This is a genomic window from Mycobacterium sp. PSTR-4-N (genome assembly GCF_022348085.1).
In the GTDB taxonomy this organism is placed as follows: domain Bacteria; phylum Actinomycetota; class Actinomycetes; order Mycobacteriales; family Mycobacteriaceae; genus Mycobacterium.
Genome location: NZ_JAKRFN010000021.1, coordinates 57,180 through 112,583, shown reverse-complemented (window position 1 = coordinate 112,583; position 55,404 = coordinate 57,180). Strand labels below are relative to the sequence as shown.

Below are 55,404 nucleotides of genomic sequence, written 5' to 3'. Positions count from 1 at the left end.
TCGTACGCTGAATCTTCACTGGGGCCTCCCACAGTTGTGGCTCTACCGGCCAGGACCCAATTCCTGACGGCAACCCACGTTCACATGTGGTGAGGCCCCAGCCTCCCCATAGCGTCTATTCCGCGGGGGGTGAGCCGATCTCGACGTCGCCGGCCGGGGACACACGCGTGGCGTAGACGGGCAGCCCGACGGTCGGATCGTCGAGGCAGACTCCGTCATCGAGGGCGAATGCCTGCTTCTTGAGCGGGGATTGCACCGCGACGCGCCCGCCCCGATCCCCGACGATGCCCCGCGACATCACCGCCGCACCGGTGAACGGGTCGATGTTGCCGACCGCGTGCAGGCTGCCGTCATCGAGGCGGAAGAGCGCGGCCTGGGCACCGTCGGGCAGCAGGACCCCGACGCCGCGGTTGGGCAGTAGGACGTCGTAGGGGCAGGCCGTCGTCCAGACGCCGACCCTGCCGATGTCACTGAGAACCGTCATCGCTGCACCACCTTCGGCACTCCGAGCGGGGTCGGCACCATGCGCCCCGCGCTCTGTGTGAACGTGACCGTCGGATCCACGACGTCGGGCGCGTTGACGAACGAGACGAAACGCGCCAGCTTGTCGGGGTCGTCGAGCACACCCTTCCATTCGCAGGCATAACCCGCGACGTGCCGATCCATGGCCGCCTCGAACTCCGTTGCCAAACCCAGGGAGTCGTCGCAGACGACCTCGCGGATGTGGTCCAGCCCCTTCTCCTCGACCCACGGCGCGGTGCGCTGCAACCTGTCGGCGGTGCGGATGTAGAACATCAGGAACCGGTCGATGTAGCGCACCAGCGTCTCGTCGTCGAGATCGCTCGCCAACAGTTCGGCGTGCCGCGGCGTCATTCCGCCGTTGCCGCCGACGTAGAGGTTCCACCCGGTTTCGGTGGCGATGACGCCGACGTCTTTGCCGCGCGCCTCCGCGCACTCGCGGGCGCAGCCCGACACCCCCATCTTGATCTTGTGGGGAGCGCGCAAGCCGCGGTAGCGCAGTTCCAGATTGATGGCCATCTGCACCGAATCCTGTTGCCCGTAACGGCACCAGTCACTACCGACGCAGCTCTTGACCGTGCGCAGCGACTTGCCGTAGGCGTGCCCGGATTCCATACCGCCGTCGACCAACCGTCGCCAAATCTCGGGGAGCTGGTCCACGCGCGCACCGAACATGTCGATGCGCTGACCTCCGGTGATCTTGGTGTAGAGCCCGAAATCGCGGGCGATCTCCCCGATCAGGATCAGGTGCTCGGGGGTGATGTCGCCGCCGGGTACGCGCGGCACCACCGAGTAACTGCCGTTGCGCTGGATGTTGGCCAGGAAGTGGTCGTTCGAATCTTGCAGCGACGCCTGCTCCCCGTCGAGGATGTGATCGCTGCTCGTCGACGCGAGGATCGACGCCACGACGGGTTTGCAGATGTCACAACCTCTTCCGCTGCCGAATCTCTCGATCAAGCCGGAGAAGGTGCGGAGCTCGGTGGCACTGATGATCTCGAACAGCTCGGCCCGGGACTGGCTGAAGTGCTCGCAGAGCGCCTTCGACTGTGCGACACCCTGCGCCTCGAGCAGCTGCTTGAGCAGCGGTACGCACGAGCCGCACGAGGTGCCCGCCGCGGTGCACGACTTCAACGCGGGGACGTCACAGCACCCGGCGCCGATCGCTTCGGTGATGTCGCCCTTGGTGACGTTGTTGCAGGAGCAGATCTGCGCTGCCTCGGGCAACGCACCGACACCCAGCGTCGCTGCGCCCGAACCGGTTCCGGCTTTCGCGAGGAACGACATCGGGTCACCCGGCAGCTGCTCGCCGACCATCGGCCGCAGCAACCCGTAGGCGGATGCATCGCCGACCAGGATGCCGCCCAGCAGCGTGCGGGCGTCGTCGGAGAGCACCAGCTTTCCGTAGGTCTGCGCGACCGCGTCGTTGACGACGACCTCGAGGCAACCTGGTGTGGCGCCCATCGCGTCGCCGAAACTCGCCACGTCGACGCCGAGGAGTTTGAGCTTGGTCGACATGTCTGCGGTGCCGAATTCTGCTGCACCACCCAGCAATCGGTCGGCCACGACCTCGGCGCTGGTGTACCCCGGTCCCACCAGGCCGTAGCATCGGCCCTCGATGGCCGCGACCTCGCCGATCGCGAACACACGCGGATCACGCGTCGCGCAGGACGTGTCGGTCAGCACCCCACCCCGCTCGGCGATCGCCAGCCCGGCCTCGCGCGCCAGCTCGTCACGGGGCCGGACACCGGCGGCGAAGACGACCACCCCGGCGTCGACGTCGGTGCCGTCACTGAGCGTGACCCGCGCTCCGGCATCCGATGATTCGATGCGTTCGGTGCCCACCCCGACGTGCACCGCGATGCCCAAGTCGCCGATCATGCGGGCCAGCAGCGCGCCGCCGGCTTCGTCGAGCTGTTGCGCCATCAGCCGCGGCGCCATCTCGACCACATGGGGCGTCATCCCGAAACCGCGCAGTGCATTGGCGGCCTCCAGACCGAGCAACCCGCCTCCGATGACGACACCGGCGGCGCCGTCGGAGGCGGCAGCTGCGCGCACCGCGTCGGCCTTGATCGCGTCGAGGTCGTCGAGGGTGCGGTAGACGTGGCAATTCGGGAGGTCATGGCCGGGTACCGGTGGCACAAAGGCGTACGAGCCGGTGGCCAGCACCACCGCGTCGTAACCGAACCGGTCACCGGCCGCGGTGGTCACCGTCGCCGCCGCCGTGTCGAGCGCCACCACCCGCTGCCCGAGGCGGAGGTCCACCTGATCGTCGCCGGCATAGGTGTTGCCCGCCAACGCAAGTCGCGGACGTTCCCAGTGTTCGGTGTAGCTGGTCAGGCCGACCCGGTCGTAGGCGGCGTCGAGCTCCTCGGCGAGCACGGTGATCTGCCAGCGGTTTTCGGTGTCGCGCGAGCGCAGCGCCTCGACGAACCGGTGGCCGACCATGCCGTGCCCGACGACCACAACCCGTGAAGTTGCCATGCGGCCACGCTAGGAACCGCATATTGCCGCTGTGTTCTGCTGTGTGAAGGCGCCATCACGGTGTGCTCACCGAGCGATGGAACCCGCTGTGAGCGTCAGTCCGCCGGCGCCGCGTCCCCGGCGATGACGTCCTCGACGGTGACGTTGACAGCCTGCCCCGGGAATCGTCTCGCCACCGCCTCGCGGACCGCGGCGGCGGTCTCGCGCACCGGCACCCCTTCCCGCACCGTCACGTGGATGTCGATGTCGGTGTCACCGAGCCGGACGCCGTCCACGCGGCGCCCGGGCAGGTAGGTGCCGACCTCGCCGAACATGCCGGCGTGCAGCCCCGCCACCCCCGGGGTGGCCAACACGACGTCGGCAACCGTGTCGGCGGCGTCGCGGGTGCTCATACGACCCGCAGATCGTCGGAGGTGCGCCCATCATCGGAATCGTCGTCTGCCAAGTACACGTCGTGCACCGTGATGTTCACCTCGACCACCTCCAGGCCCGTCATCCGCTCGAGGGCGGCGATGACGTTACGCCGGATACCGCCCGCGAGATCGTTGATGGACACGCCGTATTCGGCGACGATGTCGACGTCGACCGCGGCCTGTTTCTCGCCGACCTCGACCGACACGCCCTGCGCGTGGTTCACCGAGGCGCCGGGAATGCGGTCGCGCAACGCGCCGACGGCGCGTGTCGCGCTGCCGCCCAGTGCGTGCACCCCGGCGACTTCCCGCGTCGCCAGGCCGGCGATCTTCGCGACGACCGTGTCGGCGATCGTCGTCTTGCCCCGTTCCGTGCTCATCGCTGCCTCCCTTTCTTCGGGCTCCTCGTCATGAGTCGGTCGTGGCTCGGCCGTGAATCCGAATTTCTGACTTCTGTGTCACCGCTCACATTATGATCGCGCGGATGGCTAGGCTCGCGGCGTCACGCAGCTTCGCGTGGTGGATAGTCGAGAGGACCGAGAGCGACGATGCCTGTCGACGACCCCATGGTCGAGGATGACATCGACGACCGGGAACTGGCTGCCGCGGCGGCCGCCGGGGACCGCAGCGCGTTCGAATGCCTGATCCGCCGGCACGGCCCCGCACTGCACCGCTTCGCTCGCCGCATGACGCGCGACGAGGCCGCTGTCCAGGACATCGTCCAGGAGACGTTCGTGGCCGCGTGGCGTCAGATCGACCGCTTCCGCGGCGATTCGAGCCCACGGACGTGGCTGTTCGCGATCTGTTCGCGCAAGGTCGCCGACTCGCACCGGGTGAAGCGCGCCATTCCGCTCGACGACCGCCTCATCGATCCCGTCGACCCGTCTGCTGCCGCTGACCCGTTCGCCACGCTGTCCAACACGGAGTTCCTCGCGGCCCTGGAGGAGGCACTCGCCGAACTGCCGCCGCGTCAACGGGCGGTCTGGATGCTGCGCGAGGTGGAGGAATTGACCTTCCCTCAGATCGGGACGATCCTGAGTCTGAGCCCAGACGGGGCGCGGGGGCATCATCACCGCGCCAAAACCACCCTCCAACAGAGGTTGCAACGATGGCGATAGGCGATTACGACGTGCTGGCCCGGGCGTCCCGGACGCTGCGCGCGGCGCCTGAGCGCGGGTGGCCGGCCGTCGAGCGCCGCGTCATCGAAGCGGTCCGGGCCACGCCCCGCTCCGGCTGGCCGGTCGCGGTCGTCGATCCGCGGCCGGGCCAGGCAGCCGGCCGCATCGAAGTCAGCGATCTCGTGGTGCGGGCCAACCTGGCCCGTGTGCTGCGCACGCTCCCCGAGGTCAAGCTGGTCGACATCACCGTCTCGGTCGAGGACGCGGTGCTGCGGGAGGTACGCATCGAGGTGAGCGGCCGCTACGGCGCCGACCTGGCGGCCGCGGCAGAAGGTGTCCGCAGGCAGGCTGTCGCGGTGATCACCGACGTCATCGGCGACGCCGCCGGCGTCGCGATCGATGTCGCGATCACCGACGTCCACCGCTGAGGTCGGTTCACCTCGGCCCATTCCGGGTAGAGGCTGAGTGAACAGTTGTACGCTCAAGCCACGCCAGGGAAAGGGGCATCGCGTGACCTCGTATCAGACCATCGTCGTCGGAACCGACGGCTCGGACACCTCCCTTCGGGCCGTGGACAAGGCGGCATCGCTGGCGGCGGAGTCCGGTGGCCGCCTGATCATCGCGACGGCGTACTCCTCCACACACCACGACGCCGCCGGCCCGGACCCCGACCAGCCCAAGGGCGAGGACTACCGCACCTCCGGTGATGCTGCCGTCTACGGCCTCCTACGTGATGCCGCTGCCCGCGCCCGCGCGGCAGGGGCACCGACCGTCGAAGAACGCGCGGTGGAGGGTGTGCCTGCCGATGCGCTCATCGACGTGGCCGAGGAGGTGGGCGCCGACCTGCTGGTGGTGGGCAGCGTGGGCATGACGTCGATGGTCGGCCGGCTCGTCGGGTCGGTGCCGCGCATCGTCAAACGCAAGGCCAAGACCGAGGTGCTGGTCGTCGAGACCGACTGACCGGACCGTTCTCAGCGCCAGCGCGCCAGGATCTCCTTCGATCGCTCGGCGAGTGCGGCCTGCCAGAACGGACCGAAGCTGATGCGAGCGACGCCGAGCGGACCGTACGACGCAGGATCGGCCTTGTCCGGAGCGCCTATCGCGTTCACCGGCAGCGGGAGCTCGGAGGTCAACCGCCGCATGACCTCCGGCGCGTGCAGGCCCACCGGATACAGCACGTCGGCCCCGGCATCGGCGGCCAGCCGCAACCGGGCGATCGCGCGGTCGACCCGATCGGCCTCGTCGCCGTCCTGACGCAGGAACAGGTCGGTGCGCGCGTTGACCACCACGTGCACCCCGGCCTCGTCGGCCGCCGAGCGCAGCGCCCCGACCAGCTCCGCGTGCTCTTCGGGGCTGCGCAGCCGACCGCCTTCGCCGTGCACGGTGTCCTCGATGTTCAGGCCCACCGCCCCGACCCCGAGCAGCCCCTCGATGAGCCGTGCCGGTGCTTCCCCGTATCCGGATTCGATGTCGACCGATACCGGCAGCTCGGTCGCCGCGGTGATCTGCGCGACGCGGGTGATCAGATCGTCGAACGTCATTCCCTCGTTGTCCGCCTTACCGACCGAGTCGGCCACCGGGTGGCTGCCGACCGTCAGCGCCTCGAACCCCGCACCGGCGGCCAGCCGCGCCGACCACGCGTCCCACACCGTCGGCAGCACCACCGGATCGCCGGGCCGGTGCAACGCCAGCAACGTCTGGGCGCGCCCTCTGAGAACGTCCTGCGTCATTGTTACCTCCGTGTCATCAAAGTGATTTGTCTCACCCTTTGACTGGGTGATGTGGCTAGCATCGAGTGCGTACTGTGATTCACGACACCCTTCAGCCCAAGGAGGTCACTTGTCCACCACCACCGAGCTCGCCGAACTTCACGATCTGATCGGGAACCTGCGGCGATGCGTGACCACGCTGGCGTCGCGATACGGGGACAGCCCTGCCACCCGTCGCATCGTCAACGACGCCGAGCGCATCCTCAACGATATCGATCGCCTCGATATCGATGCCGAGGAGCTGGAACTCGCGCGCGGGCTGTCCCGGCACCATCACGTCGGCGAGCGCATCGCGATTCCGGACACTCAGTACGACACCGATTTCTGGCGCGGGGTCGACGACGAGGGTCTCGGCGGCACGCGCTGAGCACGGGGCCGGACAGGTCCGGCCCCGCAAACATTCATCGAGAGGGAAACGTGAGTGCACCCACCGCCGACCGCAAGGCGACCGGCGTCTTCTCCCCAGGCCGAGCGCAGATCGCGGCGCGCACCCTGCGCACCGACAACTGGCTCAAGTCACCGATCCTCACGGACCTGGGGTTCGCCGCGTTCATCATCTACGCGACGGTGCGTGCGTTCATGCGCGACCACTTCTTCGTCGAGCAGTATCACTACCTCACGCCCTTCTACTCCCCCTGCCTGAGCAAGGCCTGCGGCGAGGCCAGCGAGTTCTGGCCCCAGATCCTGCCCACGTCGGGGCCGTTGTCGCTGCTGCCGTACGCGCTGCTGTCGCTGCCGTTCCTGCTGCTGTTCCGGATCACCTGCTACTACTACCGGGGCGCCTACTACCGCTCGGTGTGGCAGTCGCCGACCGCCTGCGCCGTGGCCGAACCGCACGCCAAGTACACCGGTGAGACGCGTTTCCCGCTGATCCTGCAGAACCTGCACCGCTACTTCTTCTACATCGCGGCGCTCATCTCGCTCATCAACACCTGGGACGCGATCAAGGCCTTCCACTCCGAGGACGGTCCCGGCGGCTTCGGCTTCGGGCTGGGCAACGTCATCCTGATCGTCAACGTGGTCCTGCTGTGGACCTACACGATCTCGTGCCACTCCTGCCGCCACGTCGCAGGCGGCCGGCTCAAGCACTTCTCCAAACATCCGGTCCGGTACTGGATGTGGACGCAGATCAGCAAGCTCAACACCCGGCACAAGCTGTACGCCTGGATCACGCTGGGCACACTGATGTTCACCGACTTCTACGTCATGCTCATCTCGATGCATCCGACATGGGATCTGCGGTTCGTCGGCTGAGAAGTGCACGCGCACAAGGTTTTTCACTGATCAAGGACGAGTGAGGGTTGATGGCTTCGCACGAAGCAGAAGTAGAGATCGAACGGCACACCTACGACGTCGTCGTCATCGGTGCCGGTGGGGCGGGATTGCGCGCGGTGATCGAGGCCCGGGAGCGGGGCCTGCGCGTCGCAGTGGTGACCAAATCGCTGTTCGGTAAGGCGCACACGGTGATGGCCGAGGGTGGCTGTGCGGCAGCCATGCGCAACGTCAACACCAAGGACTCCTGGCAGGTGCACTTCGGCGACACCATGCGCGGCGGCAAGTTCCTGAACAACTGGCGGATGGCGGAGCTGCACGCCCAGGAAGCCCCCGACCGGGTGTGGGAGCTGGAGACCTACGGCGCGCTGTTCGACCGCACCAAGGACGGGAAGATCAGCCAGCGCAACTTCGGCGGGCACACCTACCCGCGGCTGGCCCACGTCGGCGACCGCACCGGCCTGGAGATCATCCGCACGCTGCAGCAGAAGATCGTCTCCCTGCAGCAGGAGGACAAGCGCGAACTCGGTGACTACGAGGCACGCATCCGGGTCTTCCACGAGGTCGCGATCACCGAACTGATCAAGGACGGCGACAAGATCGCGGGCGCGTTCGGCTACTACCGCGAGACCGGCGACTTCATCCTGTTCGAGGCGCCCGCGGTGGTGCTCGCCACGGGCGGAATCGGCAAGTCCTACAAGGTCTCCTCGAACTCGTGGGAGTACACCGGCGACGGGCACGCACTGGCGCTGCGGGCCGGCTCGTCGCTGATCAACATGGAGTTCATCCAGTTCCATCCGACCGGCATGGTCTGGCCGCTGTCGGTGAAGGGAATCCTGGTCACCGAAGGCGTGCGCGGTGACGGCGGAGTGCTGAAGAACTCCGAGGGCAAGCGGTTCATGTTCAACTACATCCCCGACGTCTTCAAGGGCCAGTACGCCGAATCCGAAGAAGAGGCCGACCAGTGGCTCAAGGACAACGACTCGGCGCGCCGCACCCCTGACCTGCTGCCCCGTGACGAGGTGGCCCGCGCGATCAACACCGAGGTCAAGGAAGGCCGCGGCACCCCGCACGGCGGCGTCTACCTCGACATCGCCTCACGGATGACGCCCGAGGAGATCAAGCGCCGCCTGCCCTCGATGTACCACCAGTTCATCGAGCTGGCCGAGGTCGACATCACCACCGACGAGATGGAGGTCGGACCGACCTGTCATTACGTGATGGGCGGCATCGAGGTCGATCCCGACACCGGTGCGGCCGCCACGCCCGGCTTGTTCGCCGCGGGTGAATGTGCCGGCGGCATGCACGGTTCCAACCGGCTGGGCGGCAACTCGCTGTCCGACCTGCTGGTGTTCGGCCGCCGCGCCGGGCTCGGCGCCTCGGACTACGTGCGCGCGATGTCCGACCGGCCCGCGGTCACGCAGGACGCGGTGGACAACGCCAAGGACATGGCGCTGGCCGTGTTCGACGGTCCGTCCGACGGCTCCCCGGAGAATCCGTACACGCTGCAGCTCGACATGCAGGACACGATGAACAACCTGGTCGGCATCATCCGCAAGGCCGACGAGATGCAGGAAGCCCTGGACAAGCTCCAGGAGCTGCGCGACCGCTACAAGCGGGTCAAGGTCGAGGGCGAGCGCAAGTTCAACCCCGGCTGGCACCTGGCGATGGACCTGCGCAACATGCTGCTGGTCAGCGAGTCCGTGGCCAAGTCGGCGATCACCCGTACCGAGAGCCGCGGCGGGCACACCCGCGACGACTTCCCGACGATGGACGCCAGCTGGCGCAATCACCTGCTGGTGTGCCGGTCCGAGGGCGACGACCCGGTGGTGCCCGACGTCAACGTCTCCAAGGAGCGTCAGCCCACGATGCGGGCCGACCTGCTGGAGACGTTCGAGCTCTCCGAGCTCGAGAAGTACTACACCGACGACGAACTCCTCGAACACCCGCAACGGAAGGGCTGACCCATGGGTGCCTACAACGCCAAGATGCGTGTCTGGCGCGGCGACGCCTCCGGCGGCGAACTGAAGGACTACACCGTCGAGGTCAACGAGGGCGAGGTCGTCCTCGACATCATCCACCGCTTGCAGCAGACCCAGACCGGCGATCTGGCCGTGCGCTGGAACTGCAAGGCCGGCAAGTGCGGATCGTGTTCGGTGGAGATCAACGGCCGTCCGCGCCTGGCGTGCATGACGCGCATGTCGACCTTCGGTGAGGACGAGACCGTCACCGTGACGCCGTTGCGGACGTTTCCGGTGATGCGGGACCTGGTGACCGATGTGTCCTTCAACTACGAGAAGGCCAGGGAGATCCCGTCGTTCACACCGCCGAAGGATCTGCAGCCCGGTGAGTACCGGATGGCGCAAGAGGACGTGAACCGGTCGCAGGAGTTCCGCAAGTGCATCGAGTGCTTCCTGTGCCAGAACGTCTGCCACGTCAACCGTGACCACGAGGAGAACAAGCTGGCGTTCTCCGGTCCGCGGTACCTGATGCGCCAAGCCGAGCTCGACATGCATCCGCTCGACACGCACGGCCACCGCGCCGAGCAGGCCCAGGAGGAGAACGGCCTGGGTTACTGCAACATCACGAAGTGCTGCACCGAGGTGTGCCCCGAGCACATCAAGATCACCGACAACGCGCTGATCCCGATGAAAGAGCGTGCGGCGGACCGCAAGTACGACCCGGTGGTGTGGCTGGGCAACAAGCTGTTCCGGCGGAAGTAACGACGTGACCGACGGCCGGGCTGTCGCCGGGTCGATCTCGACGACGGACAGCGTCGCCGTCGCCGGGTCGATCGGCACCGTCGACAGCGCGGCCGTCGCGGGCTCGATCGGCACTGCCGGCAGCATCGGCGTCGTCGGCTCGGTGGGCACCGCGGGCAGCGTCGCCGTCGCCCGGGCGATCGGGACCGCGGGCAGCGCGGGTGTGGCAGGGTCCATCGCCACAGCGGGCAGCGCAGCCATCGCCGGATGCGTACTGGCTGTGCTCTGCATCGCCTGCCGGGGATGTCTCGCCTGCCTGGCGTGCGTGGATTGCGCACGCTGCCGGGCCTGCGTCGGCTGTGTCAGCTGTGACGACTGCATCGGCTGCGTGGGCTGCGTGAACTGCTCGGGGCTGCGCAACGCCGTCGGACTTCGCGACGTTCACGCCTGACCGACAGCCGGGGGCGCTACGTTGGCACGCATGCCGACAGCGCGCCTGCTCAACCCCCACACTTTCGACTCCGACCGGCTCGACCCCGAGTCCCGCCGCCAACTGCAGGCGCTGATCGACTGGTTCGAGCAGCGCGGCAAGACACGGCTGCTGCGCGACGACCTCGATGCCGCCTGGGTGTCGGACTTCCTGGACTTCGTCAAACGTGAGCGGCTGTTCGCGACGTTCCTGACACCGTCGGAGTTCGCCGGCGGCGACCCCGACAAGCGGTGGGACACCTCCCGCAACGCCGTGCTCAGCGAGATCCTCGGGTTCTACGGGCTGTCCTACTGGTACGCCGAGCAGGTCACGATCCTCGGCCTCGGCCCGATCTGGCAGAGCGACAACGTCAAAGCCAAGGAGAAAGCGGCCGCGCAGCTCGAGGCCGGCGAAGTGATGGCGTTCGCGCTGTCGGAGCGCGAGCACGGCGCCGACATCTACAACACCGACCTGGTACTCACACCGGCCACCACTGACGACGACGAGGGCGTGCTGTTCCGGGCGTCCGGCGAGAAGTACTACATCGGCAACGGGAACGTGGCGGGCATGGTGTCGGTGTTCGGCCGGCGCACCGACGTCGACGGGTCCGACGGCTACGTCTGGTTCGTCGCGGACAGCTCACACGAGAACTACGAGCTGATCGGCAACGTGGTGCACGGCCAGATGTTCGTCAGCACGTTCGCGCTGCACGACTACCCGGTGTACGAGGAGGACATCCTGGTCACCGGACCCGACGCCTTCTCGGCGGCGCTGAACACCGTCAACGTCGGCAAGTTCAACCTGTGCAGCGGCTCGATCGGCATGTGCGAGCACGCGTTCTACGAGGCCATCACGCACGCCAACAACCGCATCCTCTACGGCAATCCGGTCACCGTCTTCCCGCACGTGCGGGCCAGCTTCGTCGACGCCTACGCGCGCCTTTTGGCGATGAAGCTGTTCAGCGACCGCGCCATCGACTACTTCCGCAGCGCGAGCCCCGAGGACCGCCGCTATCTGCTCTTCAACCCGGTGACCAAGTCGAAGGTGACCTCTGAGGGCGAGAAGGTCGTCACGCTGCTGTGGGATGTGTTGGCCGCCAAGGGATTCGAGAAGAACACCTACTTCAGCCAGGTGGTGCGCCTGATCGGCGCGCTGCCCCGGCTGGAGGGCACCGTGCACGTCAACGTCGCACAGATCCTGAAGTTCATGCCGAACTACATGTTCAACCCGGCCACCTATCCCGAGGTCGGCACCCGCGACGACCCGGCCGACGACGTGTTCTTCTGGTCGCAGGGCCCGGCCCGCGGCGCCTCGAAGGTCCAGTTCGCCGACTGGACGCCGGTGTACGAGCGCCACGCGGGCATCGGCAACGTCGGCCGCTTCTACGAGCAGGTCGGCGCGTTCAAGGAGTTCCTGACCACTGCTGCGCCCGATGCGGCCCAGCAGAGCGATCTCGATTTCGTCCTCGTCGTCGGCCACCTTTTCTCGCTGGTGGTCTACGGTCAGCTGATCCTCGAGCAGGCCGAGATCACGAACCTCGACGCCGACCTGACCGATCAGATCTTCGACGTGATGGTCCGCGACTTCTCCGCGTATGCCGTCGCACTGCACGGCAAACCGAGCTCGACCGAGGCGCAGCAGTCCTGGGCACTGTCGGTGATCCGCAAACCCGTCACCGACTCCGCGCGATTCGAGCGGATCTGGAACGAGGTGGTCGCCTATGACGGCGCCTACCAGATGAATCCGTAGATCGACCATGGCCGGCATCACACTCCGGGGGTACGCTCGCAGCCAGCAGCCAGTCAGCGTCGAAAGGCAGCGCCGTGTCCCTACATCAACCGTTGAGTGTCAACGACATTCGAACCGCGATCCGCGAGATCAGCAGCCGCGCCGACCTCGCTCGCCGCGAGGGCAGGGCGGCTGATGCCGCCGAACTCGACCAGCGCGTGCGCCATTATCGCGAGGAACTCAGCGACCGGCCCTGAACCGGCCGTCAGGCACCCAACCGCCGGAACGTGCTGCGGTGGAACACGATGGGCGCCACCTCCGGATGCACCGTGATCCGGCTGACCCGCAGGACCACGATCGTGTGGTCGCCGGCCGGCACCTGCTGCTCGATGGAGCTCTCCAGCCACACGCTGGTGCCCTCGATGAACACCGCACCACGCTCGGTGGACGCGGTCTCGAGGCCGGCGAACCTGTCTCCCGTCTTGGCGGCCAGGGTGCGTGCGGCCTCGTCGTGGGACTCGCCGAGCACGCTGATACCCAGGTAGGGAGCGTCGACGAGCCGCGGCCAGGTGGTCGAGGAGTTCTGCACGCAGAACGACACCAGCGGCGGCGCCAGGGAGACGGGAACGAACGTACTGGCCGCCAGGCCGACCCGCGTGCCGTCGATCTCCGCCGCGATCGCGATGACACCGGTCGGGAAATGGCCGAATGCCTCTCGCAATGTCGACGGACTCAGATCGATCTCCGCGTTGGTTCCGCTCATCGCCTCCATCCTGACACGTGTTCTCGCGGCAACGCCACGATCAGAATCCGGCTGAGCACAACACCGCGGTAAGTTACGCCATCATGTGGATCCCGCTCCTGCTGATGGCCCTCGCGGTCAGCCTGGAGCCGTTCCGGATCGGCATGACGGTCGTGATGGTGAACCGCCCGCGGCCTGCACTGCAGCTGCTCGCGTTCCTGGCGGGTGGATTCCTAATGGGCACCGCGGTGGGCGTGGCGGTGCTGTTCGTCCTGCGGCCCGCGCTGGATTCGGCGCGCTTCACCCTGCCTCTGGTACAGATCGTCGTGGGTGCCGTGGTGCTGGCCAACGCGGCGCTGATCGCGGCCGGCGTGATGGGCCGGATGCCCGCCACGGACGGAGCCGTCATGGCGCGGGTGCGGCGTCTGCTCGGCGGCCGCTCACTGTGGATCGCCGGCGGTGCCGGGCTGGGGATCGCGCTGCCGTCGGTGGACTACCTCGCCGCGCTGGCGTTGATCGTGGCCTCCGGCGCGGAGGCGTCCGTTCAACTCGGCGCGCTGCTCATGTTCAACGTGGTGGCCTTCGCACTGGTCGAGGTGCCGTTGCTGGCATACCTGGTCGCCCCGGACCGCACCCGGGCCGCGCTCACGTCCGTCCACGACCGCATCCGCGCCGGAGGCCGGCGCGCTGTCGCCGCGCTGGTGGCCGCTGTCGGCGGCGTGCTCCTCGTGGTGGGTCTGGCCGGTCTCTAACCCTGGTGGTTCACCACGTACTGCAGTCCGGCGAGCAGTTGGGACACGGGGTCCGAGCCGCCACCGAACGCCGCCTGGGTCGCCGGAGCTGTCACCGCGGCCGGGTCGTACCCGTTCACCGGGTCGACGGTGATCGGCGCGGTCGCCGGATCGTCGTTGCGCGAGTACCCGGCATCGACGTAGGGCTGCAGCACCTTGTCCAGTTCGATCAGCGTCTTCTTGTCCACCCCGAGGTACTTGAACGGCAGTACCAACGGCAGGTGCTCCTCGGGGATCATGAACGTCGTCGTCTTCGCGCCACGAGAGTTCACGGTGGTCCGGATGTTCTGCGGCGGCACGTTGCTCGGCGTGGTGAACGCGACGGCGGTGTGGCCGGTGGCCAGCCCCACGATCGCATTGGCCACCGACATCCAGTTGTCCGGCCGGTCCGGCCAGTCCGCGATGCTGTCGTAGGCCGAGACGAACTGATACGTGTCGTACTGGCTCTCCACCGGCGCCGGGATGCGGTAGTCCAGTGACGGCACCACGCTGCCGACGGGGAAGTTCTGCGTCAGGAAGCTCTCCCCGAACGCGTGCTTGCCCACCGGATCGCCGTACATCGCGAAGCTGAGCTGATCCGGGGGCGGCGCGGCGGGATCGTAGGCGAGTTTGGCCTGGACGTCGTTGAGCACCATCGCGCCCTCCGACAGCCCGATCGCCGTCCCGCGCCCGCCCTGGCGGACCGCGTTGACGACATTGGGCGTGCCGATGTCGACCGACTCCCCGATGCTGGGGCCGTCGAGCCCGAGGCCCGGGACGAAGCGCTCCCCGAACGCGCCGATGCCCGGGAACAAGCGCTCCAGCGTGTGACCTTGCACCTGTCCGGCCGGGTAGTCGACGATCTGGCGGTCCAGACCCGGGAACCAGTCGGCGCCGGTGCGCATGATGTATTCGTCGTACGGGATGCCGAGTACGTGCGCACCACCCAGGGCATACGCCCGCCCCGGGGTCCCCAGCAGCGGCGTGCCGGGCGGGGGTGGTGGCGGCGGCTCGTCGGCGTTCGCGATGCCCGGGCCCAATCCTCCGACCACCCCGACCGTGATCAGTGCCGTGACCGATGCCAGCGCTCTGCGCACCACTGTTCCCGTGTTGTCTCGTTGCGTCACTCAGGCATCCAATCGTTCGAACTGATCGGCCCGGTAGTGCTCGATGCAGGCCGCGCGGCGCACCTTGCCGCTCGTCGTCGTCGGGATCGAACCGGGCGGCACCAGCACCAGATCTTCCACACTCAACCCGTGCACCGTCGAAATTGCTGATGTGACAGTGCTTCTGACCTGGTGCACGTCGGCAGGCTTCTTGAGCTCGATGACGGTGACCAGCTTCTCGGTGCTGTTCACCGGGACCGCGATCGCCGCCACCCGCCCGCGCGTGATCTCCTGGACCGTCGCCTCGATGTCCTCGGGATAGTGGTTGCGGCCGCGGATGATCAGCAGATCCTTGATCCGGCCGACGATGAACAGCGCGCCGTCGTGGACGAACCCGAGATCGCCGGTGCGCAGCCACGGTCCCGCGGGGGTACCGGGTGAGGGCTCGCTGATGGTGGCGCCGAAGCACTGCTGCTCCTCGGCGGTACGGCTCCAGTAGCCGGCGGCGACGTTGTCGCCGCACACCCAGATCTCGCCGACCACATCGGGCGGGCAGTGCTTACCCGTGTCGGTGTCGACGATGCGGACGACGGGCGACGACGGCAGCTCGTAGCGGACCAGCGCGGAGCCGCCGGTCCGGCACCGCTGGACCCGCCCGGCCGAGAGCTCGTCACTGTCGAACCGGTCCACCACCGCGTCGTCGTCCCAGACCCCTGACGCGACGAACACGGTGGCCTCGGCCAGGCCGTAGGAAGGCCGCAGCATGTCGTCACGGAAGTCGAAGTGCGCGAAGCGATCCGAGAAGCGGGCCAGCGTGCCCGGGTCGACGCGCTCGGCCCCGTTGATGATGCCTGCGACCCCGCCGAGATCCAGACCGGCCAGATCGGCATCGGTGGTCTTGCGGGCGGCCAGCTCGAACGCGAAATTGGGTGCCGCGGAGAACGCGTTGTCCGCGGTGGCCAACGCGCGCACCCAGCGGGCCGGCTGTTCCAGGAATGCGACCGGACTCATCAGGTGCGCCGCGAAGCCACCCAGGATCGGCGCGCACACCCCGAGGACCAGGCCCATGTCGTGATAGAACGGCAGCCACGACACGACCGTCAGATCCGGGAGCTGCCGCCCGCCGAGCAGGCTGCGCATCAGCTGATCGAAATTCGACGACAGATTGCGATGCGAGATCATCACGCCGGTCGGTAGCCGCGTCGACCCTGAGCTGTACTGCAGATAGGCGGTGTCGGGTGGTGCGGCCGGCGGGGTGAACGCAGCGCCTTCGGCGTGCGGGTCGATCGCGTCGACGTGCAGGAGCGCGGGAGCGGTGTCCAGCCGGGAGTGCTCGATGTAGTCGACGACGTCGGCGGCGACGGCCGAGGTCGTCAGCACCACCGCAGGGGTGGTGTCGGCGAATACCGCACTCACCCGGTCGTGGCTCGACCCGCGATGCGGCAGCGGCAGCGGTACGGCGATGAGACCGGCCTGCATCGCGCCGAGGAACGCCAGGATGTACTCGAGACCCTGCGGCGCGAGGATCACCGCGCGATCGCCGGTGGCGCCGTGGGCCGCGATGTCGGCGGCCACGCTCATCGTGCGCCGCGACAGCTGAGACCAGGTCAGCGTCTGCGCCCGGCCCGCCGGATCATCGCTGTAGTCGGTGAACGTGAACGCGGTGCCGTCGGGCCGCATCGCGGCGCGGCCGTGCAGCATCGACAGCACGGACGACGAGCCTGTCTGCGTCATGATTCCAACCCCCGGCCGCTGCACAAGCGTCGTCGTAGTGTCACACACCGCGCGCGTCGGCGCGAAAGCTCGAACACGTCAGATCGCCTCCACCTTGTCGTCGGCGGGTGCCGCCTTCTGAACCCGCGAGGGCCACCAGTTCGCCCGTCCGACCAGCGCGGCGATCGCGGGCACGGTGATGGTGCGCACCACGAACGTGTCCAGCAGGATGCCGACGCCGATCACGAAACCGCCCTGCACGACGATGCCGATCGACGAGAACAGCAGCCCGCCCATCGAGGCCGCGAAGATCAGGCCGGCCGCGGTGATCACGCCGCCCGTCGACCCCAATGTCCGGATCACGCCGAAGCGCACGCTGTGCGGCGACTCGTCGCGCAACCTCGACACGAACAGCATGTTGTAGTCGGCACCGACGGCGACCAGCACCACGAACGCCAACGGCGGAACGGTCCAGTGCAGCGGTTGATCGAGCAGGTACTGGAACGTCAGCACCCCGATGCCGATGGCCGCGAAGTACGACAGCACCACCGAGGCAACCAGATACAGCGGCGCGACGAGGGAGCGCAGCAGCACCATCAGGGTCAGCAGCACGATCACCAGCGTCACCGCGATGATGAATCGGATGTCGCGCTGGTAGTAGTCGCGGGTGTCCCGCAGCGCGGCCGGATAACCACCCATCGAGATCGTCGCGTCCGCCAGCGTGGTGTTGGGCTGCGCTCCTCGCGCTACGTCGTTGATCGCGTCGACCTGATCCATCGCTTCGGGGCTGAACGGATTGAGTTTCGTCTGCACGAGATAGCGCGCCGAGTGCCCGTCGGGCGAGACGTACGCCGCCGACGCCTTCTGGAACTCCGGCGCCGCCAGCACCTCGGCCGGGATGTTGAAGCCCGCCATCGACGAGGCCGCGGCGTCTTTGCGCATCGTCAGCAGGAACGTCGATGCCTGGTCGAGGCCTGCGGCCAGAACCTGGATCTGCTCGACCAGCTGATCCACGCCACCGGCGACCTGCCGGCTGCCGTCGGCGAGCCGATTGGCGTTGCGCTGCAACTCGTTCACCCCGGAGCGCGCACCAGCCGGACTGTCCAGCCCGAGATCGGAGATCGTCGTGGTCAGCTTCGTGAACATCGAGTTGAGCTGGTTCACCGTCGAGGAGAGGCTGCCCTTGTCGTCGACGCCCTGCAGCTGACCGGCCAGCTGATTGATCTCGTCGACGCGACCGTCGTCGCGAGCCGCGGCGAGCTTTTGGAACTGTGCGCGGGTGTCGACGCAGGACGGGTTGGCGTCACAGGTCGCGTTGCCCTGCAGCGCGGTCAGCACCGGCCCGATCCACGCGAACATGTCCTTGACCGCACGGAAATTCAGACCCATCGAGAGACCGAGCTTGTTGACGCTGTCGACGAGCTTCGCCGCGGTCGCGACGTCGCGGACCAGCTTGTCGCCGCCGTACTGGACGCGGATCGAGGACATGCTGTCGAGCAGACCCTTGAGGCTGGGGGCGATGTCGTTGACCTGGGCGCTCACGTCGCCGAGGCTGTCGGCGAGCGTGTCCGCCCCGCCCGCGAGCCGGCTGAGGTCACCGCGGCGCTCCCCGATCTGCGCCGCGCCGGTGGCCAGCCGGTCACCGACGATCCCCGCCTGGAATGTCGCGCGGAATTCGGGCGGCACCTCGCCGAGGGGGCGGGTGACGCCGCTGACCAGCCCCACGTCGGGGAGCTGGGCGATGCGCGACGCCATCTGCTCGAGGTCGGCCAGCGCCGCGGGCGAACGCAGGTCGTGCGGCGACTGCACCAGCACGTACTGTGGAATCGACTGGCTGATCGGGAAGTGACGCTCCAGCGCGGCGTAGCCCACCGAGCTCGGCGCCGACGGCGAAACGGCCTTGCGGTCGTCGTAGTTGAACGATCCGAACGCCGCCGCGCCGGCGAGCAGGACCAGCACCAGCACGCTCGCGATCAGGTGCGGCACCGGCCGGCGCACGATGCGGATGCCCGAGCGCCGCCACATCTGTGCGGTCAGTTCCCGGCGTGGCCCGATCCAGCCTCGCGGACCGGCGAGCACCATGATCGCGGGCAGCAGGGTCAGGCCGGCCAGGAACGCGACCGCGACGCCGATCGCCGCGGACACGCCGATCGTCTTGAACACACCCATGGTCGCGAAGCTCATCGCCAGGAACGTGATGCCGACCGTCGTCGCCGAGGCGGTGATGACCTTGCCGATGGAGATCATCGCGCGGGTGACGGCGTCGGTGACGCCGGCGCCATCGCGGATGTAGTCGTGGTACCGGCTTATCAGGAACACCGCGTAGTCGGTGCCGGCACCGGCCAGGATCGCGCTGAGGAACACGATCGACTGGTTGGACACCCCCGCGCCCGTCAGGTGGGAGTAGCCGGCGACCACGCCCTGGGCGATCAGTACCGATGCGCCGATCGTGATGAGCGGCAACAGCATCGTGAGCGGGTTGCGGTACACCACCAGCAGCACGGTCAGCACCAGGACCGCGATCGCGAGCTCGATCGGCAGCCGGTCCTGCTGACCCGCGACCGTCAGGTCGGCGACGGTGGCGGCGGGCCCGGTGACGTGCACGACCAGCGGAGAACCGCGCGGCGGTGCGTGATGGGCGATCAGGTCGGTGACGCGGTTGAACGAGTCGTAGGCGCGCGGGGTGCCCAGCTCGCCGACCAGCGTCACGGGCAGCACCCAGGTGGTCTTGTCGTCACTGGTCAGGAACTTGCGAAGCTGCGGGGTGCTGATGAAATCCTGCACCGACACCACGTCGGTGACGTCGTCGCGCAGCGCGTCGACGACGTTGCGGTAGACGGCTTCGTCGGCGCGGGTGAGCCCTGATTCGTTGATGAACGCGAGGATGAGCAGGTTGTCCGAGCCCGGCTCCTTGAACGCCTCGGCCATCTTGGTCGCGGTGACGCTCGACGGCGCATCCGCGGGAAGGATCTGCAGCGGATGCTTCTGGGCCATCTCGTTCAGCGACGGGAAACTCAGCGGCAGTGCCACGGCCAGCGCCACCCAGACGGCGATCACCACCCAGGGAAAGCGCACCACCAGACCGGCTAGCCGCCCCATGTCGTCCTCACCCCCTCGCCGTACCGCACGCTAGGCGACGCGTCCCCACTGGCCACTGTCGGCGACTCGCGTCGCCACCGATTTCATCGCCCCCATGTAGCGGTCGACCGACTTGGCCGCGATCGCGTTGTCCGGGTGCATGATCGCCATGGCCGTGCCCTCGCCGTAGCGGAAGATGTAGATCGTCAACTGGTACGAGTACCGGCCGTCAGGATAGATCCCGATGTTGTCGGCGAGCCCCATTTCGCCGGCCGCCAGGATCGCGTTCATCGGCGCCGCGCCCCCGTGCAGGAAGTTCGTCACCGGGAAGTTCGCCTGCGGCCACCGCAGCCAGGGCGCCAGCTCCAGCACGCGGTAGTAGGGCACCTTGGCCATGGCGAGCCCGGCGTCGAACGCCGACTGCGCCGACCAGGCGGCATCGGAGAACGAGGCCGCGCCGATCGGCACGACGATCGGGATCAGCCCGGTGAACCAGCCCTGGGTCATGAAATTGTCCGACGCGCTCCGCGAATCGCGGGGGGTCAGCCCGTAGTAGGTGAGCGCCCCCGTCAGCTCGTGCTCGACCTGGGCCAGGCAGGCGAACAGCCCGCCGACGAACCGGGCTCCGGCGCCCGCGCACGCGGCCTCGAAGCGCGCGGTCTGCGCGCTGTCCATCAGCATCAGTGACGTCATGGTGCTGCGCGTCGAGGCCTCCGGATCGCCGAGCGGCAGCGGGAACTCCGGGAAGCCGTCGGCGTTGTTCTCGGCGAAGTCGAGCCACGCCGTGACGCCGGGCGAGTCGGTCGTCAGCGCATCGGTGTATTCGCGTTCGCGCACACAGAAGTCGTCGAAACTGCCGGCGTCGGGCAGCTGGAGCGCCTGCCCGCCCAGGCTCAGTGCCGAGTACATGCCGTTGGCTTCCATCATCGTGGTGCCGATGAGCGTCGCGTCGCCGTGCACGTGATCCATCGCCGCGAAGAAGCTGAAGTGGTCCTCACCCTGGATCACGCCGAACGTGAAGCAGCCCCATTCCAGCGGGCTCGGAATGTCGATGACGTGGGCGTGGATCTGCTCGATCGTCATGTGGCCGCGCTCGACGGGGACGAACTCGATGTCGGCCGGATCGGTCAGGGCGTGCCGGACGAATCGGCCGTCCTCGGTCGGGGCGAACCAGCTGCGGAACGTGTCGTGGCGGCGCAGGTAGTTGTTCACGGCGTGGTCCATCGCCGCGATGTCGCACTGACCGGCGACGTCGCAGCTGGCGATGATCTGGCGGGAGAAGGTGAGCCCGGCTGCGTGCCGCTCGCTGTAGTTCCGCAGGTGCTGGCCCTGCATGTAGCTCACGGGCACCGGACTGACCGGCGCCTGCCGCGCCTTCTCGACGGCGGCCGGCGTCGGATGCCAAGACGTCACCTTGCCTGCGGCGACCGACCATTCATCGAGTGCGCCAACCGTGATCGTGCCGATGCGCACCGCGCCGTCCTCCCCGCTGACCAAGATCGAACAATGACGTTCGGGTGACATTGTGCACGATGCTCGCGCTAATCTGACCGCCGAGTAAGTTCACCGCTGATGAGGGGGGAAAGCGGCATGGTTTCCGCTGCAGATCCGAACGAGCCGGCAGCGCGCTTCGCGGTCATCGGGTACGCAGCCCGACTGCCCGGGGCGCCCGACGCCGACGCGTTCTGGGACCTGCTGAGCCAGGGCCGCGACGCCATCTCCGAGGTGCCGCCGGACCGCTGGAACGCCGAGGCCTTCTACGACGCAGAGCCCGGCAGCCCGGGCAAGGTGGCGACCCGGCGGGCCGGGTTCGTCGACGACGTCATCGGCTTCGACGCACCCTTCTTCGGGATGTCGACTCGCGAGGTGCGGCAGATGGATCCGCAGCACCGCCTGCTCCTGGAGACCTCGTGGCACGCGCTCGAACACGCGGGAATCGCGCCGTCGACGCTGGCGGGCAGCGACACCGGCGTGTTCGTGGGGCTGGCCACCCACGACTACCTGGGCATCATGTCCGACGAACTGGACTATCCCGAGATCGAGGCCTACATGGCCATCGGGACATCCAACGCCGCGGCGGCGGGCCGGATCAGCTACCGGCTCGGCCTGCAGGGGCCCGCGGTGGCCGTCGACACCGCATGCAGTTCCTCGCTGGTGGCGATCCACCAGGCCTGCCAGGCACTGCAGCTCGGCGAGTGCGACCTGGCGCTGGCCGGCGGGGCGAACGTGCTGCTGACGCCGGCCACGATGATCACGTTCTCGAACGCGCACATGCTGGCACCCGACGGCCGCTGCAAGACCTTCGACGCGGCCGCCGACGGTTACGCGCGCGGCGAGGGCTGCGGGATCATCGTGATCAAGCGGCTCGAGGACGCCCTGCGCGACGGTGACCACATCCGCGCGGTGGTTCGCGGCAGCGCGATCAACCAGGACGGTGCGTCGGGCGGTCTGACCGTGCCCAACGGCGTCGCCCAGCAGCGTGTCATCGGTGCCGCGCTACGCCGCGCCGGCATCGACCCGCGCGACGTCGACTACCTCGAAGCCCACGGCACCGGCACCTCGCTCGGCGATCCGATCGAGGCGCAGGCCGCCGGCGCCGCACTCGGTGATGGCCGCGAGGCCGACCGCCCCCTGCTGATCGGTTCGGCGAAGACCAACATCGGGCACCTCGAAGCCGCCGCGGGCATCGCAGGCGTGATCAAGGTGATCCTCGCGCTCGAGCACGAAACCCTGCCCAAGCACCTGAATTTCGAGAACCCGTCGCCGCACATCCCCTGGCACCGGCTGCCCGTCGAGGTGGTCACGGACACCACGCCCTGGCGCCGCGGCGACCGGCCGCGCATCGCCGGGGTCAGCTCGTTCGGCTTCGCCGGCACCAATGCGCATGTGATCCTCGAAGAGGCCCCCCTGCCCGAGACCGGCACCGATCAGGTTGCGCAGGACGGACCGCACCTGCTTCCGCTGTCGGCCCGGACACCGACCGCGCTGCGTGCGCTCGCCGGCGCATACCGCGACTGGTGGGCCGCACATCCCGACGCCACGCTTGCCGACGTGTGCTTCACCGCGGGCGTGGCCCGCGCGCACACCGAGCACCGGGCGGCCCTGGTGGCCGACTCCCGCGAGACCGCACTGGAACTGCTGGGTGCGGTGGCCGACGACCGTCCCGCGCCCGGACTGGTCCGCGGCGAGGCCCACGACGTGCCGAAGACGGCCTGGCTGTTCACCGGCCAGGGCAGCCAGTACCCCGGCATGGCGCGCCAACTGTACGACTCCGAACCGGTGTTCGCCGAGACCGTCGACGCCTGCGCAAACGCCGTCGCCGACCTGCTCGACACACCGCTGCTCGACGTCATGTTCGCCCTCGACGGTTCCGGTTCCGAAGCGGATGCGCAGGAAGCTCTGCGGCAGACGAGCTATGCCCAGCCCGCGCTGTTCGCGGTGGAGATGGGGCTGGCTCGGCTCTGGCAGTCGTGGGGTCTGCAACCCGATGTCGTGCTCGGCCACAGCGTCGGGCAGTACGCCGCGGCCTGCGTGGCCGACGTGCTCGACGTCGCGGCCGGCGCGCGGCTGATCGCGTTGCGCGGCAAGCTCTTCCAAAGCCTGCCCGCCGGCGGCCGGATGGCCGCGATCTTCGCGCCCGCCGACCGGGTCGAGGCCGTGGTCGACGAGATACCGACACTGTCGGTGGCCGCCTACAACGGCGCCAACACCGTGCTGTCCGGCCCGGCGGCCGATCTCGAGAAGGCGGTGGCCACGCTGGCCGCCGACAACATCCGCTGCGATCGGCTCGAAACCAGCCACGCCTTCCACTCCGCGCTGCTCGACCCGATCCTCGACGAATTCGAAGCAGCGGCATCACAATTCACGTTCGGCGCACCCCAGCGGATCCTGATCGACAACCGCACCGGCGCAGCGCTGGGCCGCAGCACCAACCTCGACGGCGCCTACTGGCGCCGGCACGCCCGCCAGCCGGTCCAATTCGCTGCCAGCATAAAAACTCTCGCGGAGATGAACTGCAAGCTGCTGGTCGAGATCGGGCCTCGACCCGTGCTGACCGCGGCCGCGCTGTCCGCCTGGCCCGACCCTGCCACCGCACCGCGGGTGATCGCGTCGCTGCGGCCCGCTGTCGAGGACCGCAGGCAGATCACCGAAGCGCTGGCCGACGCCTACGTGCTGGGCCACCAGCCCGACTTCGGTGCCGTCTCTGCCACGACGGCGCGGCTACTCGACCTGCCGACCTATCCGTTCGAGCATCGGCGGTACTGGTTCCGCGACGAGCAGGAGCGGACCGATGCACCGAAGGAGCGGGGCGCGCGCACCGCCGCCGTCGCGTTGCTCGAGGACGGCCGCATCGACGAACTCGCCACCCTGCTCGGCTCCGACGATCCGCATGTCCGTGACGTCCTGAGCAAGCTTGCTGCCCAACACAATCAGCAGCGCGACGCCCAGTCGATCAGCGATGCCCGCTACCAGATCCGCTGGGATGTCCTCCCGCCCGCACGCCTCGACCCCGCGGACGCACCGTCCTGGCTCATCGTCGGCGACGACACCGACGCCATCCGACCGCTGATCGACCTGCTCGCCGCCCGCGGACATCGCCACCGCGTCGTCGGGCTGCCCGTCTCCGACGCCGAGGAGGCCGCGTTCACCGAGACGGTCCGCGCGGCCGCCGGCGATCCGGCCCTGCGCATCCTGCACGTCGCCGCGCTCGACGCCGCCCTCGCGGATGGACCGCCCTCGATGCGCTCCCTGCTGCGGATGCAGCACAGCGTGCTGCCCGGAACGCGCCGGCTGTTCCGTGCCGCGGCGGCCGCCGATGTCCGCGCACCCGTGTGGATTCTGACCCGCAACGCGCAGCGCGTCACCGACGTCGACGTCGTGGCGCCGGACCAGAGTTGCCTGTGGGGTTTCGGCCGCGCCACCGCGCTCGAGGCGCCGCAGCTGTGGGGCGGTCTCGCCGATCTCGGCGCCGGCACCACCGAGCAATGGTCGGCGCTGATCGGCCAGATCAGCCAGGCTGCCGGCGCAGGCCCCCGCGAGGATCAGCTCGCGCTGCGCGCCGGCGGCGTGCACGTGCCGCGACTCACCCGGCGCACCGGTCAACCGGTCACCGATTCTCTGCCCATCCGTTCCGACGCAACGTATCTCGTCACCGGCGGGCTTGGCTCGATCGGACTGGAGGTCGCCGCCCACCTGGCCGCCCGCGGGGCCGGCCATCTCCTGCTCACCAGCCGGCGCGCACCCAGCGAGGCTGTCAGCGCACGCATCACCGCGCTCGCCGATCAGTACGGGTGCCAGATCGAGGTCGCCAGGGCCGACGTCGCCGACGCCCACGGCGTCGCCAAGCTGCTCGCGCCCAGTGCCGACCGCCCGCCGCTGGCGGGAATCGTGCATGCGGCAGGTGAGATCGGCGCCAGCCCGATGAGCGCCCAGGACGATGCGGAGATCGATCGGGTCTTCGCCGGGAAGGTCTGGGGTGCATGGCATCTCAGCGAGGCCGCGCGCGATCTGCCGCTCGACTTCTTCATCGGCACGTCGTCGATCGCCTCGGTGTGGGGCAGCTTCGGCCAGACGGCCTACGGGGCGGCCAACGCGTTCCTCGACGGGTTGTCCTGGAGCCTGCGCGACCGCGGCGTCGCCGCCACCGCCGTGAACTTCGGGCCGTGGGCGTCAACCGGCTTCGAGGGGATGGCCGATGCCCAGGCCCGGGCCCGGCTCGAGGAACGCGGCGTCGCGACACTGTCACCCGCCGACGCCCTCGCCGGCCTCACTGACGCCGTCGTCGGCGGTGCGGCACAGGCCGTGGTGGCCCGTGTCGAGTGGTCCCGCTTCCTGCCCCTCTACGAGCAGACCGGTCGACGCGGCTTCCTCGCCGAGCTGAATCACGAGGTTCCGCAGCAGGTCTCGACAGTGCATGGCGGTGGACCGACCGATCTGGTGAAACGCCTCACCGACGCCCCGCTGCAGCAGCGCCGCACGCTGCTCATCGGCTACCTGCGCGATGCGGTGGCCGAGGTCACTCGCGTCGACGTCGCCGAGATCCGCGAGGACGCCGGCTTCTTCGACATCGGCATGGACTCGCTGATGGCCGTCGAGCTGCGCCGCCGGATCGAAACCGGGGTGGGCCGGGAGATCCCCGCGACGCTGGCCATGGATCATCCGCGTATCGACGCCGTCGCCGACTACCTGCTCGGCGACGTCCTCGGTCTCACCGACGCGCCGACGGAGCGGCCGGTCACGGTCGCCGCCGCCCGCACCGACGAACCGATCGCGATCGTCGCGGTGTCCTGCCGATTCCCCGGGGCCCCCGATCCGGAGGCGTTCTGGGAGGTGCTCGCCGGCGGAGTCGACGCGATCCGCGAGGTCCCCGAGGACCGCTTCGACATCGACGAGTTCTACGACCCCGATCCCGACGCCGCGGGCAAGATCTACACCCGGTTCGGCGGATTCCTCGACGGTATCGACGGATTCGACCCCGAGTTCTTCGGCATCTCCCCACGTGAGGCCGTGTGGATCGAGCCGCAGCAGCGGCTGATGCTCGAAACCGTCTGGGCGGGCCTGGAACGGGCGGGGTATTCCCCTGCGTCGTTGCGGGGCAGCCGCACCGGGGTGTTCACCGGTGTCGCCGCCAACGAGTACGCGCACCTGCTCTCGGCCGAGTCGATCGACAAGATCCAACCGCACTTCATCACCGGCAACGCGCTGAACGCGATCTCGGGCCGGGTGGCCTTCGCGCTGGGACTCGAAGGCCCCGCCGTCGCCGTCGACACCGCGTGCAGCTCCGCGCTGGTGGCCGTGCACCAGGCCTGCCAGGCCCTGCACTCCGGAGACTGCGACCTGGCCGTCGCCGGTGGCGTCAACGTGCTGTTGAGCCCGGTGACCACGGTGGCAGCATCGCGTGCCCGGATGCTGTCGCCGGCGGGCCGGTGCAAGACGTTCGACGCGTCGGCCGACGGCTACGTGCGCAGCGAGGGCTGCGGTGTGCTGGTGCTCAAGCGGCTGTCCGACGCCCAGCGTGACGGCGATCCGATCGCTGCCGTCATCGCGGGCAGCGGCGTCAACCAGGACGGCGCGTCCAGCGGCCTGACCGTGCCCAACGGCGGCGCCCAGCAACGGTTGATCGGCTCGGTCCTCGCGCGCGCCGGTCTCTCCGGCGGCGACATCGACTACCTCGAGGCCCACGGCACCGGCACCCCGCTGGGCGATCCGATCGAGGTGCAGGCCGCCGCGGCGGCCTACGGGGACTCCCGCACGGAGCCACTGCTGATGGGGTCGGTGAAGACGAACATCGGGCACACCGAATCCGCCTCGGGCGCAGCCGGTCTGATCAAGGTCGTGTTGTCCCTGCAGCACCAGATGCTGCCCAAGAGCCTGCACTTCGACACCCCGTCTCCGCACATCCCGTGGGACACGCTGCCGGTCCGGGTGCTCGGCGATGCGATGCCGTGGCAGACCAACGGTCGGCCGCGCCGCGCCGGGGTCAGTTCGTTCGGCTTCACCGGGACCAACGCCCACGTCCTGGTGGAAGAGGCACCGCCGACGACGGCGTCCGAACCGGCGTCGGGCCCTACCGACACCGTGAGCGTGCTGCCGCTCTCCGCGCGGTCACCCGAGGCGCTGGTGGCGCTGGCGCAGCGGTACGAGGCATGGGTGAGCGCCCATCCCGAGGCCGACATCGCCGACGTGTGTCGCACGGCCGGCACGGGTCGCTCCCACTTCGAGCACCGCGCCGCGCTGGTCGTGGAGTCGATGTCCGACGCGCGCATCGCACTGGGCGATCTGGCGGCGAATCGCCTGCGCCCCGGCGTCGTTCGCGGTGAGCACACGCACCGCCCGACGACGGCCTGGCTGTTCACCGGCCAGGGCAGCCAGTACCCGGGCATGGCTCGCGAGCTGTACCAGACGCAGCCGGTGTTCGCCGCCACCGTCGACGAGTGCGCCGCGGCGATCGAGGATCTGCTGCCGACCCCGCTGCTCGAGGTTCTCTTCGCCACCGACCGGGAGACCGGCGGCCAGGCCGGAAAGCGACTGCGGCACACGTCGTTCGCGCAGCCCGCGCTGTTCGCCATCGAGATGGGGCTGGCCCGGTTGTGGCAGTCGTGGGGCATCGAGCCCGACGTCGTGCTCGGCCACAGCGTCGGCCAATACGCGGCCGCCTGTGTGGCCGGGGTGTTCAGCCTGGCCGACGGCGCCCGGCTGATGGCTCAGCGCGGTCGGCTGTTCGGCGAGCTGCCCGAGGGCGGCCGGATGGTGGCCGTGTTCGCCGACGCAAGCCGGGTCGAACAGGCCGCGGGCGCGCATCCGCGGGTGTCGGTGGCCGCCTACAACGGCCCCAACACCGTGCTGTCCGGACCGGGTGAGGATCTGGAGCAGATCGTCGCGACCTTCAGCGAGGACGGCATCCGGTGCACATGGCTGGAAACCAGCCACGCGTTCCACTCGGAGCTGTTGGACCCGGTCCTCGACGAATTCCAGGCGTACGCGGCGCAACTCGACTTCGCCAGCCCCACCCTGCCGCTGGTGTGCAACCGCACCGGCGCCGTGCTCACCGGACACGCCACGCTCGACGCGGAGTACTGGCGCCGGCACTCCCGCCAGCCGGTGCAGTTCGCCGAGAGCGTGCGCACCGTGGCCGGGTTGGGGTGCTCGGTCCTCATGGAGATCGGCCCGCAGCCGGTGTTGACCGGGGCGGCCGTGCAGGTCTGGCCCGAGCATCTGCCGGCGCCGCGTGCGATCGCCTCACTGCGCAAGGGTGTCGGCGATCAGCGCCAGGTCGCAGACGCGTTGGCCGGCGTGTACATCGCCGGCCACCGACCCGATTTCGCCGCGGTGAGCAGGCGCGAACGACGGGTCCTGGAACTGCCCACCTACCCGTTCCAGCACCGGCGCTTCTGGCCCAAGACGGCCGCGATCGCGGTGGACGGCGGCACCGCCGCGCAGGGTTCGGGCATCCTCGGCGCCGCACGCGAACTGGCCTCCGGTGACACGATCTACACCAGCAGGCTGTCGGTCAAGACGCAGCCGTGGCTGTCCGACCACGTCATCTACGGCACCGTCGTCGTTCCCGGCGCGACCTACGCGGCGATGGCGCTGGCCGCCGTCGGCACCCCGGCCCACGCCACCGATGTCTTCTTCTACGAACCGATCATTCTGCCGGAGAAGGCTTCCCGTGACGTTCAGCTGACCTTGCATCCGGCGGCCGACGCCGGGCAGTGGTCGTTCCAGGTGCACAGCCGCGCCTACGGCGAGCAGGGTGCGGAGTGGTCGCTCAACGCCGAGGGCACCATCGTCGCCGGGCGGGACGAGGCCGCCTCCGAGACAGGACCCGTCGAGGACGCACTCGAGCGGCTCACCCGGATGCGTCCGCAGGAGCTGTTCGAGACGTTCGCCGATCTCGAGTTGGCGTGGGGGCCGAACTGGTCGGGCTCGTTGAAGTCGCTGTGGCTGGGCGAGGGTGAGGCGATCGGTGACATCCTCGTCGGCGAGGAGTTGGCCGAGCACCTCGGCAGCGAGCCGATGCATCCGGTGTTGATGGATCTGTGCACCGGCGTCGCATTCCCCGCCTTCCCGGCGGTGCTGGCCGCCGAGCAGGGCGTCTCAGATCTGTACTTACCGCTGCGATACGGCCAGGTCTCGGTGCAGCAGCCGATGCCGCGGCGGTTCTACTGCCGCGCGACCTGGCATCAGAGTGCACTCGACAGCGAAACCCAGGTGTTCGACCTCGATTTCGTGGACCGTGACGGCCATCGTCTGGGTGGGATCCGCGAGTTCACCGTCAAGCGTGCGCCCCGCGAGGCGCTGCTGCGCGGGCTGGGCGGTGACACCGGCCGGCTGCTCTACACCGTCGGCTGGCACGAGGTGCCCCTCCCGGACACCGAGCCTGAGGCAGAGCCGGTGACCCCCAGCGGCACCTGGTTGATCGCCGACTTCGCCGAGCTCGCGGCCCTGGTCCCCGGCGCCATCGCCGTCGACCGCGCCACCGACACGACACCGCTGGGGCAGGTGCTCGCCGATGCCCAGCAGCGTGGCGTCGGCTTCTCCGGTGTCATCTGGCGTGCCGCCAGGTCGCAGGCGGGGGCGCTCGACGTCCGGCTCGAGCAGGAGATCGCCGAACTTCTGGGCGCGGTGCGCGCCGTGCAGAGCGGTGAGGTGAAGCTGCCCGGCGGATTGTGGATCGTGACCGAGCGGGCCGTCGCCTGCGAGTCGGGGGAACCGGTCGACCCCGTGCAGGCCGCACTGTGGGGCTTCGGCCGCACCGCGATCAACGAGGAACCTGCGCTGCGTGCCCGGTTGGTCGACTGCGACGGTTCGGACGAGGCAGTCCGCTTGCTGGCCGGCCTGGTGTCGGCGCCCGTCGACGAGCCGGAAATGGCTGTGCGGCAAGGCAAACTGCTGGCATCGCGGCTGCTGCCGTGGTCACGCAGCGGACACCTGAGCGTCCCGCGATCGAGTGACTACGTGCTGGCGCCCACCGAACGCGGTGCGATCGACAACCTGCGACTGACCGAGACCGAGGTCGAGCCGCCCGCCGGCGGTTACGTGCAGGTCCGGGTCGAGGCCGCGGGGCTGAACTTCCGCGACGTGCTCAACGTGCTCGGCCTCTATCCCGGCGATCCCGGGCCGATCGGCGGCGATTTCGCCGGCACGGTGACCCAGATCGGCGACGAGGTCACCGGCCTGACCGTGGGCCAGCGGGTCTACGGATCCATGCAGGGCGCATTCGCGAGCCGGTTCAACGTGCCCAGCCAGTTCCTCGCGCCGATACCCGACGGCATCAGCGCGGTGGACGCGGCGACGATCCCCGCCGCCGCGCTCACGGTCCGGCTGTCGTTCGACTGGGCACAGCTCAAGCCGGGCGACAAGGTGCTCATCCACGCCGCGAGCGGCGGCGTGGGGCTGGCCGCAGTCCAGATGGCGCAGCGCTGCGGGGCGGAAGTGTTCGCCACCGCGAGCACATTCAAACGGGACACGCTGCGGCGTCTCGGCGTCAAGTACGTCTACGATTCGCGCACAACAGAATTCGCCGACCAGATCCTGGCCGACACCGGCGGCGCCGGGGTGGACGTGGTGCTCAACAGCCTGACGAGCGAGGGGTTCATCGACGCCACGCTGCGCGCCACGGCTCAGGGCGGCCGCTTCGCCGAGATCGCCAAGCGCGACATCTGGACCACCGACCAGATGGCGGCCGCCCGCCCCGACATCGACTACGAGATCGTCGCACTCGACACGGTCATGTTCACCGAACCGGACCGCATCCGCGACCTGCTCACCGAGGTGTCCGACGGGCTGGCCCAGGGTGAGTGGACGCCGCTGCCCGCCGAGATCTATCCGCTGACCGAGGCGAGGTCGGCATTCCGGCGGATGCAGCAGGCCCGCCACATCGGCAAGATCGTGCTGCAGATGCCGACACCGCTACAACCACAGCCCGACCGGACGTATCTGATCACCGGCGGCCTCGGTGCGATCGGGCTGCACACCGCAGCCCACCTGGCCCAGTTGGGTGCGGGCGACCTGGTGCTCACCAGCCGCCGGGCCCCCTCGGCGCAGGCACAGCAGCTGATCGACGACATCACCGACCGGCACCGCTGCCGCGTGCACGTCGTCACCGCCGACGTGGGGGACTTCGAGGACGTGCGCCGACTGCTGGCGCACATCCGCGCCGAGCTGCCGCCCCTCGGTGGCGTCCTGCACCTGGCCGGCGTGCTCGACGATGCGCTGCTCTCCGGCCTGGATCTCGACCGGTTCCGGACGACGTTGGCGCCGAAGGCGTTCGGCGCCTCGCACCTGGATCGATTGACCCGAGACGACGACCTCGAGTTCTTCATCGTGTCGTCGTCGGTGTCGAGCGTGTTCGGTTCTCCCGGCCAGGCCAACTACGCGACCGCCAATGCGTACCTCGACGGCCTCGTCGCGCACCGCCGCGCTGCCGGCCTTCCGGCCACCGGGGTCAACTTCGGTCCCTGGGGCCGGGGCGGGATGGCGTCGTCGGAGGCGGTGAGCGCGAACATCAGCGCCCAGGGGTTGATCCCGCTGGAGCCGTCGGCGGCGTTGAGCGCGTTGGCGGAGGTGGTGGCCAACGGCACCGGGCAGGCGACGGTGATCAAGGCCAACTGGGCGCGCGCGGCCAAGGTGCTGGGTGCGGCGCGTCCGCCGATCCTGGATCTGGTGCTGCCCCGCGACGGCGGCGAGGTGAGCGGAGACAGTGAGCTGTTGCGTCAGCTGCAGGAGATCCCGGTGCCCGCGCGGGCCGGGTTCGTCACCGAGTTCCTGCAGCGGGAGGTGCAGAACTTCCTGCGTCTGGCGCAACCCCCGGCGGCGTCGTCGCGGTTCCTGGACCTGGGCACGGATTCGCTGATGGCGATCGAGCTGCGGAACCGATTGCACAGCCAGTTCGGCGGCGCCTTCACTATCAACGCCACCGCGGTGTTCGACTATCCGACCATCGGCGGGCTGGCCGAGTACCTGGTGGGCCAACTGCCCGATGCGGAACCAGCCGCCGACGCGGAGCAGTCCGGGTAAATCGAACAGAATGGGGACGTCCTGACCGCGCCGGCCGACGGCGCACACCCGCCCGGTAGGGTGAATCGGCATGGTTGACAGTTATCAGCCCACGCGCTCGAAAAGCGTTATCGCGCTCGCGATCTCGATTGCAGCCGTGGTCGTTGCGTCGACACTGGGCGGCCTCGCGTCGGCCACCTCCGCCGAGGATTACGCCCGGCTGCGGCAGCCGGGGTGGGCGCCACCGTCGTGGGTCTTCGGCCCCGTCTGGACGCTGCTGTACACGATGATGGCGGTGGCGGCCTGGCTGGTGTGGCGCAGCGGTCCGTGGCAGGACACCCGGCCCGCGCTCATCGTGTACGGCACCCAGCTCGTCCTGAATGCCGCGTGGACACCGCTGTTCTTCGGGCTGGGGTGGCGCGGCATCGCGTTCGCCGAACTGAGCGTGCTCGTGCTCATCCTGATCGGCACCGTCGTCCTGTTCTTCCGGCGAAACGCGCTCGCCGGGTGGCTGCTCGTTCCCTACCTGGCCTGGTCGGCGTTCGCGCTGTGCCTCAATTTCGCTGTCTGGCAACTCAATTCCTAGAAGGAGTAACGCATGACCAGATCGGTGTTCATCACCGGCGGAGCGACCGGTATCGGTCGGGCCACCGCCTTGCTCCTCGCCCAGCGCGGTTACTTCGTCGGCGCCTACGACATCGACGACGAGCGGCTGGCGATCCTCGAAGCCGACCTGGAGGCGGTCGGCGGCCGCGGTGTCGTCGGCCACCTCGACGTCACCGATGCCGAGGAGGTGGGTCGCCGGCTGGCCGAGTTCCACGAGACCGCCGGCGGCAGGCTCGATGTCCTGATCAACAACGCGGGGCTACTCAATGCCGGCCGCTTCGAGGAGATTCCGCTCGAGGTGCACCACCGCGAGGTCGAGGTCAACGTCAAGGGTGTGGTCAACGGGCTGCATGCCGGCTTCCCGTATCTGAAGAGCACCCCGGGTGCAGTGGTCGTCAACCTGGGCTCGGCGTCGGCGATCTACGGGCAGGCCGAACTGGCCAACTACAGCGCCACCAAGTTCTTCGTCCGTGCGATGACCGAGGCGCTGAACCTGGAGTGGGGCCGCCACGACATCCGAGTGATCGACATGTGGCCGCTGTACGTGAACACCGCGATGACCAAAGACGTCAGCACCGGCACCACCACCTCGCTCGGCATCCGGCTGACCGCGCAAGACATCGCCGACGGCATCGCGGCGGCGATCGAACCGACGCTGCCTCGAAAGGTGTTGCGGCAGGTGCACTTCCCGGTGGGCACGCAGGCCAAGGCGTTGGCGGCCGGGGCCAGGTTCTCCCCGGCGTGGCTCACTCGGCTGGTCAACAAACGCCTGGCCGGGCACTAGACCCAGCGCGTCGCCTCGACCTCCGGTGGTAGCGGAGGGTGCAGCGGGACGTCGAGACCGTCGTAGATGCCCGGCTTCTGGGTGACCAACCACCCGATGGCGCCCAGCAGACGGTTGGCCGCGGTGGTGTTGCCGCCGTCGGCGCGGGTGCCGCCGGGCACGTCGGCCCTCGTCACGATCGTTAGCTGCGGGTCACCATCGACGATCACACGGTGATCGCCGACCCCCTGATCGGGCTGCGGCCACTGCGGCGCGCAGCTGGGGTGGATGCGGGTGATGTGCTCGACGATCACCCGCTGCTGCCCGCCGGCCCAGCCGATCACACGCAGGAAGAACGCACCCTGCGTGCCCTTCTCGAAGCGGCCCATCACCGTGTCCACGGTGTCCTCCAGCGGTAACCGCTCGACCTCCTCGGTGATCTCGTCGATCTCCATGCCGAGACCGCGGCCGATGAGGCGAATGTTGCCGCCCCACACCATCGTCGGAACCGACGGCAACAGCATCATCGGCGTCTCGTCCATCGGCCCGCCGAAGCCGCAGGACACCCGGACCGCGTACGGCTGGTCGTAGGTGGAGTAGTCGAAGATCTCCTGGCAGGTGATCGTGCGGATGCGGGTGCACAGACCGGCAGCCGTCACGGCCAACGCATCGTTGGCCCAGCCGGGATCCACGCCACTGACCAGAAGACACGCCCCGCCCTCCTCGGCGGCCGCGGTGAGCCGCTCGACCCACTCCGGAGGGGCCGATGCCGGGTCGTAGAGCGAATACAGCGACGGGGTGACCACATGGGCGCCCGCGCGCAGGCAGCGCTCGATGTCGGCGACCGCGTCGTCCGGGCGGATGTCGCCGGAGGCCATGTAGGCCATTGCGTCGACGACGCCCAGCACGGCGTCGACGTCGGTGGTGGCGTCGATTCCCGTCGGTGCGTCCACCCCCGCGAATGACGCCGCGTCCCGGCCGGCCTTGTCCGCGGACGAGGTCAGCACCGCCGCCAGGCGCAGCCCGGGAAAAGCCATGATCGACCGGATCGCCGTGGCGCCCATATTGCCCGTTCCCCATACCCCGACACCGATGCTGGACGCCATTCATCACACCCTAGACAACCAAACGTGACAATCATCACAGGGGTGCATAGGGCCTGCTCAGGGGCAGATTTCGGCCGTGAAACCGAGCCCGGCCAACTGCTGGGTTGGTCGGTGAGCAGAAATTGCTCACAGTGTTCTTGCGTTGAAGTTACCGGACGGTATAGTAGCGCGCAGTTACTGGTGGGTAACTTAGCCGTGAGTACCCAACCGCATGTGGCGTTCTCGACGAGGAGGAAAAGTGGGCCACTACAAGAGCAATGTTCGTGATCAGGTGTTCAACCTGTTCGAGGTTCTCGGAGTCGACAAGGCGCTGGGCCAGGGCTCATACGCCGACCTCGACGTCGAGACCGCCGTCGACATGCTGGGTGAGATCTCCCGGCTCGCCGAGGGACCGGTCGCAGCCTCCTTCGAGGAGGGCGACCGCAATCCGCCGGTCTTCGACCCCAAGACCCACACCGTGACGCTGCCCGAGGCATTCAAGAAGTCGGTGCGTGCCGTCACCGACGGTGGCTGGGACAAGCTGTCGGTCAGCGAGGAACTCGGCGGCACGCCGATGCCGAGCGCGCTGTCGTGGGCCCTGCAGGAGCACATCCTCGGCGCCAACCCCGCCGTGTACATGTACGCGATGGGCGCTGGATTCGCCGACATCTTCTACCACCTCGGCACCGAGGAGCAGAAGAAGTGGGCCACGATCGCCGCGGAGCGCGGCTGGGGCTCGACCATGGTGCTGACCGAGCCGGACGCCGGCTCCGACGTCGGCGCCGGTCGCACCAAGGCCGTCCAGCAGCCCGACGGCACCTGGCACATCGACGGTGTGAAGCGCTTCATCACCTCGGCCGACTCGGACGACCTGTTCGAGAACATCATGCATCTGGTGCTGGCTCGCCCCGAGGGCGCCGGCCCCGGCACCAAGGGTCTGTCGCTGTTCTTCGTACCGAAGTTCCACTTCGATCCGGAGACCGGTGAGCCCGGCGAGCGCAACGGCGTCTTCGTCACCAACGTCGAGCACAAGATGGGCCTGAAGGTCTCGGCCACCTGTGAGCTCTCGCTGGGTCAGCACGGCACCCCCGCCGTCGGCTGGCTGGTCGGCGAGGTGCACGACGGTATCGCGCAGATGTTCGACGTCATCGAGCAGGCGCGAATGATGGTGGGCACCAAGGCGATCGCCACGCTGTCGACCGGTTACCTGAACGCGCTCGAGTACGCCAAGTCGCGCGTGCAGGGTGCCGACCTGACCCAGATGACCGACAAGACCGCCCCGCGCGTGACCATCACGCACCACCCGGACGTGCGTCGCTCGCTGATGACCCAGAAGGCCTACGCCGAGGGTCTGCGTGCGCTGTACCTGTTCACCGCCACGCACCAGGACGCCGAGGTGGCCAAGGCGATCCACGGCATCGAGCCCGAACTGGCCGTCAAGGTCAACGACCTGATGCTCCCGATCGTCAAGGGTGTCGGCTCAGAGCAGGCCTACGCGAAGCTCACCGAGTCGCTGCAGACCTTCGGCGGCTCCGGCTTCCTGCAGGACTACCCGATCGAGCAGTACATCCGCGACGCCAAGATCGACTCGCTGTACGAGGGCACCACCGCCATCCAGGCGCAGGACTTCTTCTTCCGCAAGATCGTCCGCGACAAGGGTGTGGCGCTGGCGCACGTGGCCGGCCAGATCGAGCAGTTCGTGAAGTCGGAGACCGGCAACGGCCGGCTGAAGGCCGAGCGTGCGCTGCTGGCGACCGCGCTGGAGGACGTGCAGGGCATGGCCGCCACGCTGACCGGCTACCTGATGGCCGCCCAGGAAGATGCCGCGAGCATCTACAAGGTGGGCCTGGGCTCGGTGCGCTTCCTGATGAGCGTCGGCGATCTGATGATCGGCTGGCTGCTGCAGCGTCAGGCCGCGGTCGCGATCGAGAAGCTCGACGCCGGTGCCACCGGTGACGAGCGCGCCTTCTACGAGGGCAAGCTCGCGGTGGCGTCGTTCTTCGCGAAGAACATGCTGCCGATGCTGACCAGCACCCGCGCCATCCTCGACAACCTCGACAACGAGGTCATGGAGCTGGACGAGGCGGCCTTCTAGACCCCTCGCCCGCGAGACGCCCCCGGACTCTTCCCGGGGGCGTCTTGTTTTGGGCGACCAGACGCGGACTCGAGTGTTATCGCGGCGTGTCTACTCGAGTTCGCGTCTGTCCCCTACTTCGTGGGGGCCCCACGCCGGAGAAACTCAGCCCTCGGAGCGGAGGAAGGCGCGGGTGCGCGCTCGGCCATCCTCGGAGGGATCGAACGTTGCCGCGACGAACTCGTCGACGCCGGCGGCTTCGAGCTCGGCGAGGCGGTCACGCACCGTCGCCTCGTCGCCGATGATCGCCGCGTCCTGCGGTCCCGCATACCCCTCGCGATCGAGCATCGCCCGGTAGGACGGCAGCGTGCCGTAGATCGCGAACTGCTCGGCGGCCGCGGCGCGCAGCGCGTCGACGTCGTCGGTGACCGCGATCGGCAACGCGGCGACGACGCGCACCGCATCCTCGGTGCGGCCCGCGTCGGCGGCCGCCTGGCGCAGCGACGGGCTGACGTGCCCGCTCAACGTCGCCGGCCCCGTCATCCAGGTGCAGGTGCCCGACGTCCGCCGGCCCGCCAGCCGCAGCATCTGCGGCCCCAGCGCGGCGATGTACACGTCGGGCCGCGGCGCTCCGGGAATCATCAGCGCGCCGCGCGTCGTCACCGTCTCACCCGGTGCGGAGGCCTGCTCACCGGCCAGCAGCGGCAGCAGCCCGTCCAGGTACTCGTTGAGGCGTCGCACCGGCTTGTCCCACGGGATGCCCCACATCCCCTCGGTGACGGCGGCGTGAGTCATGCCGAGGCCGAGCACGAAGCGGCCACCGGAGGCGAGGCTGGTGGTCAGCGCGGCCTGCGCCATGTGCATGGGGTGCTGGTTCTGGATCGGGATGACGCCGCTGGCCGCCTCGATCGTGTCGACCTCGCGCAGTGCGATCGCGAGAATCGTCAGGAGGTCGGGCTCGTGGGGCAGCTGGCTCATCCACACGCGGCCGAAGCCCTCGTCGCGTAGCTGCGCCAGATAGGCGATGGTGGCGTCGATGGGTGATCCGCCACTGGAGTCCATCGGGAGGCCGGAGAGCTGGCCGAACATGCTGATCTGCATGCTCAAAATGTAAGAGCCCCGTGTTGCCGTCGGGTCGGGGGGTCAGACGGCAACACGGAGCTATCAGGTGTATCGACGACCCGCACCGGGGCGTTACACGGTCTGCGAAAAATTTTTCGTGGGGCATATCGTCGGGAGGATGAGCACCCCCGAGAGCAGCCCGCGGCCCCGCATCGCTGTCCTCGACGACTACCAGGGCGTCGCGCTGACCTCGGCAGACTGGTCACCGGTCACCGCACGCGCGGACGTGACCACCTTCTCCGACCACGTGTCCGACGAGGACGAGTTGGTGGCGCGGCTCGCGCCGTTCGACGTCGTCTTCGTGATGCGCGAACGCACGCCGCTGCCGCGCACGGTCCTCGAGCGGTTGCCCCGGCTGAAGATGATCGCGTCGACCGGACCGGTCAACGCGTCGATCGACATGGCAGCAGCCCAGGAACTGGGCATTCACGTCAGCGGAACCGGCGGCAGCGTGGCGTCGACGGTGGAGCTCACCTGGGCACTGATCCTCGCGGCGTCGCGGCACCTGGTCGCCGAGAGCCGATCGATTGCCGACGGGGGATGGCAGACGACGGTCGGAACCGAGCTCGATCGCCGGGTGTTGGGCGTGCTCGGCCTCGGGCGCATCGGGTCGCGGGTCGCGCGCATCGGGACCGCGTTCGGCATGGACGTGGTGGCCTGGAGTGAGAACCTCACCGCCGACGCCGCGGCCGAGGCGGGTGCGCGCTACCTGCCGCGCGACGAGTTCTTCGCCACCGCCGACGTGCTGACCGTGCATCTGCGGCTCAGCGACCGTTCTCGGGGGCTGATCGGCGCCGCGGAACTGGCCGCGATGAAGCCGACCGCAGTGCTGATCAACACGTCACGCGGACCGATCGTCGACGAGGCCGCGCTCATCGACGCCCTGAACTCAGGCAGCATCGCCGGCGCCGGTCTCGACGTCTTCGACACCGAGCCGCTGCCCGCCGCTCACCCGTTGCGCACGATGGCGACCGTGACGGCCACGCCCCACATCGGGTACGTGGCCGACCGGTCCTACCGGATCTTCTTCCGCGATGCCGTCGCGGCGATCGCCGAGTGGCTCCGATCTCGTTAGCGCCGAGATCGACGAAAAGGTGACCTCGTCTCGCTCTTTCTCGCCCGAACGTCGGTTTGGGCGTAGTGGGGTTACGCCTCGAGGATCGCCGTCACGCCCTGGCCGCCGGCCGCGCACACCGAGATGAGGCCGCGCACCGGTTGGCCTGTCTCAGCTTTCTTCTCCGCGAGCTGCTTGGCCAGCTGCGCCACGATGCGCCCACCGGTCGCTGCGAACGGGTGCCCCGCCGCCAGCGACGAGCCGTTGACGTTGAGCTTGGAGCGGTCGATGGAGCCGAGTGCTGCGTCCAGCCCGAGGCGCTCCTTGCAGTACTCCTCGGACTCCCAGGCGGCCAGCGTGGCCAACACCACCGACGCGAACGCCTCGTGGATCTCGTAGAAGTCGAAGTCCTGCAGGGTCAGGCCGTTGCGGGCGAGCATCCGCGGCACCGCGTACGTCGGCGCCATCAGCAGCCCGTCGCGGCCGTTGACGTAGTCGACCGCAGCCGTCTGCCCGTCCACGAAGTAGGCGAGCACCGGGATGGACCGCTGCGCCGCCCACTCCTCGGACGCCAGCAGCGCCGCCGACGCACCATCGGTCAACGGGGTCGAGTTGCCCGCGGTCATCGTGGCGTCGCCGTTGCGGACACCGAAGACGGGCTTGAGCTTGGCCAGCTTCTCGGGCGACGAGTCGGGCCGCAGGTTGTTGTCGCGGTAGAGCCCGAGGAACGGGCTGACCAGATCGTCGAAGAAGCCGCGGTCGTAGGCGGCGGCCATGTTGCGGTGGCTCGCGGCGGCCAGTTCGTCCTGGTCGACGCGCTTGATGCCCATCTCTTTGGCCGTCACCGCGGCGTGCTCGCCCATCGACATGCCGGTGCGCGGCTCGCTGTTGACGGGGATCTCGACGCCCAGCGCGGCGGGCAGCTTGCCGACCAGCTTGAGGCGGTCGACGTTCGACTTGGCCCGGCGCAGGCTCAGCAACACCGAGCGCAGGTCGTCGCCGAGGGCGATCGGCGCGTCCGAGGCGGTGTCCACCCCACCCGCGGCGGCCACCTCGTAGCGGCCCGCGGCGATGCCGTCGGCGGCCGCGATGGTGGCCTGCAGACCGGTGCCGCAGGCCTGCTGCAGGTCGAACGCCGGCGTGTAGGACGACAGCGAGCTGCCCAGCACGCACTCGCGCATCAGATTGAAGTCGCGGCTGTGCTTGAGCACCGCGCCGCCGATCACCGCGTCCAGCGCCTGGCCTTTGAGGTCGAACCGCTCGGCCAGCCCGTCGAGGACGGCGGTGAACATGTCCTGGTTGGACGCGTTCGCGTAGGCGCCGTCTGAGCGCGCGAACGGAATCCGGTTTCCTCCGAGGACGGCTACCCGTCGGGTTGTCTTGCTGTCGGCCACGTCTGCCTCCCGGCGTCGCGAGGGTTGTAGGTGTCGAGGGTCATACTACCCACCGTTCTTACTCTGGAGTAAGTTCGTGATGGATACGACAGTGCTGGGTAACCCCACCCCGTCGACAGACATGTACCCGGATTCTCGAAAGGTAGCGCCGTGGCTTCCGATCTCCTCTCCCAAGTCGTCAACTCCGGACCGGGATCCTTCCTGGCCAAGCAGTTGGGCGTGCCGCAGCCCGAACCGCTGCGCCGCTACAAGGCCGGTGAGCCCCCGCTGTCCGGCTCGCTGCTGATCGGCGGCGAGGGCCGGGTGGTCGAGCCGCTGCGGGCCGCGCTGGCCGAGGACTACGACCTGGTGGTGAACAACCTCGGCGGACGCTGGGCCGACAAGTTCGGCGGGCTGGTGTTCGACGCCACCGGCATCACCCAGCCGGAGGGCCTCAAGGCGCTCTACGAGTTCTTCACCCCGTTGCTGCGCAACCTCGGTCACTCGGGCCGCGTGGTGGTCATCGGTACCACCCCCGACGAGATCGACGACGTCCACGAGCGCACCTGCCAGCGCGCGCTGGAGGGCTTCACCCGCTCACTCGGCAAGGAGCTGCGCAACGGCGCCACCGTCGGCCTGGTCTACCTCCACCCCGATGCGAAGCCCGCAGCCACCGGCCTCGAGTCGACGCTGCGCTTCCTGCTGTCGGGGAAGTCGGCCTACGTCGACGCTCAGGTGTTCCGCGTCGGCGCGGCCGACGCGACCCCGCCCGCGGATTGGGACCGGCCGCTCGACGGGAAGGTCGCGGTGGTCACCGGCGCCGCGCGCGGGATCGGCGCGACGATCGCCGAGGTGTTCGCGCGGGACGGGGCGAAGGTCATCGCCGTGGACATCGAGGGTGCCGCCGAGCCGCTCGCGGAGGTCGCCACCAAGATCGGCGGTACCGCGCTGACGCTCGACGTCACCGCCGCCGACGCCGTGGACCGCATCACCGAGCACGTCAAGGAACACCACGGCGGCACGCTCGACATCCTGGTCAACAACGCCGGCATCACCCGGGACAAGCTGCTGGCCAACATGGACGAGGGCCGCTGGGATTCCGTGATCGCAGTGAATCTCCTTGCGCCGCTTCGCCTGGCCGAGGGCCTGGTGGGCAACGGCACGATCGGTGAGGGCGGCCGCATCGTCGGGCTGTCCTCGATGGCCGGCATCGCGGGCAACCGCGGCCAGACCAACTACGCCGCCACCAAGGCCGGCATGATCGGGCTCACCGATGCGCTGGCCCCGCAGTTCGGCGAGAAGAACATCACGATCAACGCCGTCGCACCCGGCTTCATCGAGACCAAGATGACCGACGCGATCCCGCTGGCCACCCGCGAGGTGGGCCGCCGGCTCAACTCCCTGTTCCAGGGTGGTCAGCCCGTCGACGTGGCCGAAGCCATCGCCTACTTCGCGAGCCCGGCGTCGAACGCCGTGACAGGCAACACGATCCGCGTGTGCGGCCAAGCACTGCTGGGGGCATGACATGAGCGAGGGCGAGCAGCCGTCGGGGCTGCGCAACCTGGTCCTGGCCGCGGCGGGCGCACTGCCGTTCATTCCGCGCGGGGACACATTGCCCGAGCGGCGGCTGACGGTCGACGATCTCACCATCGATCCGGCGCATGTGGCGGCCTACGCGAACGTGACCGGTCTGCGGTTCGACAACACCGTGCCGCTGACCTATCCGTTCGCGCTGACGTTCCCCACCGTCATGGCTCTGATCACGGGATTCGACTTCCCGTTCGCCGCCATGGGTTCGGTGCACGTGGAGAACCACATCACCCAGCACCGCCCCATCGCGGTGACGGACACCGTGTCGGCTGCTGTGCACGCCGAGAACATGCGCGAGCATCGGCGCGGACTGCTCGTCGATGTGATCACCGACGTCACGGTCGGCAACGAGACGGCCTGGCATCAGGTCACCACGTTCCTGCACCAGCAGCGCACCAGCCTGTCCGACGAGCCGAAGCCGCCGCCGGCCAAGCAGCCCAAGCTGGGCCCGCCGAACGCGGTGCTGTCGGTGACGCCGGGCCAGATCCGGCATTACGCCTCGGTGGGCGGTGATCACAATCCGATCCACACCAACGCGATCGCAGCGAAACTGTTCGGTTTCCCGACCGTCATCGCACACGGAATGTGGAGCGCTGCAGCGGTTCTGGCGAACATCGAAGGCCAGCTCCCCGACGCCGTCACCTACTCGGTCAAGTTCGCCAAGCCCGTCGTGCTGCCCGCCAAGGCGGGGCTCTACGTGGACCGGCGCGGCGAGGGCTGGGAGTTGACGTTGCGGCACCTGTCGAAAGGGCATCCGCATCTGACCGGCACGGTCACGCCGGCCTGACGGACTCAGACCTGGGACACGGCATCCGCGTCGGACGGTGACTCCGATTGCGCGGGTGCCCCTTTCAGGCCCAGCCAGAACAGGTCGATCATCAGCGCCGCGGCCTCGTCGACGTCGGCGTCGCCGGTGCTCACCCGTGAGGCCACGGCCTCACCGGCTCCCACCAGCGCCACGGCCATCATGTCGAAATCGGTTTCGGGGCCGGGGAATCGGGTGCCGGAGCGCAGGAGCCGTCCGACGAGTTCGATGATCCGCTCGCGCCCTTCGCGCACGGTGTGCGCGAAGCGCTGCGAACTGGTCGCCTGGGTGTAGAGCACCATCCAGGACGAGCGGTTCTCGTCGATGTACTTGAGGAAGGCCAGCACGGCACTGCGCAGCAGTTCCTTCGGAGCGTCGTCGAAGTTGATCTTGTCGCGCACCTCGTCGACGAAACGGCGCAGCTCGCGATCGAGGCATGCGCCGAACAGCTCTTCTTTGGAGCCGTAGTACAGGTACAGCATCGGCTTGCTGATCTGCGCCTCAGCGGCGATCGCATCCATCGACGTCTCGTGATAGCCGTTGACCGAGAAGATCTGCACGGCCGCGTCGAGCATCTGCTGTTCACGGACGGCGCGGGGCAAGCGCTTGGTACCACCTGCCATGGCGCGCCTCCCTCACATCAACATGCGTACCAACACAGGGTAAGCATTGGCTGAAGAATCAGCCGCCGCAGCGCGGTGACGGCCCCTTCATGGCGGCCAGTTTGGTCACCGACGCATCGACCGCCGAGGAGGACAGCTCGCCCGCCGCGACGGCTTTCTCCAGCCGGTCCAGCACGGCGGGCACCTCGGTCGTGGTGATCCACAACGCAACGTCGGCGCCGGCCTGCAGGGAGCGCAGCACCGCGTCGGCGACGCCGAACCGGTCCGAGATGGCCTTCATGCTGGACAGGTCGTCGGTGAACACGACGCCGCCGAACGGCGGACCGCCGTAGTCACCGGAGCGCAGCAGCGCGTAGGCGGCGGGGCTGAGGCTGGCGGGCTCGCTGCCCGTCAGGCCCGGCACCTCCATGTGGCCGACCATCACACCGACGGGGCCCTGGGTGGTCAGCGTCCGGTAGGGAACCAGGTCGTTGGTCTGCAGATCGGCCAGCGGTGGCGTGACCACGCTGCCGGCGTGCGAGTCACCCGAGCCGTGCCCGTGGCCGGGGAAGTGCTTGAGCACCGGCAGCAGACCTGCGTCTCGCAGTCCGCGCGCGTACGCCCCGGCGTAGTCGGTGACGGTGGCAGGGTCGGCGCCGAAGGAGCGGTCGCCGATCACGGTGTCGTCGGGGGCGTCGGTGACGTCGACGACGGGTGCGAAGTCGATGGTGAAGCCCAGCCCGCGCATCTTGCGGCCGCGGTCCAGGGCGATCTGGTACACCTGCTCGGGCGTGTCGGTCGCGGCCAACTCCCGGGGCGAGGGCTGGCGTCCGATCACCGAGGCCAGCCGGGACACCCGGCCACCCTCCTCGTCCACGCTGACCGCCAGCGGCAGCGGGCCGGCGTTCGCGGCGATGTCGGCGAGCGGGCCGTTCAACATCGACAGGTCGGTCCAGCTGCCGATCATGATGCCGCCCACGTGCTGACTGTCGATGACGGCGCGGGCGTCGGCCGCGCCCGTCACCCCGACCATCAACAGCTGGGCCAGCTTGTCGCGGGTCGACATGGCGGCCACCTCGGCAGCGGGATCGCCACAGACGGGGGCCGGAGGGGCCTGCGGCGGTGACCCGGGCAGCGGGCCGGCGGCCTGGGCGACGGTCGAGGCCGGCGGATCGGCGTCGGGCGGGTTGGCGTCCGAGGAGGCGCACCCGGCCAACAGCACCGATGTCGCGAGCATTCCGGTCACGGCCCTGAACGCGCTTCTCGAGACAGCCATGACACTCGACCCTAACCGCAAGACATCGCCCAGCCATATTCTGAGCGCGACACGCGCGAGGAGGGCGACCGAGTGCGGCGCCCCGGGCACCGGCCGGTGCCGATCGTGCCCCCGGAGCTGTGGAGATCGCCGTGCTAGTTTGTGGCCCATGGATCGGTTCCTCGTCCCCGCGGCGGCCAGCGTCGTCGTCGGCCTGCTGTTGGGCGCGGCGGCCGTGTTCGGGGTCACGTTGATGGTCCAGCAGGACACCAGGCCCCCTCTGCAGGCGGGCGATCCTGCGTCCTCGGTGCTCAACAGGGTCGAGTACGGCGACCGTAGCTGAGCAGACAACCCAGCCGCTGTCGCGGCGCTGGTTGTGGGTGGCCGCCGCGGCGGCGCTGGTCCTGACGTTCGCCCAGTCCCCGGGCCAGATCTCTCCGGACACCAAGCTCGATCTCACCGCCAATCCACTGCGCTTCCTGACGCGGGCGTTCACGCTGTGGAACAGCGAGCTGCCCTTCGGTCAGGCCCAGAACCAGGCCTACGGCTACCTGTTTCCGCACGGCACGTTCTTCCTCGCCGGCGATCTGCTCGGCGTCCCCGGGTGGATCACCCAGCGGCTGTGGTGGGCACTGCTGCTGGTGGCCGGCTTCTGGGGCCTTCTGCGCGTCGCCGAGGCCCTGCAGATCGGCACCACCACCTCGCGGGTGATCGGCGCGCTGGCCTTCACGTTGTCGCCGCGGGTGCTCACGACGATCGGGGCAATCTCCTCGGAGACGCTGCCGATGATGCTGGCGCCCTGGGTGTTGCTGCCGGTCATTGTCGCTCTCCGCGGGGATCCGCGGGTGCGGCTGCTGGCGGCCCGGTCTGCGGTGGCGGTGGCGCTGATGGGCGCGGTCAACGCGGTCGCGACGCTGACGGCCTGTCTGTGCGCCGTGGTGTGGCTGGCGTGCCATCGCCCGGGGCCGACGTGGCGGCGCTTCGTGGCGTGGTGGCTGCCGTGCGTGGCGCTGGCGGTGGCCTGGTGGGTCGTCGCGCTGCTGCAGCTGGGCCGCATCAGCCCGCCGTTTCTCGACTTCATCGAGTCCTCTGGGGTCACGACGCAGTGGATGTCGCTGACCGAGATGCTGCGCGGCACCGGCGCGTGGACCCCGTATGTGGCACCGACCGCGACCGCGGGGTCGACGCTGGTGACGGGTTCGGCCGCCGTGCTGGCGACGACGCTGGTCGCGGCGGGCGGACTCGCGGGTCTGGCGCTGCGGAGCATGCCGGCCAGGGGCCGGCTGGTGACGATGCTGCTGGTGGGCGTGGTGCTGCTGGCGGCCGGCTACTCGGGCGGGCTCGGGTCGCCGATCGCGGCGCAGGTGCAGGCGTTCCTCGACGGCGACGGCACCCCGCTGCGCAACCTGCACAAGCTCGAGCCGCTGCTGCGGGTGCCGCTGGCGCTGGGCATCGCGCACCTGCTGGGCCGTCTCCCGCTGCCGGGCAGCGTGCCGCGGCCGGTGTGGCGACGCGCGTTCGCCCACCCCGAGGACGACAAGCGGGTCGCCGTCGGCGTGGTGGTGCTGGCGGCGCTGGTCGCGGCGACGTCGCTGGCGTGGACAGGGCGGTTGGCGCCGTCGGGCACGTTCGACGCGATCCCGCAGTACTGGCACGACGCGGCGGCGTGGCTGGACGACCACGACGCCGGGGGCCGGGTTCTCGTCGCACCGGGCGCCCCGTTCGCCACGCAGGTGTGGGGTAACAGCCACGACGAGCCGCTGCAGGTGCTCGGCGACAGCGCATGGGGGGTGCGCGACTCGATTCCGCTGACGCCGCCCGAGACGATTCGGGCACTCGATTCTGTGCAGCGGCTCTTCGCCGCCGGCCGGCCCTCGGCCGGGCTCGCCGACACGCTTGCCCGGCAGGGCGTTTCCTACGTGGTGGTGCGCAATGACCTGGACCAGGACAGTCGGTCGGCACGCCCGATCCTGGTGCACCGGGCCGTCGACGGCTCGCCCGGGCTGACGAAGGTCGCCGAGTTCGGTGATCCGGTTGGCCCGGGCACGCTGGAAGGTTTCATCACCGACAGCGGGCTGCGGCCCCGCTACCCGGCCGTCGAGATCTACCGCGTCGCCGGGCCACCCGACGCGATGGCGCCCTACGTCGTCGACGCCGACGCCTTGCCCCGCGTCGACGGCGCCCCGGAATCGCTGCTGCGCCTCGACGAACGCCGACGCCTGACCGGCCGGCCGCCGCTCGGCCCGGCCCTGCTCACCCAAGACGCGCTGCGCGCCGGGTTGCCCGCCCCGCTGGTGACGGTCACCGACACCCCGATGGCGCGGGAGACCGACTACGGCAGGGTCGACGATCACAGCTCGGCGGTGCGCGCCCCCGGCGATGTGCGCAACACGTTCAACCGCGTGCCCGATTACCCGTCGCGAGGTGCCACCCCCGTCCACGGCGCGTGGGGCGGCGGCCGGATCACGGTGTCGAGCGCAGCCTCGGATTCCACTGCGCTGCCGAATGTCTCACCGGCGTCGGGGCCACCCGCCGCGATCGACGGCGACTCGTCGACCAGCTGGGTGTCCAACTCCCTGCAGAGTGCGATCGGCCAATGGCTGCAGATCGATTTCGACCACCCGATCACCAACGCGACGTTGACGTTCACCCCGAGCGCCACCGCACTCGGAGCGCAGGTTCGCCGCATCGAAGTCTCGACGGTCACCGGCACCAGCACGGTGCGGTTCGACGAGCCGGGTAAGCCCCTGACCGTCGCGTTGCCCTACGGCGAATCGCCGTGGGTGCGTCTCACCGCGGTCGCCACCGACGACGGCTCCCCCGGCGTGCAGTTCGGTGTCACCGACCTGTCGGTCACCCAGTACGACGCGAACGGTTTCGCCCATCCGGTGAACCTGCGCCACACCGTCGACGTGCCCGGTCCACCGCCCGGTTCGGCTGTGGCGCAATGGGATCTGGGCACCGAACTGCTGGGACGGCTGGGGTGTGCGTCGAGCGCCACCGGTCTGCGGTGCGCGGCCGCGATGGCACTGGCCTCCGAGGAGCCCGTCAACCTGAGCCGCACGCTCACGGTGCCCGGCCCCACGCAGGTCAGCCCGACGGTCTGGGTGCGTGCCCGCCAGGGTCCGAAGCTCGCCGACCTGATCGCCCAGCCGGACACCACTCGCGCCGGCGGTGACGCCGACCTGATCGACGTCCAAGGGTCGGCGTACGCGGCCACCGACGGTGATCCCGGCACCGCGTGGACCGCGCCGCAGCGGGTGACCCAATCCCACTCCCCCGCCACACTGGCTCTGAAACTACCGTCGAAGCAGCCTGTTTCGGCCTTGAGAGTGACGCCGAGCGAGTCGACACTGCCGGCACATCCGAAGCTGATCGCCGTCGACCTGGGCGGTGGCCCCGAGGTGCGTCGCCTCACCGACGGCACCGAGACGCTTCGCCTGGCGACCCGCGTGACCGACACCATCACGATCTCCCTGCTCGACTGGCACGACGTGATCGACCGCACCGCATTGGGTTTCGACCAGCTCAAGCCGCCGGGCCTGGCCGAGGTGGTGGCCCTGGACCCGCGGGGACGGCCGATCGGCGCGGCGGATGCGGCGGCCAACCGGAACCGCGCCGTGACCCTCGAGTGCGGGCAGGGCCCGATCATCGCCGTGGCCGGGCAGTTCATCCAGACCTCGGTGCGCACCACCGTCGGCGCGTTGCTCGACGGCACCCCGATCCCGGCCCGGCCGTGTCGCGTCGAGCCGATCGCGCTGCCCGGCGGGCAGCAGGAGCTGGTGATCAGCCCCGGGCCGGCGCTCGTCGTCGACGGTGTCGTGGTGAACACGCCCCAGGCCGGTGAGATCCGCTCGGCTGCACCGCAATCCGTCGACCGCGAACACTGGGCCAACGATCGCAGGCAGGTGGGTGTGGCGGCGTCGGACACCGAGCGCGTGCTGGTGGTGCCCGAAAGCATCAACCCGGGGTGGACCGCCCGCGGCCCCGATGGCGCCGAACTGCGCGCCATCACCGTCAACGGCTGGCAGCAGGGCTGGCTGCTGCCGCCGGGCGCCGGCGGTGCGGTCACCATGGAATTCACCGCCAACACCCCGTACCGGGCCGGGCTGATCGGTGGGCTGGCGCTGCTGCCGCTGCTGTTCGTCCTCGCCGTCGTGCCGCTGCGGCGACGTCGTGCGCCCGGAGCACCCGCGCAGCCGTTGTCACCCGGCCGGGTCACCGTCGGCGTCGCCACCACGCTGGCGGTGACGGTGATCGCGGGACCGGTCGGCACGGTGTTGTCAGCGGGTGCGTTCACCGCGCACTACCTGCTCCGGCGCCGGGAGGCGCTCTGCGACACGGTCACCGTCGCCGCGGCCGCCGGCGGGCTGACCATGGCGGGTGCGGTGCTCAGCACTCACCCGTGGCGGTCGGTCGACGGCTATGTCGGCCATTCCCCGTGGGTGCAGTTCCTGGCACTGATCTCCGTGGTGGCCGTCGCCGTCTCCGCCGTTCCTCGCCGCGGGCAGGCGCACACCCCGCAGGATGGCTGACATGAGCGCACCAGTCCCGCCGATCAGCACCCAGGTGTCGGCGCTCGCCGCGCAAGACCCGGACGCGCCGGCGGTCACCTGCGCGGGCGTCACCGTCACCCGGGCCGAACTCGACGCGCTCACCAACCGGCTGGCCCGGGGCCTGGCCTCCCTCGGCGTGGGGGTCGGCGACTACGTGACGGTCGTGCTGCCGAACTCGCTCGACTGGGTGTACGCGGTGCTGGCCTGCTGGAAGCTCGGCGCGATACCGCAGCCGCTGTCCGCTCGGCTGCCCGACGCCGAGCTGGCCGCGCTGTTGGAGCTGCAGCGCCCGGCCGTGTTGGTCGGCCGCGTCGACCCGGCCGGTGTCACTCCTGACACGACGACCGCTGTGGCGCACGGCTTTTCGGATAGCCCGGTACCGGAGGCCGTGTCACCGGTGTGGAAGTCGATGGCCTCGGGCGGCAGCACGGGGCGGCCCAAACTCATCGAGGCGGGCAGCGACAGCCGCATCCCCGCGGCGATCGGCGCCCCACTGGGCGCCCAGGACGGCGACGTGTCGCTGATCTCGGTGCCGCTGAGCCACAACACCGGGTTCACGACGTTCGCGGTGGGTCTGCTGCAGGGCCACCACCTGGTGGTGATGCCGCGGTTCGAGCCCCACGAGTTCCTGCGACTGGTCACCGAACACCGGGTGACGTTCCTGACCACGGTGCCGACCATCATGCAGCGCCTGCTGCCCGTGTTACGGGCGAACCCGGACGCGTACGACCTGTCGTCGATCCGCCGGTTCTGGCATCTCGCGGCGCCGTGCCCGCCGGCGGTGAAGCGCGCGTGGATCGAGCTGCTGGGGCCGGAGGTTCTCTGGGAGCTCTACGGAGGCACCGAATTGCAGGCGTTGACGTTCATCTCCGGCGAGCAGTGGCTGAGTCACCCCGGCTCGGTCGGGGTCGTGGTCTCAGGGGAGATGACGGTGCTCGACGACGAGGGCACGCCATGCCCGCCCGGGGTGCCCGGCGAGATCTACATGCGTCGCGCCGCCGGATCGCGGCCCACCTACCGCTACGTGGGCAGCACCGCGAAGAGCCGCGACGGCTGGGAATCGCTGGGCGATCTGGGCTACTTCGATGCCGACGGGTTCCTGTACCTGACCGACCGCCGCGTGGACATGTTCACCGTCGGCGGGCGCAACGTCTATCCGGCGGAGATCGAGGCGGCGCTGGCGGAGCATCCGGGGGTGTTGTCCAGCCTGGCCGTCGGCGTCCCGGACGAGGATCTGGGGCAGGTGCCGTATGTGCTCGTGCAGGCGCCCGGGCTGGACGCCGACGAGGTACGGGCGTTCCTCGCCGAGCGGCTCGCGCCCTACAAGAGGCCGCGCACGATCGAGTTCACCGACCGGCCGCTGCGCGACGACGCGGGCAAGGCACGCAGGTCGGCGGTGCGCGACGAGATCACCGCGCGGGCCGCGCAATCGGATTAACGCGCGGGCCGCGCAATCGGATTAACGCGCGGGCCGCGCAATCGGACTAGCGTGCGACGGCGGGCTCGGTGACGTCGTCGACCGCACTGTCCAGCGGGGTGGGGTCGTTGCGCCGCTCCCAGCGCCGTAGTGCGTTGCGGCACGGCGACTCGACCAGCGCGTAACTGACCGCGGCGATCGCGAACCCGAAGCCCACGGTCAGCAGCAACACCGGCACGAAGTGGCCGTTGAACGCGAACTCGCCGAGCATCGGGAACACCATCGCCAGCGCGGCCAGGTGCCATACGAACAGGCCATAGGACCAGCGGCCCAGGGTGACCATGACCGGATGCCCGAGAAGCCGGTGGCCGGTGTCGGGGCGGTCGAGCACCAGCGGCGCGAGCAGCGCACCCGCCACGATCGCCCCCATGGCGGTCTTCATCGTCACCTGGCCGATGGTGCCGAACTGCAGGCCCTCCTTGCCGGCCAGCGGCGAGGCGGCCACCAGGAACGCGACCACCGCGATGCCGGCCGTCAGAACCCGGTGCCGCGCGACCCGGTGCGCCGGCCCGACCGGTGAGACGGTGAGTTCGGCGAGCACCATGCCGGCGGCGAACCAGGAGAAGAACGCGGGCGGCCAGTTCCACAGATTGTGCCCGGAGTCGGGATCGAACGGGATGCGCACCCAGAACAGGCTCGCGACCGCGGCGGCCAGGATCACCGGGATCCGGGCACGGACCGGGACGCGGCGCACCAGCAGCGCCAGGAACGGCAACGCGAGGTAGAACGCCACCTCCACCGACAGGCTCCACATCTGCGTCAACCCGGCGGTCAGCGTCAGCGGCACGTAGATCTGTGTCAACGTCAGGTTGGACAGCCAGACCGTGGCGTCGGCCTTCGCGTCCGGCAGCAACGTGAGGATCACCACGACCGCGACGAGGTAGCCCGGCATGATCCGGACGAAGCGGGACCGCAGGTAGTGCGCGGTGGCCGGGCGCTTGCGCAGCCCGCGGGCGGCAGCGGCGTGGCCGCGCCACAGCAGGAAGCCCGACAGCGCGAAGAACACCGCGACCGCCAGGTCGAAGCGGCCCAGCAGCCGGCCGGTGATTCCGGTGGTGTGGCCGGTCTGGAACGCGACATGGGTGACGACGACACCGATGGCCGCACACGCGCGCAGACCTTCGACGGCGGGCAGGAAGCTGTGCGTGCCGCCGACTTCCGCCGACTGGGTGGACGTCACGGCGACCAGTCTGCCCGACCCCCTACCGAGCCGGTCGATGGGACGGGGACGCCTCGAGCCGGAACAGCGGAAGTGCGCGGCACACGGCGGCGGTGTCGCGTCCGGCGGTCAGCACGGTGCGGTCGGGACGCACCACCGCCGTGGTGACGTGGTGGTCCTCGAGCCAGCGGGCGAGTTCGGTTCCCGGCGTGGCGCGGACGAGGCGCGCGCCACGTGCTGCGACGGTGTCGGCCTGCGCGGGGGTCAGCATCGCCGTGGTCAGCACACCGAACCCCAGGCCGAGTTCGTCGTCGAGACGAATGCCGTTGTCGAACAACATGTTCGGGCACAGGTGACCAGCGATGCCGCGGGTGCGCCAGGTCCGCCTCACCAGGCTCGAGGAGCGCAGCGCCGGGGTCTGCGAATCGGTGACCTTCGATCGCAGGCCCGGTATCCGGTGCAGGTGCGGCAGCACGAGCGCCCGGCCGGCAGCACCGACGCGGCCGCCCGAGGTCATGGCGCGGCCGATGTTGAGCGCCAGCGTGATCATGTGGCGGGCATGCGGGCGGCGCTCGGCCTCGTAGCTGTCGAGGGCAGAGGGTGCCAGCTCGCCGCGCAGCACGCCGGCGATTTTCCACGCCAGGTTCATCGCGTCGCGCAGACCGGCGCCCATGCCCTGGCCGATGAACGGCGGGGTCAGATGGGCAGCATCGCCGAGCAGGAAGACGTTGCCGCGGCGCCACGTGTCGGCGAGCTGGGCGCGAAAGGTGTACTCCGCGACGCGAATCAGCTGCAGGTCGGTGGCGCTGACCTCTTGGGTCCACGGTTGGATCAAGGGCTGCAGCGCGGTCAGCGTGGCGTAGTCGTCGACCGATTCGTGATCGAGAAGACGGAACTCCCAGCGGTAGCGGGTGGGTCCGATCCGCATGTAGGTGCCGGCGCGGTGGCTGTCGCAGAGCTGGTGCACGCCGTCCCACTGGTGCAGGTCGGCCTCGGTCGCGATGTCGATCACCAGCCAGCGCTGGTCGAACTTCATCGAGCGCATCGCGGCGTCGACGGTGCCGCGCACCATGCTGTTCGCGCCGTCACAGCCCAGCACCACGTCCGCGGTGATCAGCGACTCCTCGCCGCTGACCCTGTCGCGCACCCGCAGGTGCAGCGGCCCGTTCCCGGAGACGTCGAGCACCTCGGTGTGGCCGCGGAACCGCGCATGCGGATGGCGGGCCAGGTTGGCCCGCAGCAACTCTTCGAGGCGGGGTTGGTCGAACATGCTGGCTGCGGGAAAACCGTTGCGTGTCAATGCCGTATCGCGCCTGAACTCGGCCAGCACCGACATGTCCCGGTCCACCAGGCGTAACCCCTGCGCCGGATGGGAGATCGCGGCGAACTCCGCGGCGATGCCCAGCCGGGCCAGAATTCGGTAGACCTCGTCGTCGAGGTGCACCGCGCGGGGCTGCGGGTAGACCTGCGGCCACCGGTCCAGCACGAGGGTGTCGACGCCGTACTGGGCAAGCAGCGTGGCGGCGGTGATCCCGGTGGGCCCGCCGCCGACCACGGCCACCGGAACGTGCTCGGCCGTCATCGTGCGTAGCGCACCGACAGCCGCTGCGTGCCGAGGTCGATCGCCCCGTCGTCGGTGCCGACCGACGCCTCGACGACATCGCCGTGCTGCAGATACTTCGGGTTCTTGGCCTGCCGGGAGAAGAAGGCCTTCCATTTCACCGCGGGCGGCAGCAGGTTGCCGATCATCTCGATGGGCTTCGGCGGCGCCGTCAGCGCCGTACCCGCCGGGGTTCCGGTGAGGACCAGATCGCCGGCGGAGAGATCCTGGAACCGGGTGAGGGACTGCAGCGCCTGCAGCGGGCGGTACAGCATGTCGCCCTCGACGATCCGGTTCTGGCGTTCGTCGCCGCTGACGCTCAGCCGCAGCCGCAGGTCGCCGAAGCGGGCCAGTTCGGCCGCGTCGAGCAGCACCAGCGCGGGCCCGACCGGGGTGAACGTGGGATACGACTTGGCCTCGTAGAACTGGGTCTGCGGCAGCTGGATGTCGCGGGCGGACACATCGTTGGTGACGGTCAATCCGGCGATGATCCCCGGCAGGTCGGTTTCGGTGATCGTCGACCCGGCCGGCACGTCGCGCCCGATCACCAGCCCGATCTCGACCTCGTAGTCGAGCAGCGTGACGTGCGCCGGGCGGACGATCTCGCCGAACGGGCCGGTGATCGAGGCCGACGACTTGCGGAAGAAGGTCAGCGGCACGGTCTTGGGGTCCATCCCGGCGTCGACGACGTGGGATTCGAAGTTCGTCATCTGCGCGATCACCCGGCACGGCGTGGTCACCGGGGACAGCAGCGCCAGATCGGCGACGGGCACGGTGTCGCCGCTGCCGGCCGCCGCCTCGATGGCGGACCGCTCGGCCAGCAGGTCGGCGGTGGTCGTGGCCGTGGTGGTGATCCGGGCAGCGCCCGCAGGGGTCTGCACCCACCAGCCGTCGGCGGTGCGAAGAACGGAGGTCGTCATGAGATCGCTACTTTCAGCAGGCCGATGAGGCGGTTGAGGTCGAACTCGTTGTCGCCGCGCAGCGCGGTGACCATGGACGTGAGCTGGTGGCGGGCGGCGCGCGGATCGGCGTCGAGGAAGTCCTTGGTCGCCGGCGGTCCCCACTGGGCCAGCCCGGAGGCGGTGAACGGGGCCCAGCCGGGTTCGAGGGTGTTGTCGAACATGTCGCCGTCGGCGAAGTGCTCGACCAGGAACCCGTCGGGGTCTCGCCAGTAGTCGAACAGCTGGCTGCCCTGGATGTGGCGACCGATCCCCCACGAGCGGTGGTAGCCACGCTCCCGCAGGTATTCCCCGCCTGCGGCCAGCGCGTCGAGATCGCTGACCTGGTAGGCCGAGTGGACGTAGCGGTTGGCCGGTCCCAGCGCCAGCGCCAGCGTGTGATGGTCGGCCGGCACGGAGCCCAGGTCACAGCGGATGAAGCTCATCGCCGGTCCGCGCTCGCGCTGTCCGGGGAAGAAGAGGAAGTCGCTGACGATCATCCCGAACGTGTCGAGGTACCAGTTGAGCGTCTTCAGGTAGGTGGTGGACTGCAACACCACGTGCCCGAGGCGCTGCACGCGGGCGGGCACACGCGGGGGCCGTACCGTCGCGTTGATCCTGGTCAGCGCCCCGATGTTGGACACCTGGGGCGTCTGATCGGGATGAGCGGGCAGTTCCTGCATGCCGGCGACGACCTTGACCGCCATGCCGCTGGGGTCGGTCAGCCCGACCGCCACGCCGCCGATCGTCTCCGGCAGGGCGTGCACCCGGTTGCCGGTCTTCTCGGCGAGTCGCAGCACGTCGACCTCGTCGGCGGCTCGCAGTGCAACGCCGGCGAACCGGGTCCGTGGCCCACGCCGCAGGATCACGCACGGCGCACCGGCGGCGGTCCCGCGCAGGTGCAGCTCGTGCGGATCGCGCAGCGAGATGCCGAAACCGAAGGCGCGAGCGAATGCCTCGGCGCGGACGA

Annotated in this window: 40 protein-coding genes (1 of these 40 cut by a window edge); 21 read left to right on the top strand and 19 right to left on the bottom strand. The window is 69.3% G+C overall.

Annotation, left to right across the window (positions count from 1 at the left end; translation table 11 throughout):
- Positions 1-115: 115 nt before the first annotated feature.
- The 4 genes from nirD to MHN84_RS23375 form a co-directional block, all read right to left on the bottom strand.
- Positions 116-484: a nitrite reductase small subunit NirD gene (nirD, locus tag MHN84_RS23390; RefSeq protein ID WP_241206902.1), complete on the bottom strand. Its 369-nt coding sequence runs from the start codon at positions 482-484 to the stop codon at positions 116-118.
- Complete coding sequence (gene nirB / locus MHN84_RS23385) at positions 481-3,000, bottom strand: nitrite reductase large subunit NirB (RefSeq protein WP_241206901.1); 2,520 nt, start codon at positions 2,998-3,000, stop codon at positions 481-483. The genes nirD and nirB overlap by 4 nt, the downstream gene beginning before the upstream one ends.
- Before the next feature lie 95 nt (positions 3,001-3,095).
- Complete coding sequence (locus MHN84_RS23380; RefSeq protein ID WP_241206900.1) at positions 3,096-3,392, bottom strand: Asp23/Gls24 family envelope stress response protein; 297 nt, start codon at positions 3,390-3,392, stop codon at positions 3,096-3,098.
- A complete protein-coding gene (locus tag MHN84_RS23375) occupies positions 3,389-3,790 on the bottom strand; it encodes an Asp23/Gls24 family envelope stress response protein (protein ID WP_241206899.1) in 402 nt (133 codons plus the stop codon). Before MHN84_RS23375 ends, MHN84_RS23380 begins: the two co-directional genes overlap by 4 nt.
- A gap of 168 nt (positions 3,791-3,958) precedes the next feature.
- Here MHN84_RS23375 and MHN84_RS23370 point away from each other — a divergent pair, with 168 nt between their 5' ends.
- From MHN84_RS23370 to MHN84_RS23360, 3 genes are all read left to right on the top strand, one after another.
- Entirely contained in the window at positions 3,959-4,528 is a 570-nt protein-coding gene (locus MHN84_RS23370) for an RNA polymerase sigma factor (protein ID WP_241206898.1), read from the top strand.
- A complete protein-coding gene (locus MHN84_RS23365) occupies positions 4,519-4,956 on the top strand; it encodes a hypothetical protein (RefSeq protein ID WP_241206897.1) in 438 nt (145 codons plus the stop codon). Before MHN84_RS23370 ends, MHN84_RS23365 begins: the two co-directional genes overlap by 10 nt.
- Before the next feature lie 82 nt (positions 4,957-5,038).
- Entirely contained in the window at positions 5,039-5,488 is a 450-nt protein-coding gene (locus MHN84_RS23360) for a universal stress protein (RefSeq protein ID WP_241206896.1), read from the top strand.
- An 11-nt stretch (positions 5,489-5,499) separates the two neighbouring features.
- Here the strand turns inward: MHN84_RS23360 and MHN84_RS23355 are convergent, their stop codons facing one another.
- Positions 5,500-6,258 (bottom strand): isocitrate lyase/phosphoenolpyruvate mutase family protein, encoded by a 759-nt coding sequence (locus MHN84_RS23355; protein WP_241206895.1) that lies wholly within the window; start codon positions 6,256-6,258, stop codon positions 5,500-5,502.
- Positions 6,259-6,367: 109 nt separating this feature from the next.
- On the opposite strand from MHN84_RS23355, the gene MHN84_RS23350 reads away from it, so the two are divergent.
- The 7 genes from MHN84_RS23350 to MHN84_RS23320 all read left to right on the top strand — a co-directional run bounded on the left by MHN84_RS23350 (position 6,368) and on the right by MHN84_RS23320 (position 12,725).
- Entirely contained in the window at positions 6,368-6,664 is a 297-nt protein-coding gene (locus tag MHN84_RS23350; protein WP_046361586.1) for a hypothetical protein, read from the top strand.
- A gap of 50 nt (positions 6,665-6,714) precedes the next feature.
- Positions 6,715-7,551, top strand: coding sequence for a hypothetical protein (locus tag MHN84_RS23345; RefSeq protein WP_241206894.1), 837 nt, complete (start codon positions 6,715-6,717; stop codon positions 7,549-7,551).
- A 50-nt stretch (positions 7,552-7,601) separates the two neighbouring features.
- A complete protein-coding gene (locus MHN84_RS23340; RefSeq protein WP_241206893.1) occupies positions 7,602-9,533 on the top strand; it encodes a fumarate reductase/succinate dehydrogenase flavoprotein subunit in 1,932 nt (643 codons plus the stop codon).
- 3 nt (positions 9,534-9,536) lie between these two features.
- Entirely contained in the window at positions 9,537-10,292 is a 756-nt protein-coding gene (locus MHN84_RS23335; protein ID WP_046361589.1) for a succinate dehydrogenase/fumarate reductase iron-sulfur subunit, read from the top strand.
- A 4-nt stretch (positions 10,293-10,296) separates the two neighbouring features.
- Positions 10,297-10,722: a hypothetical protein gene (locus tag MHN84_RS23330; protein WP_241206892.1), complete on the top strand. Its 426-nt coding sequence runs from the start codon at positions 10,297-10,299 to the stop codon at positions 10,720-10,722.
- A gap of 30 nt (positions 10,723-10,752) precedes the next feature.
- A complete protein-coding gene (locus MHN84_RS23325; protein WP_241206891.1) occupies positions 10,753-12,489 on the top strand; it encodes an acyl-CoA dehydrogenase family protein in 1,737 nt (578 codons plus the stop codon).
- A 74-nt stretch (positions 12,490-12,563) separates the two neighbouring features.
- Positions 12,564-12,725, top strand: a complete 162-nt coding sequence (locus tag MHN84_RS23320; RefSeq protein ID WP_241206890.1) for a hypothetical protein — start codon at positions 12,564-12,566, stop codon at positions 12,723-12,725.
- A gap of 8 nt (positions 12,726-12,733) precedes the next feature.
- On the opposite strand, the gene MHN84_RS23315 is transcribed toward MHN84_RS23320, so the two are convergent.
- On the bottom strand, positions 12,734-13,231 hold the full coding sequence (locus MHN84_RS23315; RefSeq protein ID WP_241206889.1) for a flavin reductase family protein: 498 nt from the start codon (positions 13,229-13,231) through the stop codon (positions 12,734-12,736).
- Positions 13,232-13,314: 83 nt separating this feature from the next.
- Here MHN84_RS23315 and MHN84_RS23310 point away from each other — a divergent pair, with 83 nt between their 5' ends.
- Positions 13,315-13,962 carry a GAP family protein gene (locus MHN84_RS23310; protein WP_241206888.1) on the top strand — a complete coding sequence of 216 codons (648 nt, stop codon included), beginning with the start codon at positions 13,315-13,317 and terminating at the stop codon, positions 13,960-13,962.
- Here the strand turns inward: MHN84_RS23310 and pe are convergent.
- The 4 genes from pe to MHN84_RS23290 form a co-directional block, all read right to left on the bottom strand.
- Positions 13,959-15,077 (bottom strand): acyltransferase PE, encoded by a 1,119-nt coding sequence (gene pe, locus MHN84_RS23305; protein ID WP_241206907.1) that lies wholly within the window; start codon positions 15,075-15,077, stop codon positions 13,959-13,961. The two genes, MHN84_RS23310 and pe, sit on opposite strands and share 4 nt — an antisense overlap.
- A gap of 30 nt (positions 15,078-15,107) precedes the next feature.
- Positions 15,108-16,820 (bottom strand): AMP-binding protein, encoded by a 1,713-nt coding sequence (locus MHN84_RS23300; protein WP_241206887.1) that lies wholly within the window; start codon positions 16,818-16,820, stop codon positions 15,108-15,110.
- Positions 16,821-16,898: 78 nt separating this feature from the next.
- Complete coding sequence (locus MHN84_RS23295) at positions 16,899-19,898, bottom strand: RND family transporter (RefSeq protein WP_241206886.1); 3,000 nt, start codon at positions 19,896-19,898, stop codon at positions 16,899-16,901.
- A 30-nt stretch (positions 19,899-19,928) separates the two neighbouring features.
- Positions 19,929-21,350, bottom strand: a complete 1,422-nt coding sequence (locus MHN84_RS23290; RefSeq protein ID WP_241206906.1) for a condensation domain-containing protein — start codon at positions 21,348-21,350, stop codon at positions 19,929-19,931.
- Positions 21,351-21,467: 117 nt separating this feature from the next.
- Between MHN84_RS23290 and MHN84_RS23285 the strand changes: the two genes are divergently transcribed.
- The 3 genes from MHN84_RS23285 to MHN84_RS23275 all read left to right on the top strand — a co-directional run bounded on the left by MHN84_RS23285 (position 21,468) and on the right by MHN84_RS23275 (position 33,765).
- Complete coding sequence (locus MHN84_RS23285) at positions 21,468-32,396, top strand: type I polyketide synthase (protein ID WP_241206885.1); 10,929 nt, start codon at positions 21,468-21,470, stop codon at positions 32,394-32,396.
- Between the two features lie 70 nt (positions 32,397-32,466).
- Entirely contained in the window at positions 32,467-32,961 is a 495-nt protein-coding gene (locus MHN84_RS23280; protein WP_241206884.1) for a TspO/MBR family protein, read from the top strand.
- 12 nt (positions 32,962-32,973) lie between these two features.
- Positions 32,974-33,765, top strand: coding sequence for an SDR family oxidoreductase (locus MHN84_RS23275; RefSeq protein WP_241206883.1), 792 nt, complete (start codon positions 32,974-32,976; stop codon positions 33,763-33,765).
- Here the strand turns inward: MHN84_RS23275 and MHN84_RS23270 are convergent.
- Positions 33,762-34,850 (bottom strand): dihydrodipicolinate reductase, encoded by a 1,089-nt coding sequence (locus MHN84_RS23270; protein WP_241206882.1) that lies wholly within the window; start codon positions 34,848-34,850, stop codon positions 33,762-33,764. The genes MHN84_RS23275 and MHN84_RS23270 overlap by 4 nt on opposite strands.
- Positions 34,851-35,088: 238 nt before the next feature.
- On the opposite strand from MHN84_RS23270, the gene MHN84_RS23265 reads away from it, so the two are divergent.
- Positions 35,089-36,924: an acyl-CoA dehydrogenase gene (locus MHN84_RS23265; protein ID WP_241206881.1), complete on the top strand. Its 1,836-nt coding sequence runs from the start codon at positions 35,089-35,091 to the stop codon at positions 36,922-36,924.
- A 144-nt stretch (positions 36,925-37,068) separates the two neighbouring features.
- Here the strand turns inward: MHN84_RS23265 and MHN84_RS23260 are convergent, their stop codons facing one another.
- Complete coding sequence (locus MHN84_RS23260; RefSeq protein WP_241206880.1) at positions 37,069-38,004, bottom strand: TIGR03564 family F420-dependent LLM class oxidoreductase; 936 nt, start codon at positions 38,002-38,004, stop codon at positions 37,069-37,071.
- A gap of 139 nt (positions 38,005-38,143) precedes the next feature.
- Between MHN84_RS23260 and MHN84_RS23255 the strand changes: the two genes are divergently transcribed.
- A complete protein-coding gene (locus MHN84_RS23255; RefSeq protein WP_241206879.1) occupies positions 38,144-39,100 on the top strand; it encodes a D-2-hydroxyacid dehydrogenase family protein in 957 nt (318 codons plus the stop codon).
- 71 nt (positions 39,101-39,171) lie between these two features.
- Here MHN84_RS23255 and MHN84_RS23250 read toward each other — a convergent pair whose 3' ends face one another.
- Positions 39,172-40,473, bottom strand: a complete 1,302-nt coding sequence (locus MHN84_RS23250; RefSeq protein WP_241206878.1) for an acetyl-CoA C-acetyltransferase — start codon at positions 40,471-40,473, stop codon at positions 39,172-39,174.
- Between the two features lie 150 nt (positions 40,474-40,623).
- On the opposite strand from MHN84_RS23250, the gene MHN84_RS23245 reads away from it, so the two are divergent.
- The gene (locus MHN84_RS23245) at positions 40,624-41,976 is read left to right on the top strand and encodes a 3-oxoacyl-ACP reductase (protein WP_241206877.1); all 1,353 of its coding nucleotides are present in this window, start codon (positions 40,624-40,626) and stop codon (positions 41,974-41,976) included.
- Position 41,977: 1 nt separating this feature from the next.
- Complete coding sequence (locus MHN84_RS23240) at positions 41,978-42,829, top strand: MaoC/PaaZ C-terminal domain-containing protein (protein WP_241206876.1); 852 nt, start codon at positions 41,978-41,980, stop codon at positions 42,827-42,829.
- A gap of 5 nt (positions 42,830-42,834) precedes the next feature.
- Here the strand turns inward: MHN84_RS23240 and MHN84_RS23235 are convergent, their stop codons facing one another.
- Together MHN84_RS23235 and MHN84_RS23230 are read right to left on the bottom strand one after the other, a co-directional pair.
- Positions 42,835-43,470: a TetR/AcrR family transcriptional regulator gene (locus MHN84_RS23235; RefSeq protein WP_241206875.1), complete on the bottom strand. Its 636-nt coding sequence runs from the start codon at positions 43,468-43,470 to the stop codon at positions 42,835-42,837.
- Between the two features lie 58 nt (positions 43,471-43,528).
- Positions 43,529-44,725 (bottom strand): glycoside hydrolase family 3 N-terminal domain-containing protein, encoded by a 1,197-nt coding sequence (locus tag MHN84_RS23230; protein ID WP_241206874.1) that lies wholly within the window; start codon positions 44,723-44,725, stop codon positions 43,529-43,531.
- 148 nt (positions 44,726-44,873) lie between these two features.
- Here MHN84_RS23230 and MHN84_RS23225 point away from each other — a divergent pair, with 148 nt between their 5' ends.
- Genes MHN84_RS23225 through MHN84_RS23215 form a run of 3 tightly spaced genes read left to right on the top strand, consistent with a single transcriptional unit; the run spans position 44,874 to position 50,698 of the window.
- Positions 44,874-45,047: a DUF2613 domain-containing protein gene (locus MHN84_RS23225; RefSeq protein WP_143816679.1), complete on the top strand. Its 174-nt coding sequence runs from the start codon at positions 44,874-44,876 to the stop codon at positions 45,045-45,047.
- 37 nt (positions 45,048-45,084) lie between these two features.
- A complete protein-coding gene (locus MHN84_RS23220; RefSeq protein ID WP_241206873.1) occupies positions 45,085-49,239 on the top strand; it encodes an alpha-(1->3)-arabinofuranosyltransferase in 4,155 nt (1,384 codons plus the stop codon).
- A gap of 1 nt (position 49,240) precedes the next feature.
- Positions 49,241-50,698 carry an AMP-binding protein gene (locus tag MHN84_RS23215; RefSeq protein WP_241206872.1) on the top strand — a complete coding sequence of 486 codons (1,458 nt, stop codon included), beginning with the start codon at positions 49,241-49,243 and terminating at the stop codon, positions 50,696-50,698.
- A gap of 46 nt (positions 50,699-50,744) precedes the next feature.
- On the opposite strand, the gene MHN84_RS23210 is transcribed toward MHN84_RS23215, so the two are convergent.
- The 4 genes in view from MHN84_RS23210 to MHN84_RS23195 are tightly spaced (at most 22 nt apart) and all read right to left on the bottom strand, a layout consistent with a single transcriptional unit that may run on beyond the window.
- The gene (locus tag MHN84_RS23210; protein ID WP_241206871.1) at positions 50,745-51,917 is read right to left on the bottom strand and encodes an acyltransferase; all 1,173 of its coding nucleotides are present in this window, start codon (positions 51,915-51,917) and stop codon (positions 50,745-50,747) included.
- Between the two features lie 22 nt (positions 51,918-51,939).
- Positions 51,940-53,478, bottom strand: a complete 1,539-nt coding sequence (locus tag MHN84_RS23205; RefSeq protein WP_241206870.1) for a bifunctional 3-(3-hydroxy-phenyl)propionate/3-hydroxycinnamic acid hydroxylase — start codon at positions 53,476-53,478, stop codon at positions 51,940-51,942.
- The gene (locus tag MHN84_RS23200) at positions 53,475-54,416 is read right to left on the bottom strand and encodes a fumarylacetoacetate hydrolase family protein (protein ID WP_241206869.1); all 942 of its coding nucleotides are present in this window, start codon (positions 54,414-54,416) and stop codon (positions 53,475-53,477) included. The genes MHN84_RS23205 and MHN84_RS23200 overlap by 4 nt, the downstream gene beginning before the upstream one ends.
- Positions 54,413-55,404, bottom strand: the 3' portion of a protein-coding gene (locus MHN84_RS23195) for a VOC family protein (protein WP_241206868.1). It continues 151 nt past the right edge of the window; only the last 992 of its 1,143 coding nucleotides appear in the window; its start codon lies beyond the right edge, outside the window — the gene reads right to left on this strand; the stop codon is at positions 54,413-54,415. Before MHN84_RS23195 ends, MHN84_RS23200 begins: the two co-directional genes overlap by 4 nt.

Coding starts and splice junctions, on each gene's coding strand:
- nirD (WP_241206902.1), bottom strand. CDS start 484: ATGACGGTTCTCAGTGACATCGGCAGGGTCGGCGTCTGGACGACGGCC.
- nirB (WP_241206901.1), bottom strand. CDS start 3,000: ATGGCAACTTCACGGGTTGTGGTCGTCGGGCACGGCATGGTCGGCCAC.
- MHN84_RS23380 (WP_241206900.1), bottom strand. CDS start 3,392: ATGAGCACCCGCGACGCCGCCGACACGGTTGCCGACGTCGTGTTGGCC.
- MHN84_RS23375 (WP_241206899.1), bottom strand. CDS start 3,790: ATGAGCACGGAACGGGGCAAGACGACGATCGCCGACACGGTCGTCGCG.
- MHN84_RS23370 (WP_241206898.1), top strand. CDS start 3,959: ATGCCTGTCGACGACCCCATGGTCGAGGATGACATCGACGACCGGGAA.
- MHN84_RS23365 (WP_241206897.1), top strand. CDS start 4,519: ATGGCGATAGGCGATTACGACGTGCTGGCCCGGGCGTCCCGGACGCTG.
- MHN84_RS23355 (WP_241206895.1), bottom strand. CDS start 6,258: ATGACGCAGGACGTTCTCAGAGGGCGCGCCCAGACGTTGCTGGCGTTG.
- MHN84_RS23340 (WP_241206893.1), top strand. CDS start 7,602: ATGGCTTCGCACGAAGCAGAAGTAGAGATCGAACGGCACACCTACGAC.
- MHN84_RS23335 (WP_046361589.1), top strand. CDS start 9,537: ATGGGTGCCTACAACGCCAAGATGCGTGTCTGGCGCGGCGACGCCTCC.
- MHN84_RS23325 (WP_241206891.1), top strand. CDS start 10,753: ATGCCGACAGCGCGCCTGCTCAACCCCCACACTTTCGACTCCGACCGG.
- MHN84_RS23315 (WP_241206889.1), bottom strand. CDS start 13,231: ATGAGCGGAACCAACGCGGAGATCGATCTGAGTCCGTCGACATTGCGA.
- MHN84_RS23310 (WP_241206888.1), top strand. CDS start 13,315: ATGTGGATCCCGCTCCTGCTGATGGCCCTCGCGGTCAGCCTGGAGCCG.
- MHN84_RS23300 (WP_241206887.1), bottom strand. CDS start 16,820: ATGACGCAGACAGGCTCGTCGTCCGTGCTGTCGATGCTGCACGGCCGC.
- MHN84_RS23295 (WP_241206886.1), bottom strand. CDS start 19,898: ATGGGGCGGCTAGCCGGTCTGGTGGTGCGCTTTCCCTGGGTGGTGATC.
- MHN84_RS23285 (WP_241206885.1), top strand. CDS start 21,468: ATGGTTTCCGCTGCAGATCCGAACGAGCCGGCAGCGCGCTTCGCGGTC.
- MHN84_RS23280 (WP_241206884.1), top strand. CDS start 32,467: ATGGTTGACAGTTATCAGCCCACGCGCTCGAAAAGCGTTATCGCGCTC.
- MHN84_RS23275 (WP_241206883.1), top strand. CDS start 32,974: ATGACCAGATCGGTGTTCATCACCGGCGGAGCGACCGGTATCGGTCGG.
- MHN84_RS23270 (WP_241206882.1), bottom strand. CDS start 34,850: ATGGCGTCCAGCATCGGTGTCGGGGTATGGGGAACGGGCAATATGGGC.
- MHN84_RS23260 (WP_241206880.1), bottom strand. CDS start 38,004: ATGCAGATCAGCATGTTCGGCCAGCTCTCCGGCCTCCCGATGGACTCC.
- MHN84_RS23255 (WP_241206879.1), top strand. CDS start 38,144: ATGAGCACCCCCGAGAGCAGCCCGCGGCCCCGCATCGCTGTCCTCGAC.
- MHN84_RS23240 (WP_241206876.1), top strand. CDS start 41,978: ATGAGCGAGGGCGAGCAGCCGTCGGGGCTGCGCAACCTGGTCCTGGCC.
- MHN84_RS23235 (WP_241206875.1), bottom strand. CDS start 43,470: ATGGCAGGTGGTACCAAGCGCTTGCCCCGCGCCGTCCGTGAACAGCAG.
- MHN84_RS23230 (WP_241206874.1), bottom strand. CDS start 44,725: ATGGCTGTCTCGAGAAGCGCGTTCAGGGCCGTGACCGGAATGCTCGCG.
- MHN84_RS23225 (WP_143816679.1), top strand. CDS start 44,874: ATGGATCGGTTCCTCGTCCCCGCGGCGGCCAGCGTCGTCGTCGGCCTG.
- MHN84_RS23215 (WP_241206872.1), top strand. CDS start 49,241: ATGAGCGCACCAGTCCCGCCGATCAGCACCCAGGTGTCGGCGCTCGCC.
- MHN84_RS23205 (WP_241206870.1), bottom strand. CDS start 53,478: ATGACGGCCGAGCACGTTCCGGTGGCCGTGGTCGGCGGCGGGCCCACC.
- MHN84_RS23200 (WP_241206869.1), bottom strand. CDS start 54,416: ATGACGACCTCCGTTCTTCGCACCGCCGACGGCTGGTGGGTGCAGACC.